General features: G+C 69.4%; 47 protein-coding genes and 2 pseudogenes. 32 read left to right on the top strand and 17 right to left on the bottom strand.

Annotation, left to right across the window (positions count from 1 at the left end; all coding sequences use genetic code 11):
* Positions 1 to 429 precede the first annotated feature (429 nt).
* The 8 genes from VP06_RS07730 (at position 430) to VP06_RS07695 (ending at position 9519) form a co-directional block, all read left to right on the top strand.
* Positions 430 to 2127, top strand: coding sequence for a methyl-accepting chemotaxis protein (locus VP06_RS07730; protein WP_048463247.1), 1698 nt, complete (start codon positions 430 to 432; stop codon positions 2125 to 2127).
* Positions 2128 to 2400: 273 nt separating this feature from the next.
* A complete protein-coding gene (locus VP06_RS07725) occupies positions 2401 to 3153 on the top strand; it encodes an ABC transporter ATP-binding protein (RefSeq protein ID WP_048463246.1) in 753 nt (250 codons plus the stop codon).
* Positions 3146 to 3850, top strand: a complete 705-nt coding sequence (locus VP06_RS07720) for an ABC transporter ATP-binding protein (RefSeq protein WP_048463245.1) — start codon at positions 3146 to 3148, stop codon at positions 3848 to 3850. Before VP06_RS07725 ends, VP06_RS07720 begins: the two co-directional genes overlap by 8 nt.
* Positions 3851 to 4142: 292 nt before the next feature.
* A complete protein-coding gene (locus VP06_RS07715; RefSeq protein ID WP_048463244.1) occupies positions 4143 to 5363 on the top strand; it encodes an ABC transporter substrate-binding protein in 1221 nt (406 codons plus the stop codon).
* Between the two features lie 78 nt (positions 5364 to 5441).
* Entirely contained in the window at positions 5442 to 6347 is a 906-nt protein-coding gene (locus VP06_RS07710; protein WP_048463243.1) for a branched-chain amino acid ABC transporter permease, read from the top strand.
* A 1-nt stretch (position 6348) separates the two neighbouring features.
* A complete protein-coding gene (locus tag VP06_RS07705; protein WP_048463242.1) occupies positions 6349 to 7335 on the top strand; it encodes a branched-chain amino acid ABC transporter permease in 987 nt (328 codons plus the stop codon).
* A gap of 34 nt (positions 7336 to 7369) precedes the next feature.
* On the top strand, positions 7370 to 8266 hold the full coding sequence (locus VP06_RS07700) for a dihydrodipicolinate synthase family protein (protein WP_048463241.1): 897 nt from the start codon (positions 7370 to 7372) through the stop codon (positions 8264 to 8266).
* Between the two features lie 11 nt (positions 8267 to 8277).
* A complete protein-coding gene (locus VP06_RS07695; protein ID WP_048463240.1) occupies positions 8278 to 9519 on the top strand; it encodes an NAD(P)/FAD-dependent oxidoreductase in 1242 nt (413 codons plus the stop codon).
* A gap of 127 nt (positions 9520 to 9646) precedes the next feature.
* On the opposite strand, the gene VP06_RS07690 is transcribed toward VP06_RS07695, so the two are convergent.
* Positions 9647 to 9973 carry a hypothetical protein gene (locus VP06_RS07690; RefSeq protein ID WP_048463239.1) on the bottom strand — a complete coding sequence of 109 codons (327 nt, stop codon included), beginning with the start codon at positions 9971 to 9973 and terminating at the stop codon, positions 9647 to 9649.
* The gene (locus VP06_RS38550; protein ID WP_280950175.1) at positions 9970 to 10092 is read right to left on the bottom strand and encodes a hypothetical protein; all 123 of its coding nucleotides are present in this window, start codon (positions 10090 to 10092) and stop codon (positions 9970 to 9972) included. The genes VP06_RS07690 and VP06_RS38550 overlap by 4 nt, the downstream gene beginning before the upstream one ends.
* A gap of 248 nt (positions 10093 to 10340) precedes the next feature.
* Here VP06_RS38550 and VP06_RS07685 point away from each other — a divergent pair, with 248 nt between their 5' ends.
* Both VP06_RS07685 and VP06_RS36050 read left to right on the top strand, forming a co-directional pair.
* The gene (locus tag VP06_RS07685) at positions 10341 to 10604 is read left to right on the top strand and encodes a DUF3297 family protein (protein ID WP_048463238.1); all 264 of its coding nucleotides are present in this window, start codon (positions 10341 to 10343) and stop codon (positions 10602 to 10604) included.
* 96 nt (positions 10605 to 10700) lie between these two features.
* Positions 10701 to 11162, top strand: coding sequence for a hypothetical protein (locus VP06_RS36050; protein WP_048463237.1), 462 nt, complete (start codon positions 10701 to 10703; stop codon positions 11160 to 11162).
* A 280-nt stretch (positions 11163 to 11442) separates the two neighbouring features.
* Here the strand turns inward: VP06_RS36050 and VP06_RS07675 are convergent, their stop codons facing one another.
* Positions 11443 to 11940, bottom strand: a complete 498-nt coding sequence (locus tag VP06_RS07675) for a VOC family protein (RefSeq protein ID WP_048463236.1) — start codon at positions 11938 to 11940, stop codon at positions 11443 to 11445.
* Between the two features lie 117 nt (positions 11941 to 12057).
* On the opposite strand from VP06_RS07675, the gene VP06_RS07670 reads away from it, so the two are divergent.
* From VP06_RS07670 to VP06_RS07595, 16 genes and pseudogenes are all read left to right on the top strand, one after another.
* Positions 12058 to 13059 carry a LysR family transcriptional regulator gene (locus VP06_RS07670; RefSeq protein WP_082167250.1) on the top strand — a complete coding sequence of 334 codons (1002 nt, stop codon included), beginning with the start codon at positions 12058 to 12060 and terminating at the stop codon, positions 13057 to 13059.
* Complete coding sequence (locus tag VP06_RS07665) at positions 13056 to 14123, top strand: PAS domain-containing protein (protein ID WP_245291089.1); 1068 nt, start codon at positions 13056 to 13058, stop codon at positions 14121 to 14123. Before VP06_RS07670 ends, VP06_RS07665 begins: the two co-directional genes overlap by 4 nt.
* A 73-nt stretch (positions 14124 to 14196) precedes the next feature.
* Positions 14197 to 16992 (top strand): excinuclease ABC subunit UvrB, encoded by a 2796-nt coding sequence (gene uvrB, locus VP06_RS07660; protein WP_048463235.1) that lies wholly within the window; start codon positions 14197 to 14199, stop codon positions 16990 to 16992.
* 407 nt (positions 16993 to 17399) lie between these two features.
* Positions 17400 to 17787: pseudogene (locus VP06_RS34570) on the top strand (elongation factor 4); the annotation flags it as partial.
* Positions 17788 to 17876: 89 nt separating this feature from the next.
* A complete protein-coding gene (locus VP06_RS07650) occupies positions 17877 to 19298 on the top strand; it encodes a pilus assembly protein TadG-related protein (RefSeq protein WP_048463233.1) in 1422 nt (473 codons plus the stop codon).
* Positions 19299 to 19388: 90 nt separating this feature from the next.
* Positions 19389 to 20678 carry a glutamate-5-semialdehyde dehydrogenase gene (locus VP06_RS07645; protein WP_048463251.1) on the top strand — a complete coding sequence of 430 codons (1290 nt, stop codon included), beginning with the start codon at positions 19389 to 19391 and terminating at the stop codon, positions 20676 to 20678.
* A gap of 70 nt (positions 20679 to 20748) precedes the next feature.
* Positions 20749 to 21342: a nicotinate-nucleotide adenylyltransferase gene (locus tag VP06_RS07640; RefSeq protein WP_425350892.1), complete on the top strand. Its 594-nt coding sequence runs from the start codon at positions 20749 to 20751 to the stop codon at positions 21340 to 21342.
* Positions 21343 to 21611: 269 nt separating this feature from the next.
* Positions 21612 to 21923 (top strand): ribosome silencing factor, encoded by a 312-nt coding sequence (gene rsfS / locus VP06_RS07635; RefSeq protein WP_048463250.1) that lies wholly within the window; start codon positions 21612 to 21614, stop codon positions 21921 to 21923.
* A 33-nt stretch (positions 21924 to 21956) separates the two neighbouring features.
* On the top strand, positions 21957 to 22445 hold the full coding sequence (gene rlmH, locus VP06_RS07630) for a 23S rRNA (pseudouridine(1915)-N(3))-methyltransferase RlmH (protein ID WP_048463231.1): 489 nt from the start codon (positions 21957 to 21959) through the stop codon (positions 22443 to 22445).
* Positions 22442 to 23764 (top strand): murein hydrolase activator EnvC family protein, encoded by a 1323-nt coding sequence (locus VP06_RS07625; RefSeq protein ID WP_048463230.1) that lies wholly within the window; start codon positions 22442 to 22444, stop codon positions 23762 to 23764. The genes rlmH and VP06_RS07625 overlap by 4 nt, the downstream gene beginning before the upstream one ends.
* Complete coding sequence (locus VP06_RS07620) at positions 23764 to 25092, top strand: S41 family peptidase (protein ID WP_048463229.1); 1329 nt, start codon at positions 23764 to 23766, stop codon at positions 25090 to 25092. The genes VP06_RS07625 and VP06_RS07620 overlap by 1 nt, the downstream gene beginning before the upstream one ends.
* Before the next feature lie 136 nt (positions 25093 to 25228).
* The gene (locus tag VP06_RS07615; RefSeq protein ID WP_048463228.1) at positions 25229 to 26422 is read left to right on the top strand and encodes a divergent polysaccharide deacetylase family protein; all 1194 of its coding nucleotides are present in this window, start codon (positions 25229 to 25231) and stop codon (positions 26420 to 26422) included.
* 114 nt (positions 26423 to 26536) lie between these two features.
* The gene (locus tag VP06_RS07610; RefSeq protein WP_048463227.1) at positions 26537 to 27070 is read left to right on the top strand and encodes an RNA pyrophosphohydrolase; all 534 of its coding nucleotides are present in this window, start codon (positions 26537 to 26539) and stop codon (positions 27068 to 27070) included.
* Positions 27071 to 27104: 34 nt separating this feature from the next.
* Entirely contained in the window at positions 27105 to 27758 is a 654-nt protein-coding gene (locus VP06_RS07605) for a DUF2939 domain-containing protein (RefSeq protein WP_048463226.1), read from the top strand.
* 196 nt (positions 27759 to 27954) lie between these two features.
* Positions 27955 to 28389 carry an Hsp20 family protein gene (locus VP06_RS07600; protein ID WP_048463249.1) on the top strand — a complete coding sequence of 145 codons (435 nt, stop codon included), beginning with the start codon at positions 27955 to 27957 and terminating at the stop codon, positions 28387 to 28389.
* Positions 28390 to 28479: 90 nt separating this feature from the next.
* Complete coding sequence (locus VP06_RS07595) at positions 28480 to 28731, top strand: BQ00720 family protein (protein WP_048463225.1); 252 nt, start codon at positions 28480 to 28482, stop codon at positions 28729 to 28731.
* A gap of 61 nt (positions 28732 to 28792) precedes the next feature.
* Here VP06_RS07595 and VP06_RS07590 read toward each other — a convergent pair whose 3' ends face one another.
* Positions 28793 to 29566, bottom strand: coding sequence for an alpha/beta hydrolase (locus VP06_RS07590; protein ID WP_048463224.1), 774 nt, complete (start codon positions 29564 to 29566; stop codon positions 28793 to 28795).
* Positions 29567 to 29832: 266 nt separating this feature from the next.
* Here VP06_RS07590 and VP06_RS07585 point away from each other — a divergent pair, with 266 nt between their 5' ends.
* Positions 29833 to 31065: a glycosyltransferase family 4 protein gene (locus VP06_RS07585; protein WP_082167248.1), complete on the top strand. Its 1233-nt coding sequence runs from the start codon at positions 29833 to 29835 to the stop codon at positions 31063 to 31065.
* 278 nt (positions 31066 to 31343) lie between these two features.
* A complete protein-coding gene (gene infC / locus VP06_RS07580; protein WP_063928361.1) occupies positions 31344 to 31865 on the top strand; it encodes a translation initiation factor IF-3 in 522 nt (173 codons plus the stop codon).
* Between the two features lie 152 nt (positions 31866 to 32017).
* On the opposite strand, the gene VP06_RS07575 is transcribed toward infC, so the two are convergent.
* Both VP06_RS07575 and VP06_RS07570 read right to left on the bottom strand, forming a co-directional pair.
* Complete coding sequence (locus tag VP06_RS07575) at positions 32018 to 34282, bottom strand: amylo-alpha-1,6-glucosidase (RefSeq protein ID WP_082167247.1); 2265 nt, start codon at positions 34280 to 34282, stop codon at positions 32018 to 32020.
* 493 nt (positions 34283 to 34775) lie between these two features.
* Positions 34776 to 35906 carry a glycosyltransferase family 4 protein gene (locus VP06_RS07570; protein ID WP_048463222.1) on the bottom strand — a complete coding sequence of 377 codons (1131 nt, stop codon included), beginning with the start codon at positions 35904 to 35906 and terminating at the stop codon, positions 34776 to 34778.
* A gap of 349 nt (positions 35907 to 36255) precedes the next feature.
* On the opposite strand from VP06_RS07570, the gene rpmI reads away from it, so the two are divergent.
* A complete protein-coding gene (gene rpmI / locus VP06_RS07565) occupies positions 36256 to 36459 on the top strand; it encodes a 50S ribosomal protein L35 (protein WP_007561407.1) in 204 nt (67 codons plus the stop codon).
* Between the two features lie 63 nt (positions 36460 to 36522).
* Positions 36523 to 36900: a 50S ribosomal protein L20 gene (rplT, locus tag VP06_RS07560; RefSeq protein WP_048463221.1), complete on the top strand. Its 378-nt coding sequence runs from the start codon at positions 36523 to 36525 to the stop codon at positions 36898 to 36900.
* A gap of 107 nt (positions 36901 to 37007) precedes the next feature.
* Here the strand turns inward: rplT and VP06_RS36045 are convergent.
* A pseudogene (locus VP06_RS36045) lies at positions 37008 to 37148 on the bottom strand (IS256 family transposase); the annotation flags it as partial.
* Between the two features lie 581 nt (positions 37149 to 37729).
* Between VP06_RS36045 and VP06_RS07550 the strand changes: the two are divergent.
* Positions 37730 to 39904, top strand: coding sequence for a malate synthase G (locus VP06_RS07550; RefSeq protein ID WP_048463219.1), 2175 nt, complete (start codon positions 37730 to 37732; stop codon positions 39902 to 39904).
* 54 nt (positions 39905 to 39958) lie between these two features.
* Here VP06_RS07550 and VP06_RS07545 read toward each other — a convergent pair whose 3' ends face one another.
* The 7 genes from VP06_RS07545 to VP06_RS07515 all read right to left on the bottom strand — a co-directional run bounded on the left by VP06_RS07545 (position 39959) and on the right by VP06_RS07515 (position 47199).
* Positions 39959 to 40483, bottom strand: a complete 525-nt coding sequence (locus VP06_RS07545) for a TadE/TadG family type IV pilus assembly protein (RefSeq protein ID WP_048463218.1) — start codon at positions 40481 to 40483, stop codon at positions 39959 to 39961.
* A 17-nt stretch (positions 40484 to 40500) separates the two neighbouring features.
* Complete coding sequence (locus VP06_RS07540; protein ID WP_048463217.1) at positions 40501 to 40932, bottom strand: TadE family protein; 432 nt, start codon at positions 40930 to 40932, stop codon at positions 40501 to 40503.
* 47 nt (positions 40933 to 40979) lie between these two features.
* Positions 40980 to 42230, bottom strand: a complete 1251-nt coding sequence (locus VP06_RS07535; protein WP_156295489.1) for a TadE/TadG family type IV pilus assembly protein — start codon at positions 42228 to 42230, stop codon at positions 40980 to 40982.
* A gap of 633 nt (positions 42231 to 42863) precedes the next feature.
* The gene (ssb, locus tag VP06_RS07530) at positions 42864 to 43421 is read right to left on the bottom strand and encodes a single-stranded DNA-binding protein (protein WP_048463215.1); all 558 of its coding nucleotides are present in this window, start codon (positions 43419 to 43421) and stop codon (positions 42864 to 42866) included.
* A 216-nt stretch (positions 43422 to 43637) separates the two neighbouring features.
* Positions 43638 to 44927, bottom strand: a complete 1290-nt coding sequence (locus VP06_RS07525; protein ID WP_048463214.1) for an O-acetylhomoserine aminocarboxypropyltransferase/cysteine synthase family protein — start codon at positions 44925 to 44927, stop codon at positions 43638 to 43640.
* Between the two features lie 101 nt (positions 44928 to 45028).
* Positions 45029 to 45463 carry a response regulator gene (locus VP06_RS07520; protein ID WP_082167251.1) on the bottom strand — a complete coding sequence of 145 codons (435 nt, stop codon included), beginning with the start codon at positions 45461 to 45463 and terminating at the stop codon, positions 45029 to 45031.
* 458 nt (positions 45464 to 45921) lie between these two features.
* Entirely contained in the window at positions 45922 to 47199 is a 1278-nt protein-coding gene (locus tag VP06_RS07515; RefSeq protein WP_048463212.1) for an O-acetylhomoserine aminocarboxypropyltransferase, read from the bottom strand.
* Positions 47200 to 47672: 473 nt separating this feature from the next.
* Here VP06_RS07515 and gshB point away from each other — a divergent pair, with 473 nt between their 5' ends.
* A complete protein-coding gene (gene gshB, locus VP06_RS07510) occupies positions 47673 to 48629 on the top strand; it encodes a glutathione synthase (protein WP_048463211.1) in 957 nt (318 codons plus the stop codon).
* A 131-nt stretch (positions 48630 to 48760) separates the two neighbouring features.
* On the opposite strand, the gene VP06_RS07505 is transcribed toward gshB, so the two are convergent.
* From VP06_RS07505 to VP06_RS07495, 3 genes are all read right to left on the bottom strand, one after another.
* The gene (locus tag VP06_RS07505; protein ID WP_048463210.1) at positions 48761 to 49900 is read right to left on the bottom strand and encodes an AI-2E family transporter; all 1140 of its coding nucleotides are present in this window, start codon (positions 49898 to 49900) and stop codon (positions 48761 to 48763) included.
* Between the two features lie 93 nt (positions 49901 to 49993).
* Positions 49994 to 50395, bottom strand: coding sequence for a hypothetical protein (locus VP06_RS07500; RefSeq protein ID WP_048463209.1), 402 nt, complete (start codon positions 50393 to 50395; stop codon positions 49994 to 49996).
* A gap of 76 nt (positions 50396 to 50471) precedes the next feature.
* The coding region (locus tag VP06_RS07495) for a molybdenum cofactor biosynthesis protein MoaE (RefSeq protein WP_048463208.1) at positions 50472 to 50740 on the bottom strand (269 nt) is incomplete at its 5' end.

Genomic DNA, 50740 nt, shown 5'->3' with positions numbered 1-50740 from the left:
GCGGCGGTGCAGGCGTACCGGGCCATGACGGTCGTGCAGGCCCGGGAGCTGGTCGCGGAGCAGTCCGGGGTGACGCGCGACACGGCCGGCACCGGTGCCGTCACCCGGCCGGAACTTGTCCTCACCTGACATGGTCGAAGCAAGCGTCGCGAAAGCCGGCAGTCTTGCGATAAAAATCTGCCGAAAATCAAGTATCGGAGCGGATAATGGTCTACCATGTCCGCACAATAATGCAGAGATGATCGCTTTTTCTGAATAGATGCCGGACCGACGTGTGTACTCCCGGGCCGTATCGCGCCCATGCGGTCAAGAGCTTGCGCGTTAAACCGTTATCTTGCCCTAATCTCAGGTTGATGGAGCCAGAACTTAATGTCTCGTTAACTTCTCTGGGAAACGAATAGTCCCGATTTCAACGCATGGTCGCGCGCAATGAAACTACTCGGCAACACCCGCATCCTCATCAAGGCGGCGTTGCCGCTCCTGATCATCGCCGCCGTTGCTGGTGGGCTCGTCCTGTACGCCCGCAGCAACCTCAACGACCTGGCCGCGCAGACGCGCCGGATCGCGGAGGTGCAGATGCTGCGTCTCCAGACCATCCTGACCGTGCGCATCAACGTGAACGAAGCCGCGGTCCTGAGCCGGAACATGGCGCTGCAGACCCGCGACGAGCAGATGACCGGCGACAAGAACAACTACGACGTCGCCGAGAAGGCCGCCCTCGCCGGCGCCGATACGCTGATCGCGATGTCCGACTCGCCCGAGCGGAGGACGGTGAACGAGACGCTCCGCGAGACCCTGGTCGAGTTCTTCGCCATCTCCGCCCGGGCCAACGTCCTGGCGCTGAAGAACGACAACGAGCGGGCCGGCAAGATCCTGATGGGCGAGGCCGCGCCGATCCGCTGGAAGGTCCGCGACCTGGTGCAGGCGCGCATGGATGTCCTGACGGCGGAGCTGAAACGGGCCAGCGATGCCGCCGACCGCGCCGCGTCCGAGGCCGGCACCGTGCTCGTCGGCGCAGGCTTCGTCGGCCTGCTCGCCGCTCTGGTGCTCGCGGTCACGGTCGCGGTCTTCGGCATCACCCGTCCGCTCGGCAGCCTCGTCGGCTCGCTCCAGCGCATGGCGAAGGGCGATGCGGAGGCCGTGATCGCCGAGGCGGCGCGCGGTGACGAGATCGGCGCCGTGGGCCGCGCGGTCGACGCGATCCGCGACATGGTCGCCCGGAAGGCGGCCGAACAGGCGGAGATCCAGCGCCTCGCCGATGCGGCCGCGGCGGCCGCGCGCAAGCGGGCGATGGCGGAGATGGCCGACGGGTTCGAGCGCGCCGTCGGGGGAATCGTCGGCCAGGTCTCCGCCTCGGCGAACGAGTTGCAGGCCACCGCCGGCACGATGACCGCCACCGCGACCCAGACCGCCGCGCAATCCTCCGCCGTCGCTGCCGCCGCCGAGGAGGCCGCCTCCAATGTCGGGACGGTGGCCGCTGCCGCCGAGGAGCTGGGAGCCTCGGTCCACGAGATCGGCCGCCAGGTGCAGGGCTCGGCCGGCCTCGCCCAGTCCGCCGTCGGGGAGGCCGACCAGACCGGCCATTTCGTCCAGGCGCTCAAGTCCACCTCGGCCCGGATCGGCGACATGGTCGGGCTGATCTCGACCATCGCCGCGCAGACCAACCTTCTCGCGCTCAACGCCACCATCGAGGCGGCCCGCGCGGGCGAGGCGGGGCGCGGCTTCGCCGTGGTGGCCGCCGAGGTCAAGCAGCTCGCCTCCCAGACGGCCAAGGCCACCGAGGAGATCGCCCGCCAGATCGGCGAGATCCAGGGCGTGACCGACCAGGCCGTGTCGGCGATCGACGGCATCACGGGCCGGATCCGCGAGATCAGCTCCGTCACGGTCTCGATCGCTTCGGCGGTGGAGCAGCAGGGCGCGGCGACGCAGGAGATCGTCCGCAACGTCTCCCAGGCCGCGACCGGCACCGGCGAGGTCACCCGCAACATTGCCGGCGTGGCCCAGGCTTCCGGGGAGACCGGCGCCGCGGCAAGCCAGGTGCTCGCCGCGGCCTCCGAGCTGTCGCGGCAGTCCGAGCACCTGTCGGCGCAGGTCATGCAGTTCCTCCATACGGTGCGGGCGGCCTGACGGGCACCTCCCGGCGGGGCCTTGGCGGGCGAGAGACCGAGCGCATAGGGGATTGGCCGGGCCGGATGCGGGCCCGGCTTTTTTCATTGCGGGGTTCGTGCGGCGACCGGCGAGAGAGGCACGCTCGCCGCTCCGGTGCCTCCCGGGCAGGCCGCCTTCGATCGAATGACGGAACGACCGAGGGAACCCGACCTGCACGGAGGCCCAGGCTGCGCTTGACCTGCTCGCATATTTTATACAATCTACGAGACAGGACCAGCGAGGGACGATGCCGTGCCCAAGACCGCACTCGAGACCAGGGGGCTGACCAAGGCGTTCGGCGGCTTCCGGGCGGTGCGAGGGCTCGACCTGAAGGTCCAGCGCCACACGATCCACGCGCTGATCGGGCCGAACGGCGCCGGCAAGACCACGGTGTTCAACCTGCTCACCAAGGTCCACGTGCCGACCGAGGGGCAGATCCTCTACGAGGGGGCGGACATCACCCGCGACTCCTCGGCGTCGATCGCCCGGCGCGGGCTGGTGCGCTCGTTCCAGATCTCGGCGATCTTCCCGAACCTCTCGGTGCGCGACAACGTCCGGGTGGCGTTGCAGCGCCGGCTCGGCACGCAGTTCCAGTTCTGGCGCTCCGGCCGCTCGCTCGCGGTGCTCGACGAGGAGGCGAGGCGGCTGCTGTCCGAGGTCGGGCTCTCCGAGGCTGCGGATGCCCGGGCCGCCGACCTGTCCTATGGCCGCAAGCGCACCCTCGAAATCGCCACGACGCTCGCCCTCGACCCGCCCTTCCTACTCCTCGACGAGCCGACGCAAGGCATGGCGATCGAGGATGTCGACCGAATCAAGCGGCTGATCCGGCGCATCGCCAAAGGCCGCACGATCCTGATGGTGGAGCACAACATGTCGGTCGTGGCCGACCTCTGCGACACGATCACGGTGCTGCAACGGGGCGAGATCCTGGCGGAGGGCGCTTACGCGGCGGTCTCGGCCGATCCGGCGGTGAAGGCGGCCTATCTCGGGGGCGGTCATGGCTGAGGTCGTCCTCGAAACACGCGGCCTCCAGGCCTGGTACGGCGAGAGCCACGTGCTCCACGGCATCGATCTCACGGTGCGCGAGGGCGAGTGCGTCACGCTGATCGGCCGCAACGGCGCCGGGCGCACCACGACGCTTCGCGCCATCCTCGGCCTGACCGACCGGCGCGCCGGCTCGGTGCGGGTGCGCGGGCAGGAGGCGATCCGGCTGCCGCCCCACCGCATCGCACGGCTGGGCCTCGGCTATTGCCCGGAGGAGCGCGGCGTCTACCGCACGCTCACCACCCGCGAGAACCTGACCCTGCTGCCGCGCCTCGGCGAGGGTGGCCTGCCGCTCGACGAGGTGCTGGCGCTCTTCCCGAATCTCGCCGAGCGGGCCGACAGCTATGGCGGCCGGCTCTCGGGCGGCGAGCAGCAGATGCTGGCCCTCGGGCGCATCCTCACCACCGGGGCCCGCATCCTGCTTCTCGACGAGATCACCGAGGGACTGGCGCCGGTCATCGTCGAGGCGCTGGGGCATGCCGTGTCGCTCCTGAAGCGCCGCGGCTTCACCATCGTGCTGGTCGAGCAGAACTTCCACTTCGCCCGCCACCTCGCCGACCGCCACTACGTCGTCGAGCACGGCCGCATCGCCGCGGAGATCGCGGCGCACGAGGTCGCGGCGCGGGAGGAGGAGGTCGGGCGGTTGCTGGGTGTGTGACGGAAACAATAGACGTCCCGCCGATCAACGCATTTCCACCACGCAGGGCCATCCCGGGGCCGCGCAGCGGAGCCCGGGATCCAGACGCTCAGGTCTTCGAGAGTTGAGCGGATCGGTTTTCGTCTCGTTCTGAACCATTGGCGGTTCCGCATTGCGGGCTCCACTGCATGGCCCCGGAATGACGCGGAGGGTGGAAGAGCCGGTGTTTGCACAAAGGTGTCGGGTGCGTTCGGAAGAGATGCTTCGCTGAAGAGCGGGCGTCGTTCAGGCCAATCACAGGAGGCTAAGAATCATGCGGTCGCGTGTCATCGGCTATGCCCTCGGTCTGTCGCTCGCCGCCCTGGCATCGGGCGCTCGTGCGGCCGACACGGTCAGCGACGGGGTGGTGAAGGTCGGCATCCTCAACGATCTGTCGGGCATCTATTCCGACTTCACCGGCCGCGGCTCGGCGGTGGCGGCGCAGATCGCCATCGACGAGATGGGCGGCAAGGTTTTGGGCGCGCCGGTCGAGCTGGTCGCCGCCGACCACCAGAACAAGCCCGACATCGCGGCCAACCTCGCCCGCGAGTGGTTCGATCAGGGCAAGGTCGACATGATCGCCGACTTCCCGACCTCCTCGACGGCGCTCGCCGTCATGGAGATCGCCAAGCAGAAGAACCGGGTGACCATGCTGTCGGCCGGCGTCGCCATGGCGGCGATCACCGACAAGTGCTCGGCCTTGAGCGCGCAATGGATGGTCAACACCTACGCGCTCGCCGCCGGCACCGCCAAGGCGCTGCTGAAGACCGGGCGCAAGAGCTGGTACTTCGTCACCGCCGATTACACCTTCGGCCATTCCCTGGAGAAGGACGCCGCCGCGGTGGTCGAGGCCGAGGGCGGCAAGGTGCTGGGCGTGTCGCGCCATCCGTTCCCGGGCGGCGATTTCTCCTCCTACATGCTGAAGGCGCAAGCCACCGGCGCCCAGGTGATCGCCCTGGCCAATGCCGGCAGCGACACCGTCAACGCCGTCAAGCAGGCCGCCGAATACGGCATCGGCCGCAGCGACAAGCAGGTGATCGCCCCGCTCCTCACCTACATCACCGACGTGAAGAGCCTCGGCCTCGCCAAGGCCCAGGACATGTACCTCACGGAAGCGTTCTACTGGGATTACGACGACCGCTCGCGCGCCTTCGCGGAACAATATTTTTCCAAGATGAAGCGGATGCCGAGCGCCTCGCAGGCCGCGATCTACTCGGCGGTGCTGAGCTACCTGAAGGCGATTCAAGCGGCGGGCACCGACGAGGCCGGGGCGGTGATGAAGCAGCTGCGCTCCATGACCATCGACGACGCGGTGATCCGCAACGGCAAGCTCCGCGCCGACGGGGCGCTGGTGCACGACCTGCTGCTGCTCCAGGTGAAGAAGCCGGCGGAATCGAAGCGGGATTGGGACTTCTACCACGTCAAGGCGGTGCTGAAGGGCGACGACGTCTACCCGAAGCCGAGCGATGCCTGCCCGCTGAACGCCAAGGGGTAACCGCCACGCCAAACCCTCGCCCCCTCGGCGGGGGAGGGTTTCTCCTCGGATCCCGATTCGCTCTTCCCCGGTGCGCCCATGTCGGACATCACCCTTCAGGCTTTCATGGCCCAGCTCACCATCGGGCTCATCGGCGGCTGCTTCTACGCCATGCTGAGCATGGGGCTGGCGATCATCTTCGGGCTGCTCAACATCATCAACTTCACCCATGGGGCGCAGTTCATGATGGCGGCCTTCCTGGCCTGGATCGGGCTGACTCAAGGAGGGCCCTGGCTCGGCCAGCCGGATCTCCAGGTCAATTTCTGGCTCGCTTTGGTCCTGGCCCCGGCCCTCGTCGCCCTGTTCGGCATGGCGATCGAGCGGACCCTTTTGCGCCGGCTCTACCACCTCGATCACCTCTACGGCCTGCTGCTCACCTTCGGGGTGGCGCTGGTGATGGAGGGCGGTTTTCGCTATGTCTTCGGCGTCTCCGGCCAGGGCTACGAGCCGCCGGAGATCCTCCAGGGCCCGGTCGATGTCGGCTTCATGCTGCTGCCGAAGTACCGGGTCTTCGTGGTCGCGGCGTCGCTGCTGATCTGCCTCGCCACCTGGTACCTGTTCGAGCGCACCAAGCTCGGCGCCTATCTGCGGGCCGGCACCGAGAATCCGCGCCTGCTCCAGGCGTTCGGCATCAACGTGCCGGTGATGATCACCCTGACCTACGGCTTCGGGGTGGCGCTTGCCGGCATCGCCGGGGTGCTGGCCGCGCCGATCATGCAGATCACCCCGCTGATGGGCGGCAGCCTGCTCAACATCGTCTTCGCCGTGGTGGTGATCGGTGGCCTCGGCTCGATCCTCGGCGCGATGCTGACCGGCCTCGGCCTCGGGCTGATCGAGGGGCTGACCAAGGTGGTCTATCCGGAAGCCTCGACCGTGGTGGTCTTCGTCATCATGGCTCTGGCGCTGCTCTTGCGCCCGGCCGGCCTGTTCGGGCGGGAGGCGTGAGATGAACGCGAAAACCCTGTTCGCCGCGCTCCTCGCCCTGCTCCTCGTGGTGCCGCTGGTGCCGGGGCTGATCTACCCGATCTTCGTCATGAAGGTGATGGCCTACGGGCTGTTCGCCTGCGCCTTCAACCTGCTGCTGGGCTTCACCGGCCTCGTCTCCTTCGCCCATGCCGCCTTCCTCGGCACCGCCGGCTACGTGACCGGCGCGCTGATGATCCGGTTCGGCGCCCACCCGCTCGGGGTGCCGGTCTCGTTCGCGGCGGGCGTCGCCGCGGCGGCTTTGGTCGGCTTCGCCATCGGCGGCCTGGCGATCCGGCGCCGCGGCATCTACTTCGCGATGATCACGCTGGCGCTGTCGCAGATCGTCTACTTCCTGGCGGTGCAGTTCCGCTGGACCGGCGGCGAGGACGGGCTCCAGGGCATCCCGCGCGGGACGCTTCTGGGCCTCGTCGACCTCTCCAACGACACCGCGATGTACTATCTGGCGCTCGCCCTGTTCGCCGCCGGCTTCCTGTTCATCCACCGGGTGGTGCACTCGCCCTTCGGCCAGATCCTCCAGGCGGTGCGCGACAACGAGGCGCGGGCGGTGTCGCTCGGCTACGATGCCTCCCGATTCCAGCTCCTCGCCTTCGTGCTCTCGGCGGCCGTCGCGGGCTATGCCGGCGCCCTCAAGGCCCTGGTCTTCGGCCTGGTCTCGCTCAACGACGTGTCGCTGCACACCTCGACCGAGGTGGTGCTGATGACCCTGCTCGGCGGCGTCGGCACCCTGTTCGGGCCGCTGGTCGGTGCCGCCCTGGTGGTCGGGTTGCAGAACTACCTCGCGACGATCGGCGACCTCGTCACGGTGGTGATCGGCCTGATCTTCATCCTCTGCGTCTCGTTCTTCCGCCGCGGCGTCGTCGGCGAGTGGCTGCACTGGCGCCACCGCCGCGCCGCCCGGGCCGCGCCGCCGCGCCCGCACCCGGCCCCGGCCGCCGAGGCGGCCTGACTCCTTCACCCCGACCCTTCGAGGAGACACGACCATGTGGACAGGCGTCCTTCCCGCCGTCACCACCAAGTTCACCGCCGACGGTGCGCTCGACCATGCCGAGATGGAGCGCTGCTTCGCCCTCCAGATGCAGGCCGGCTGCGACGGCCTGATCGTCTGCGGCTCGCTCGGCGAGGGCCCGATGCTGTCGCCCGACGAGCGGCTGGAGGTTCTGAAGACCGCCCAGTCGGTCGCCAAGGGCAAGCCCGTCCTGCTCACCGTCTCCGAGGCCGGCACCCGCGAGGCTTGCGCGCTGGCCGCGCGTGCCGCCAAGGCCGGCGCCTCCGGCCTGATGGTGGTGCCGAGTCCGATCTACCACACCGACGAGGACGAGACCGTCGCGACCTTGAGCGCCGTTGCCGCTGCCGGCGACCTGCCGGTGATGATCTATTCCAACCGCGTCGCCTACCGGGTCGACGTGACGCCCCGGATCATGGAGCGGCTGGCCGGCGACAAGCATTTCGTCGCCATCAAGGAATCCTCCGACGACATCCGCCGCACCACCGAGATCATCAATCATTTCGGCGACCGGTTCGCGGTGCTGACCGGCGTCGACAACCTCGCCTTCGAGGCGCTGAGCGTCGGCGCGGTCGGCTGGGTCGCCGGCCTCGTCGTCGCCTTCCCGGACGAGACCGTGGCGATCTATCGCCTGATGAAGGCCGGCCGCACGGCCGAAGCCCTCGCGATCTACCGCTGGTTCCGTCCGCTCCTCGATCTCGACGTCTCGACCTTCCTGGTCCAGAACATCAAGCTCGCCGAGGCGCTGGCGATCGGCTCGACCGAGCACGTCCGGATGCCGAGGACGCCGCTCTCGGGCGAGCGCCGGGCCGCCGTCGAGGCGATCATCCGCACCGCCCTGGAGCGCCGCCCGTCGCTCAAGCTGGCCGCGTAAAGGGAACCGTCTTGCCCCGCGAGGTCGTGATCGTCGGGGCCGGCATCGTCGGCCTCGCCTCTGCCCATCACCTGCTGGCCGAGGGCTGGCGGGTGCGGCTGATCGAGCGCGGCGGCGTCGCCGAGGGGGCGAGCTTCGGCAATGCCGGGGCCCTCGCCTTCACCGACGTGCTGCCGCTCGCCTCGCCGGGCATCCTGCGCAAGGCGCCTCGCTGGATGCTCGATCCCCTCGGGCCGCTGGCGCTGCCGCCGGCCTACCTGCCGCGGATCGCGCCCTGGCTCCTGCGCTTCTGGCGCGCCAGCCTGCCCGACCGGCACCGCCATGCCACGCAAGTCCAGTCCGGCCTGATGCGGCTCGCCGCCCAGGCCATGGCGGCGATGGTGGAGTCGGCGGGCCTCGCCGGCCGGCTGCGCCATGGCGGCAACCTCGAACTCTACGAGAGCGAGGCGGAGATGGCCGCCGCCGCGCCCGGCTGGGCCGCGCGGGAGCGGGAAGGCATCGCCTTCGAGCATGTCCGCGGCGCCCGCCTCGCCGAATTGCAGCCTGGACTGTCGCCGCGCTTCGTCGCCGGCACCTTCACGCCGAACTGGATGACGGTGGACGATCCCCATCGGTTCGCCCTGGCGCTCCATGCCGACATGATGGCGAAGGGCGCGACTCTCACCAAGGGCGAGGTGCGGGACATCGCCCCCGCGGGGGAGGGCGTGCGCCTCACCCTCGCGGATGGCACGGTGCTGAAGGCCGATGCCGGCGTGCTCGCCGCCGGTGCCTGGTCGCGGGATCTCGCCCGCCGCCTCGGCGACCGGGTCCCCCTCGACACCGAGCGCGGCTACAACACCACGCTGCCGCCCGGCGCCTTCGATCTTCGCCGCCAGATCACCTTCGGCGGCCACGGCTTCGTGGTGACGCCGCTCTCGACAGGCGTGCGGGTCGGCGGCGCCGTCGAGTTCGGCGGTCTGCACCGTCCGCCCAACTTCGCCCGCGCCGACGCGATGCTGCGCAAGGCCGCCGCGTTCCTGCCCGGCTTGCGGACCGAAGGCGGTCGGCCATGGATGGGGTTCCGGCCGTCGCTCCCCGACAGCCTGCCGGTGATCGGCCCGTCGCGGGCGACCCCGCGGGTGATCTACGCCTTCGGCCACGGGCATCTCGGCCTGACGCAGAGCGCCGCGACCGGGCGGATCGTGGCGGACCTGCTGGCCGGACGGGCGCCGGCCGTGGCTTTGAACGCATTGCGGGCCGGGCGGTTCGGGTGAGGACGTGCCGCCAAGTGGATTGTCGGCAGTCGCGCGACGAGAAAAAGCAGAGCGGTCGACGATTTTTCAATCCTGTCCGCGACCTCGGGATGAGGTCGCGAAGGGGGCCCGGTCGATCAAGGCCACCTCATGCCCGCCCGGCCACCGGCAGATCGGCGAGAACCGGCCGGGGCCGTTCGATCAGGGCGGCGGCGAGCATCGCTTCGAGGCGGATCAGGTCCTCGTCGGGCTCTGGCTGCCAGCCACAGCCACAGCGGGGCGCCGGACCATGCAGGGAGGCGATCTGGCGGTAGAGCGTGCCGACCGTGCGGGCCGCGGCTTCGAGCGCCGCCATCGGCGGCAGCGGACCCCGCTCCAAGGCGTCCCAGAAGGCGAGCGTGAGGGCCCGTTCCAGGGCGGCCTGCCCGCGGGCCTCGGCCTCGGCGAGCCGGCCTTCGTACCGATACAGGCTCATCGCGCGCGCTCCCCGTCGCTGAGCAGGCCGACCAGCCGGTCCCAGGGCAGGCCGACCGGAGGCCATCCCTCCCGGATCAGGCCCGCATAGCCGTGAATCAGGATCAGCGCTCGCGCCATCGCGGCCTCCATCGTCGATCGTGCCGGGGTTCGGCCCGCCCTGAATGCCGCGCATGATCCTTCTATGCAAGATCCCTTCGAAATATTGGAGGATTTCTACTTTGCGACGCAGAATTTATATTATCAGATGAATTATGAAGATTCCAAAGAACGCCTCGTGCGGGCGGCGGATTGGCAGCGGCGCCGGGAGCGGCTATCGGGGCGCCGGCACATCCCGCGGCACACCGTTCCGAAAAAGGCTCCGACCGATGACCGATACCCTGCCCGACCGCCTCAGCACCGACCCGCGCAGCCCCTTCCACGACGCCGCCCTGCTCGAGCGCGGCGTCGGCGTGCGCTTCAAGGGCGTCGAGAAGACCAATGTCGAGGAATATTGCGTGAGCGAGGGCTGGGTGCGGCTCGCCGCCGGCAATGCCAAGGACCGCTTCGGCAACCCGATGACGGTGAAGCTGAAGGGCCTGGTCGAGCCCTATCTCCGCACTCCCGAGGCCGGCGCGGCTGACGCCGGGTAGAGGTCGGGGCGGCTCTGCGCCGCCACCCGGTCCGGCTGTCGTCCGGCCGCATCTCCCGCCGGCGCCGCCGTGACGGCCTGCGGCCCCCCCCGGAAGGTGACGAGGCGGGCCGATCGGCACCTCGACGCACTGGACGAGGATCTCCGCCACGAGGCCGAGCACCAGCAGGGCGAGCCCGCTATGGCGGCAGAGCGCGTCGATCGCCGCCTCGTCCTCAGGGTTCTCGGTCGGCAGGCCGCCGAGGAGCTGGCTGACGTCGTGGCGCTCCTCCAGCACGACGCCCCATCCGATCAGGCTCACGGCCATCCCCTCGACGAGGTGCCCGGCTTCCTTGATCGTGCCGTGATCCGCCCGCCCGGCGCCCCACAGCAAGGCACCGATCTCGAACAGCGCCAGCGTCAACGGCATCGCGATCCGCATGTTGACAGTACGATCGACCAGCGGTTGAGCAAAATCTCCGCGAGCATGGTGCGGGCAGGGCGTGTCATGATGGTGGTCGTTCGGCCGGTCTCGATCCCTGAAACATCGATCGGAAGGCGTTATACCAACGGTCGTTGAAAACGACCTTTGGTTCCGTTCTCCAACTTTCGCTAAGCTCTTGGCTTAGTATGGAAAATTTGAGATGGTTCATCGGCCCGATGCGTCAGCATCTTGGGACGATGGTATTATGCCCTCGGGTTATGATTGTCGAATGTCAAGATCGGTTCTGTCAAGATCGGCATCGCGTGGGTCGGTTTCGACGCAAACACGATAGAAATACAAAACGGGCCACATCAACGGGCGGCGCGCGCTCGGGCGGCTGGCGATCCCGCCCGGGCGCGTGACCGCCTGCGGAGCGTCAGCGGGCCTGGGCCGGGCGTTCCGCCCTCAGGCTCGCGAGGTCGAGGCGGCGGGTCACCATCTGGAGCCCGCCCGCGTCGTCCCGCGGCCACTCGCTCTCGGGCCGGTCCCGGTACAGTTCCACCCCGTTGCGGTCCGGGTCGTCGAGGTACAAGGCCTCGCTGACCCCGTGGTCGCTCGCGCCGGTGAGCGGAATGCCGGCGGCGTCGAGCCGGGCGAGGGCATCGGCCAGGGCCGCCCGGGTCGGATAGAGGATCGCCACGTGATAGAGCCCGGTGCTGCCGGGCGGCGGCGGGGCGCCGCCGGCGCTGTCCCAGGTGTTGAGCCCGATATGATGGTGGTAGCCGCCGGCCGACACGAAGGCGGCCTGGGTGCCGTAGCGTTGCATCAGCGTGAAACCCAGCACTCCGCAATAGAAGCGGAGCGCCCGGTCGAGGTCGGCCACCCGCAGGTGGACGTGCCCGATCCGGGTATGCGGGTCGATCGGTCCGGTCATGATCCACTCCTGCTGCGGTCTGTTTCCCCGCGGCCTGCGCAGACTGCCTCCTTTCAGCGTGTCCGGAAATCCGGCATCTGGTAGGATCACCTCACGCTCCAGGAGTGAGATCGAGTCGTGCTCGACCGGCTGACCGGAATGCAGATCTTCGTGCGCGTCGCCGCCGCCGGCAGCTTCTCGGCCGCCGCGCGGGCGCTCGGCCTGTCGCAGAGCGGGGTCACCAAGCACGTCGCCGCTCTCGAGGACCGGCTCGGCGCCCGGCTGCTGCACCGCACCACCCGCCGCCTGACCCTGACCGAGGCCGGCCGGCATTATCTCGAGGCTTGCGAGCGAATCCTCGCCGAGGTCGACGAGGCCGAGGCGGCGGCCGGCGCCGAGGCGGCGGAGCCCCGCGGCACCCTGCGGCTCAACGTGCCGGTCTCGTTCGGGGTGCTGCACGTCGCCCCCGCCCTCGCGGAGTTCGGGCGGGCCCATCCGGCGCTGGCCGTCGAGCTGGGCCTCAACGACCGGCCCGTCGACCTGATCGAGGAGGGCTGGGACCTGGCTCTGCGGATCGGACACCTGCGGGAGTCGAGCCTGGTCGCCCGGTCGCTCGCCCCGTGCCGGATGCGGGTCTGCGCCGCGCCGGCCTACTGGGCGGCAAGGGGCCGCCCGCACCGCCCGGAGGATCTCGCCGCGCATAACTGCCTCGGCTACACCCTCGCGAGCAGCGACGGCTGGCGCTTCGAGGGCGGGACAGTCCCGGTCGCAGGCTCGCTGCGCGCCTCGAACGGCGCCGCCCTGGTGGCCGCCGCCGCCGCCGGGCTCGGGGTGATCTACCAGCCGACCTTCCTGGTCGGCGAGGCTTTGCGCCGGGGCAGCCTGGTGGCGCTCGATCTCGGGGCGATTCCGTCCCTGCCGATCCACGCGGTGATGCCCTCGCGCCGCCGCCCGCCCGCCAAGGTCCGGGCGCTGGTCGAGTTCGTGGCAGCGCGCTTCGCCGACCCGCCCTGGGACCGGAACCTGCCCGCCCCGCTCGGGCCCGGCGATCCGCTGACCAGGGCACGTGATCCGCTGCGCGGCGCCTGCGACCCCGTGGGCCCGGAGGAGGCCGGCGCAACCCTGGCGAGGCCGTCGTGAGCCGGCGCCTGCCACCGCACGGCCGGCCGGCCGTCCCCGTCCCGGATTGTCCGCTGACCTTCCCGGACCAGGATTTCCTCCGCCTGGTCGAGGCGCACGGCCTGACCGGCAGTTGGACCTGGACCTTCGCCACCGACGAGCAGTGCTGGTCCCCCGGGCTGTTCCGGCTGCTCGGCTTCGAGCCGGGCACGGTCCGGCCGGATTACGGCCTGTTCCTGACACTCGTCCATCCGGAGGACCGGCCGGCCATCGAGGTCAGCGCCCAGGTGATGCGGGAGGGGATCTTCAACGACCAGACCTTCCGGGTGATCCGGCCGGACGGGTCGCTGCGGGTGCTGACCATCCGCGGCACGGCGTATTTCTTCCCGGACGGCCGGCCGCGCGCTGTCGCCGGGGTCGTGCTGGACGTGACCGATACCGAGCGCATGGCCGGCCTGCGCCGCGAGGAGCAGCGTCGCCGCCGGGCCCTGTTCGAGCTGGCGCAGACCTGGATGCACGCCTCGCCCTACACGGATACGTTCCGCATCGCCTCGCGCGAGCTGTTGATCCTCACCGGGCTGACCCAGCAGGATTTTCACGACGATTGGACGCAGATCCTCGTCCCGCGGGAGCGCCCCTACGCCCGCGACCCGATCCTGGAGCGCGTCGCGGCCGGTCGGCCCTTCGTGGCCGAGCACGATCTGGCCCTGGCCAGTGGCGAGACCGGCCGGTTCCGGGGCGTGTTCGTCCCGGTGCGTCTCGCCGATGGGCGGATCGAGACCTGGGCCAGCCTGAATTCCCGGGTCGACGGGATCCGCCCGGTGCCGACCGGCCTGGCACGGCGCGGCCTGGAGCAGGCGGTGCAGGGCGCGCATCTGCGCGCCGCCCGCGGCCTGCTCGACTGGTCGATGACGGATCTCGCCGAGGCCAGCGGCCTGTCGCTCTCGACCATCCGGCGCCTGGAGGAGGGGGGCGAGGGACAGGCGGCCCGCAGCCGCCACCTCGCCATCGAGGCACTGCGCCGGGCTGGAATCGGCTTCGTGCTCGTCGAGGGCGACACGATCGCGGTCGCCAAGGTGCGATGACCTCGCGGAGGTTGAGCGCCCTGCGGTGATGCAGGCCCTTTCCGGCCCAGGCCGGGCTTGCCATATCGGGAGCATGCCCGCCCCGAAGAAGCCCCGCCTGTCGACCGGCAAGGCCTCGAAGCCCGAGCTGAAGCCGCTCGATCCGTTCCTCGCCGAGCTGCTGAACCCGGCGCTGAACCGCGACCGCCTGCCTGCCATCGAGCCGCCGCCGGAACCGCCGAAGCGGGGCCGCCCGCGCAAGGAGGCGGCCGAGGCCAAAGCCGCGTCCAAGCCGCCGTCCAAGGCGTCGTCGAAGCCCGGCCGCAAGGCGGGGCGCCGGGAGACCGGCCATCAGGAGGTCTCGGCCTCCGATGGCTTCGGCGAGGCGCCGCAGGCCGCCTTTGCCCATGGGACCGCGGCCGATGTCGAGCCGGCGCTGGCCCAGGCGCTTGGCCTGCGCGAGCCGGACGGCGAGGCGGTGGAGGAGCGCGGGTCGCTGGCGAGCGAGGGCGTCTCGGCCACGGTCGACGCGCTGACCAAGCTCCTCACCGAGGGTAACCCGCTGTTCAAGAACGGCGAGCTGTGGCGGCCGCATCGCCCCGAGCGGCCGCAGAAATCCGAGGGCGGCGTCCCGTTCCGGCTGAAATCCGACTTCACCCCGGCCGGCGACCAGCCCCGCGCCATCGCCGAGCTGGTGGCCGGCGTGAAGGGCCAGGAGCGCGACCAGGTCCTGCTCGGGGTCACCGGCTCGGGCAAGACCTTCACGATGGCCAAGGTCATCGAGGAGACCCAGCGCCCGGCCCTGATCCTCGCCCCCAACAAGACCCTGGCGGCGCAGCTTTACGGCGAGTTCAAGAGCTTCTTTCCCGACAACGCGGTGGAATATTTCGTTTCGTACTACGATTACTATCAGCCCGAAGCCTACGTGCCGCGGTCCGACACCTTCATCGAGAAGGAATCGTCGATCAACGAGCAGATCGACCGGATGCGCCACTCGGCCACCCGGGCGCTCTTGGAGCGCGACGACGTCATCATCGTCGCCTCGGTCTCGTGCATCTACGGTATCGGCTCGGTCGAGACCTACACGGCGATGTCGTTCACCGTCAGCCTCGGCGAGAAGATCGAGCAGCGCCAGCTCGTCGCCGACCTGGTGGCCCTGCAATACAAGCGCATCCAGTCCGACTTCGCCCGCGGCACCTTCCGGGTGCGCGGCGACGTGATCGAGCTGTGGCCGGCTCACCTGGAGGACCGCGGCTGGCGCATCGGCCTGTTCGGCGACGAGATCGAGTCGATCTCCGAGTTCGATCCGCTCACCGGCAAGACGATCAACACCCTCAAGTTCGTCAAGGTCTACGCCAACAGCCACTACGTGACGCCGCGCCCGACGCTGCAACAGGCGGTGAAGGGCATCAAGGACGAGCTGAAGTGGCGGGTCGAGGAGCTGACCCGGATGGGCCGGCTGATCGAGGCGCAGCGCCTGGAGCAGCGCTGCACCTTCGACCTCGAGATGATCGAGGCGACGGGGGCCTGCAACGGCATCGAGAACTATTCGCGCTACCTCACCGGCCGCAAGCCCGGCGAGCCGCCGCCGACCCTGTTCGAGTACCTGCCCGACAACGCGCTCGTCTTCACCGACGAGAGCCACGTCACGGTCTCGCAGATCGGCGGCATGTACCGGGGCGACTTCCGCCGCAAGGCGACGCTCGCCGAGTACGGCTTCCGGCTGCCCTCCTGCCTCGACAACCGCCCGCTGCGGTTCGAGGAATGGGACGCGATGCGCCCGCAATCGATCCACGTCTCGGCGACGCCGGCGAAGTGGGAGCTGGAGCAGACCGGCGGCGTCTTCGCCGAGCAGGTCATCCGCCCGACCGGCCTCGTCGATCCGGTGATCGAGGTGCGCCCGGCCCGGTCCCAGGTCGACGACCTGTTGGGCGAGGTGAAGGAGGTTGCCGCCGCCGGCTACCGGACGCTGGTGACCACGCTGACCAAGCGCATGGCCGAGGACCTGACCGAGTACCTGCACGAGAACGGCGTGCGGGTGCGCTACATGCATTCCGACATCGACACCCTGGAGCGGATCGAGATCATCCGCGATCTGCGGCTCGGCGCCTTCGATGTGCTCATCGGCATCAACCTCCTGCGCGAGGGCCTCGACATCCCGGAATGCGCGCTGGTGGCGATCCTCGACGCCGACAAGGAAGGTTTTCTGCGCTCCGAGACCTCGCTGATCCAGACCATCGGGCGGGCCGCCCGCAACGCCGACGCCCGCTGCATCCTCTACGCCGACCACATCACCGGCTCGATGGAGCGGGCGATGGCCGAGACCGAGCGCCGGCGCAAGAAGCAGCTCGCCTATAACGAGGAGCACGGCATCACGCCCCAGAGCGTGAAGCGCACCATCTCCGACATCCTGGAGAGCGTCTACGAGCGCGACCACGTCCAGGTCGATACGGGGCTCGCCACGTCCGCCGTCACGGTGGGCCACAACCTCAAGGCGGTGATGGCCGACCTCGAGAAAAGGATGCGGACGGCGGCGGCCGATCTCGACTTCGAGGAGGCGGCGCGCCTGCGCGACGAGCTCAAGCGCCTCCAGGCGACCGAGCTTGCCATCGCCGACGACCCGATGGCCGAGCAGGCCGATGTCGAGCGCGAGGCCGGCCGCTTCGGCGCCAAGCGCAAGCGGCGGGGTCCCGAACCGCTCGGCTACGGCCCGGGCGGCAGGGGCACCTCCGACGAGGGCACCCGCATCCGCCAGCCCGACCTCGACGACATGGGCCCGGGCACCGACCGCGAGATTCCCTTTTCCTACGCCGAGCGCCCGACCGGCCGCTCGACGCAAGGCTTCCCGGGACAGAAGCCGAAATATAAAGGGCGCAAGGGACGGGGCTGAAGCGCCCCGCCTCATCGTCCGGCCGGCGAGAGAGGAAAGTGACATCGGATTTCCGCGAGGGGCCGGTCTTGGCTGGGGTCTCGCAGGTCCGGTCGCGGCGATCGGCGGGCTTTCTGTTCCGCTGGGTCTTACGTTGCTGTGGCAGACGGTGCTTGAACTCGTCAATCAGCCCGTCGGCGACGGCTCTGATCCCACTTATACCAACGGCCCAAGATGCTGACGCATCGGGCCATTGACCCATCTCGAATTTTCGATGTCAAGCCAGAGGCTTGGCGAAAATTCGAGAACAGAACCAAAGGTCGTTTTCAACGACCGTTGGTATTACAAAGCCACAAGCTTCCTCATCGCGAAGTCTGGATCACGTCACGCTCCGAACCGTCAACGACCTCCTTCAAAGTGAAAGATAACAAGGCACGCAGATCGACATCAACTACGTCGGCATGCGCGCCATGGTCGTCTACGACCTGCCGCTCAACGAGGTTGTGTTCGATGTCTACGACTGCCTGACGTCAATCTCGAAGGGCTACACCTCGTTCGACGACCACATCTCGGATTACCGCGAGGATGCTCTGGTGAATGTCGATCCTGGTCAATGCCGAGCCGGTCGATGCGCTGTCCATGCTGGTCCACCGCGCCCGCGCCGAGAGCCGTGGCCGGACGTTGTGCGAGAAGCTGAAGGACCTGATCCCGCGCCACCTGTTCCAGATCCCGGTCCAGGCGGCGATCGGCGGCAAGATCATCGCCCGCGAGACCATCAGGGCCCTGTCGAAGGACGGCACCGCCAACGCGCCTGGCGCATGAATCGTTCTGCGTCCGGTGGATCAATATGTCATTAACCCACCTTACCTATGGTTTTTGAGAACAGGTACTAAGGGTGGGGAGTGATGACCGGGCACGAGACGGGTGAATGGAAATGCTTCTCGGCCGATCGCTCCGGCAGTGTCCTCGTCATCTTCGCGCTCATCGCACCGATCGTGCTTGGGGTCGTCGGCCTCGCGGTCGATTACGCGACCTGGACGATGCAGAAGTCGACGTTGCAGCTGGCGGCCGATTCGGCCGCCCTCGCGGTGGTCTCCGATCTGCAGGTGTCCGGAGCGAACACGCAGCGGATGCAATCCCTGGCGGAATCTTACGTCAAGACCAACGTGAAGCTGCAACGCGGCGACGGAGCGGTCCAGGTGACCGTCACACCGGTGGTGCGGGAGCGTCCGGGCGGTGCCTTCGTGCCCGCGCACCTGGCGAGCGGGCAGACGCCGAGCGCGGTCACCGTTTCCTTGAGCCAGCGCAAATTTGCGATCATGAGCCGACTGGTGACCCCGCAACTCACCGATCTCAGCGTATCGGCGACGGCAGAGGCGGTCGGCAGCACCAAGCTGTGCATCCTCGCTCTGTCGCCGACCGGCCGGAGCGCGTTCCGCCTCGAAGAAAAGGCCAGGATCGACGCCGGCGATTGCGCGGTCTACTCGATGTCATCGGATGCCAGAGGGCTCGAAGGCGATGGCCACAGCCTCATCCAGGCGATGACGACCTGTACCGTGGGCGGGTTCAACGGCAAGCCGGCCAACTTCAAGCCGCTTCCCGTCACGGGATGCCCAGCCATCAAGGACCCGATGGCGCAGCGGCCCGCGCCGCCCGTCGAGAGCTGTCGCTACAACAACCTGCGACTCCGCGGTGGAAGCCATACCCTCGATCCTGGAACGTATTGTGGCGGCCTGATGATCGAGGACGGTGCCGAGGTCAGGCTCAAGCCGGGCATTCACGTGATTAAGGACGGACCCTTGATCGTCGGGCCGCCCGAACAGATGGTCATGAACACGCAGACTTGCGATTCGTCGTCCGGGGCGCCGCAATGCCGGATGGCACAGACGATCACGAGCGTCGGGTCGCTGAAGGGCGACGGCGTCGGCATCTATTTCACCGGAAACTACAAGATGAGCCGATTCCAGAGTACCGGTCCGCTGACTTTCTTGAAAAATTCCGTTGTCGAACTCACGGCGCCGCGCACAGGTCCGATGGCAGGAATCATCCTGTTCGAGGATCGCACGAATCCCGAGGGTCAGCGCTACTACATCATGAGCGACTCCGCTCGGCGCCTGGTCGGGACGATCTACCTGTCGCGCGGGGACTTCTGGGTCCGGTCGCGGCAGGTCGTCGCCGACCAATCGGAATACACGGCCATCGTCGCCAACAAGATCTTCCTCGACAAGGAACCCCGCTTGGTCATCAACACCCGCTACGGCGCCACCGACGTACCGGTGCCCAAGGGCCTCGGCCCAACGAGCGGCGTGATCGGGCTGGCGAACTGACGGAACCGGTTGCCGCCCGCCGGGCCGCCGTGGCATGACGGGGTCCCTCCGACACCGTGGGCCGTTTGCCGCGTCCGGGATGAGATGACCGTGTCCGTACTGAGCCTGAAGCCCCGCCCCGAGGATGTCGACGCGCTGATGCGCGTGATCGGCCGGCGCGCCCGCGCCGCCGCGCGCCGGATGGCTCTGGTCCCGGGCCCGGTGAAGGATGCAGCCCTGCGGGAGGCTGCGTCCTTCCTGCGGGGGGCGAGCACGACGATCCTCGCGGCAAACGCCGCCGATCTCGACGAGGGCCGGGCCAAGGGCCTGTCCGCCGCATCGCTCGATCGTCTGGCGCTGAATCCGGCCCGGATCGAGGCGATCGCCGAGGCCCTCGAGAGCATCGCCGGCCTGCCCGATCCGGTCGGACGGAGCCTCGCCACCTACGAGCGCCCGAACGGCCTGACGATCGAGCGGGTGGCGACGCCGCTCGGGGTGATCGGGGTGATCTTCGAGAGCCGTCCCAACGTCACGGCGGATGCCGGGGCTTTGTGCGTCAAGGCCGGCAACGCCGCGATCCTGCGCGCCGGCTCGGAGAGCCACCGCAGCGCCACCGCCATCGCGCAAGCGATGATCGAGGGGCTGACCCGCCATGGCCTGCCGGCCGACGCGATCCAGCTCGTGCCGACGAGGGACCGGGCGGCGGTGGGCGCCATGCTCACCGGCCTCGACGGCGCCATCGACGTGATCGTGCCCCGCGGCGGCAAGAGCCTGGTCGCCCGGGTGCAGGACGAGGCGCGGGTCCCGGTCTTCGCCCATCTGGAGGGGATCTGCCACGTCTTCGTCCATGAAGCCGCCGACCTCGCCATGGCGCGCAGCATCGTGCGCAACAGCAAGATGCGCCGCACCGGCATCTGCGGCGCTGCCGAGACCCTGCTGGTCGACCAAGCCTGCGCGGCGACCCATCTCGGACCCCTGGTGACCGATTTGCTGGAGGCCGGCTGTGCCGTGCGCGGCGACGAACGTGTGCAGGCGGTCGATCCGCGGGTGACGCCGGCGACCGAGGCGGATTGGCGCACCGAGTATCTCGACGCGATCATCTCGGTGCGGGTGGTCGACGGCTTGGAAGCCGCCATCGACCACATCGAGACGTATGGTTCGCACCACACCGAGTCGATCCTGACGCAGGATCAGGCGGCGGCCGAGCGCTTCCTGGCCGAGGTCGATTCGGCGATCGTCGTCCACAACGCCTCGACGCAATTCGCCGATGGCGGCGAGTTCGGATTCGGCGCCGAGATCGGCATCGCCACCGGGCGGATGCATGCCCGCGGCCCGGTCGGCGTCGAGCAGCTCACCACCTTCAACTACCGGGTCCGCGGCACCGGGCAGATCCGCCCGTGACGGCCTGACGACGGGAGTCTCGGGAAACGATGCTCCCGTGATCGTGCGCCTGCCGCCCCTCGCCCCGGGCCTGCGGGTCGGCCTCTACGGCGGCTCGTTCAACCCGGCCCATGCCGGCCACCGGCATGTCAGCCGGCTGGCCTTGCGGCGCCTCGCCCTCGACCGAGTCTGGTGGCTGGTGAGCCCCGGCAACCCGCTCAAGGACCGCAGCCACCTGCCCGAGACGGCGGCCCGCGCCGTGGGCGCCCGGGCGGTGGCCGCCGATCCGAGGATCGCCGTCACCGACTTCGAGGCGGCCCTGGGCGTCCGCTACACCGTCGAGACCCTGTCCTGGCTGACCGACCGGCACCCGGAGGTGCGCTTCGTCTGGATCATGGGGGCCGACAGCCTCGCGACCTTCCACCGCTGGGGCGGCTGGCGCACCATCGCCGCCCGGATGCCGTTCGCGGTGATCGACCGGCCGGGCTACACCCTGCGCGCCATGGCCTCCCCCGCCGCCCGGGCGCTCGCGACCTCGCGCCTCGACGAGATCGCGGCCCCGACCCTCGCCGGCCGGGCGCCGCCGGCCTGGGTGTTCCTGCACGGACCGCGGTCGAGCCTGTCCTCGACGGCTCTGCGGGCCGGCGCCGTGCCGGGCCGACCGGGCGCGACGAATCGCGATTAATGCCGGGCGAGCTTGAAAAATCGCCTTCTGTTCGCCACTGTCCTCGTTCATTGGCATCGGCACCGCGCGTGCCGCGGGCATGATCGTCTCGTGGCACCACCGGGTGCCTTCATCCACAGGGGCCGGCACTGAACGACGCAATCTCTCACGAAGCTCACGACGGCGAGCTTCCCGTGCAGCCCGAGGCGCAGGGATCCCGGCAGGAATCCGGGACCGTCGCGCCCGAGGCCGCGGACATGAGGTCGGTTGCCCTCGCTTGCCTCGAGGACATGAAGGCCGAGGAGACCGTCGAGATCGACCTCGTCGGCAAGACCTCCATCGCCGACGCCATGATCATCGCCTCCGGCCGCTCCCAGCGCCATGTCGGCTCGATCGCCGACAAGGTGATCCAGGAGTTCAAGAGCCGCGGCTTCGGCAATCCCCGGGTCGAGGGCCTGCCGGCCTGCGACTGGGTGCTGATCGATGCGGGCGACATCCTGGTCCACATCTTCCGGCCCGAGGTGCGCCACTTCTACAACCTCGAGAAGATCTGGGGCGCCGACCGTCCGGCCGATCAGACGGCCCACCGCCTCGCCGGCTAGACACGCGAACCCCCGGGGAACGGACACGCCGCCATGCGGCTCGCCCTCGTCGCGGTGGGCCGCCTCAAGCGCGGCCCCGAGCGCGACCTTGCCGAGGAGTATCGTGGCCGGGCCGACGCGCTCGGCCGCAGCCTCGGATTCTCCCCCGTGCACCTGACCGAGATCCCCGAGAGCCGGGCTCGCCGCGCGCCGGACCGCTGCGCCGAGGAGGCGGGCGCGATCCTGGCGGCGATCCCCGCCGGCGCCGCCGCGCTCGTCCTCGACGAGGGGGGAAAGGCGGTGACCAGCCCGGACTTCGCCGCGCAGGTGGGGGCTTGGCGCGATGCCGGCCGGCCCGGTCTCGCCATCGTGATTGGCGGCGCCGATGGCCTTGATCCTAGTGTCAGGGCGAGGGCCGACCTCGTCTTCGCCTTCGGGGCCGCCACCTTGCCGCACGGCCTCGTCCGGGTCCTGGCCTTCGAGCAGCTCTACCGGGCCATGACGATCCTCGCCGGCCATCCCTATCACCGCGGCGCCCCGTGACCCGAGTGCTCCGTTCCGCCCTCCTCGTCGCGGCGCTCGCCTGCGCCGTCCCGGCCGCCGCCCAGCCGGCGCCGGATCCGGCGGCCGACGCCGTGGCGAAGGCCCAGGCCGAGAAGGACCGCCGGGCCGAGAGCCTGCGGGCCATCGAAGCCGCGCTCCAGGCCAGCACCGAGACCCGGGCCAAGCTCGAGCGCGAGGTGGCCGAGATCAAGGGCGACGGCGCCCGCCTCAACCAGGCCCTGATCGACGCCGCCCGCAAGGCGCAGGAGGCCGAGACCCGGATCTCCGAGATGGAGGCCCGGCTCCAGACCATGGCGGGCAGCGAGACGGCCCTGCGCCGCTCCCTGGAGGCCCGCCGCGGCGTCATCGCGGAAGTCCTGGCGGCGCTCCAGCGCATGGGCCGGCGCCCGCCCCCGGCGGTGCTGGTGCGGCCCGAGGACGTGCTGGCGGCGATCCGCACCTCGATGCTGCTCGGCGCCGTGGTGCCCGAGTTGCAGGGCGAGGCCGAGACCCTGGCGGGCGATCTCGCCGAGCTGGTCCGCCTGCGCACCCTCATCGCGACCGATCAGGAGACCCTGCGCGGCGACATCAAGGGCTGGGCCGCGGAGCGTCAGCGCCTCACCGCCCTGATCGCCGCCCGCCAGGCCCGGCTCGGCGAGGCCGAGACCGGGCTCAATGCCGAGCGCGAGCGCGCCACCGGCCTCGCCGGCCAGGCCCGCACCCTCAAGGATCTGGTCGATCGCCTCGACGGCGATCTCGCCAATGCCCGCCGGGCCGCCGGCGCCGCCAAGGAGGCCGCCGAGGCGCAGAGCCGCGAGACCCGCGAGCGCTTCGCCGCCGCGGCGCTCCGCGATCCGGCCCGGCTGGCGCCCAAGGTGCCCTTCGCCCAGGTGCGCGGCCTCGTGCCGCGCCCGGTGAGCGGCGAGGTGGTGCGGACCTTCGGCAGCCCCGACGGGGCCGGAGGCACGAGCCGCGGCATATCGCTCATGACGCGCCCGCGCGGCGTCGTCTCCTCTCCGGCCGATGGCTGGGTGGCCTATGCGGGGGCGTTCCGCTCCTACGGACGTCTCTTGATCATCAACGCGGGCGACGGCTACTATCTGCTCCTGGCGGGCATGGACCAGATCAACGTCGAGGTGGGTCAGTTCGTGCTTGCGGGGGAGCCGGTCGCCGTGATGGGAGACACGGGCTCCGCACCTTCGGCAGGAGCCGGCGGGCGGAACGATCCCGTCCTGTACGTCGAGTTCAAAAAAGACGGTGGCTCCATCGACCCGGATCCTTGGTGGGCCAAAGGGTCAAGCGAGAAGGTTCGCGGATAATGCGCAAAGTTTCCCTCGTCCTGTTCGGAGCGGTGTTGGGCGCCGGGACGGCCACGGTGGCGACCCAGACCCACCTGCTCTCGAGCACGAGCGCCGTCGCCGCCTCGGCCGAGACGTATCGCCAGCTCAGCCTGTTCGGCGACGTGTTCGAGAAGATCCGCACCGACTACGTCGAGAAGCCCGACGAGGGGAAGCTGATCGAGGCGGCCGTCAACGGCATGCTGACCTCGCTCGACCCGCATTCGAGCTACATGGACGCCAAGAGCTTCCGTGACATGCAGGTCCAGACCAAGGGCGAGTTCGGAGGCCTCGGCATCGAGGTGACGATGGAGGACGGCCTGATCAAGGTCGTCACCCCGATCGACGACACGCCCGCGGCCCGCGCCGGCCTGCTCGCCAACGACATCATCACCCAGATCGACAACGACCAGGTCCAGGGCCTGACCCTCAACCAGGCCGTCGACAAGATGCGCGGCCCGGTCAACTCGCCGGTCAAGCTCAAGATCACCCGCAAGGAATCGAAGGATCCGATCGAGGTCACGCTCAACCGCGACCTGATCCGGATCAAGCCGGTGCGCTCGCGCACCGAGGGTGGCGACATCGGCTATATCCGCCTGACCCAGTTCAACGAGCAGACCTATGACGGCCTGAAGGCCGCCATCGACAAGCTCTCGTCCGAGATGCCCGGCGACAAGCTCAAGGGCTTCATCATCGACCTGCGCAACAACCCGGGCGGCCTGCTCGACCAGGCGGTGATGGTCTCCGACGCCTTCCTCGACCGTGGCGAGATCGTCTCGACCCGGGGCCGCAACCCGGATGAGACCCAGCGCTTCTCGGCCAAGTCCGGCGACCTGACCAAGGGCAAGCCGGTCGTGGTGCTGGTCAATGGCGGCTCGGCCTCGGCCTCCGAGATCGTCGCCGGAGCGCTCCAGGACCACAAGCGGGCGACCGTGCTCGGCACCCGCTCCTTCGGCAAGGGCTCGGTGCAGTCGATCATCCCGCTCGGCGGCAACGGCGCCCTGCGGCTGACCACCGCGCGCTACTACACCCCGTCCGGTCGCTCGATCCAGGCCAAGGGCATCGAGCCGGACCAGGAGGTGTTGCAGGACGTGCCCGACGAGCTGAAGGGCAAGGACGAGACCAAGGGCGAGGCCGGCCTGAAGGGCCACCTGAAGCAGAAGGACACCGAGGAGCGCGGCGGCTCGTCGGCCTATGTCCCGCCGGACCCGGCCAAGGACAAGCAGCTCATCGCCGCGGTCGACTTCCTGCATGGCGTGCAGAAGGGCGCCGCCAACACCGTGAAGACCACTGTCCCGAATCCGAACTGACCGGGCGTATGGCGGCGGGGGGATCCTGCACCCGCGTTAACGCCGCGTTTACCATGAAGGCCCGCAATACCGGTGATGACCGGCGCTGCGGGCCTTCCGCTTTCTGGCAGCGACCTGGTCGCGGGACCTCACGCCTGTGCCGCTCGCGTCCGACACCATCCTGACCCGTCCCCTCGGGCTGAGGGGCGAAGCGACCGCCCGTGTTCGGCACTGGCGCGCCGCCCTGCGACCCCGCGCGGTCGCCGCCGCCCTCCTCGGCGTGAGCGTCCTGGCGCTCGCCGCCTTCCTGGCCTTCGGCGACGATCCGCTGGCGGGCGAGCCCTACGCGATCGCCACGATCGAGATGCGGGCGGCGAGCGCCCCGGTGCCGGAACCGTCGGTGCCGAGTAGGCCCGATCCCGCAAGCCGCACCGCCGGTGAGATCGAGCGGGCCTCGGGCGTTGCGGTGAGCCGGCCGGACGGCACCAGCGTGCCGGATTCGGTGGTGATCCGGGTCCCGGGCAACGGCCCAGTCCAGCTCAGCCCCGCCCCCGATCCGCGCCTCGCCGAGCGCGGCCGCTACGGCACCCTGCCGAAGATCGGCCCGGACGGCGCGCGGGCCCTCGACGTCTATGCCCGCCCGGAGGCGTCCGGCCTGGAGCGGGGCGGGCCCGTGGCGGGCCGCATCGCCCTCGTGGTCTCGGGCCTCGGCATCGGCCAGGCGGCGACCCAGGACGCGGTGCAGCGCTTGGCCCCGGCCATCTCCCTGGCCTTCGCGCCCTACGGCACCGACGTCGCCCGCAGCGCCGCCCGCGCCCGCGAGGCCGGGCACGAGGTGCTGGTTCAGGCGCCGATGGAGCCGTTCGACTATCCCGACAACGATCCCGGTCCCCAGACCCTGCTGGCGGGCTCCAAGCCCGCCGAGAATCTCGACCGCTTGGCCTTCGTGCTCGCCCGGGTGCCGGGCGCCGTCGCGGTGATGAATTTCATGGGCGCCCGCCTCACCAGCGAGGCCGCCGCTCTGGAACCGGTCCTGCGCGAGATCGGCGCCCGCGGCCTCGGCTTCCTCGACGACGGGACCTCGCCGCGCTCGCTGGCCCGCGATGTCGGCCGCAAGGTCAAGGCGCCGGTGGCCCGGGCCGAGATCGTCGTCGACGCGGTGCCGCGCCCGGACACGATCGACCGCGAACTCGCCCGGCTGGAGGAGGCGGCGCGCAAGTCGGGCTTCGCCCTCGGCTCGGCCACCGCCCTGCCGCTCTCCATCGACCGGATCGCCCGCTGGTCGCGCGATCTCGAATCCCGCGGCATCCTGCTGGTCCCGGCGAGCCGGGCCCTGCGGTCCGGCGCCTGACCTCGTCCGCCTCGCGTCCCTGGTTGCTCCCTGGCCTCTCTCTTGCCGTCCTGATGCGGCATTTTCCGCGAGGTGTCCGGTCCCCTTCACGGAAATTTGCTTTAAGGTTGCCCCATGGCATCGCTTCACCGTCCCGAGGCCGCGCTGGCCGGCCTTCCCTACCGGCCTTGCGTCGGCATCGCCCTGTTCAACCGCGCCGGACTGGTTTTTGCCGGCCACCGGCGGCACGAGTCGGCCGATCTCGGCGCCCATGCCTGGCAGATGCCGCAGGGCGGCATCGACGAGGGCGAGGCGCCGCGGGACGCCGCCCTGCGCGAGCTTTACGAGGAGACCAACGTCGCCCCCGCCTCGGTCCGCTTCCTCGCCGAGGCGCCGGGCTGGTACTCCTACGATCTGCCGACCTTCGCCGAGGGCAAGCCCTGGAAGGGACGTTTCCGCGGCCAGACCCAGAAGTGGTTCGCCTTCGCGTTCGAGGGCGATGAGCGCGAGATCGACATCCTGCGGCCGGGCGGCGGCGCCCACAAGGCGGAGTTCGACGGCTGGCGCTGGGAGCCACTGGCCAACCTCGCCGCTCTGGTCATCCCGTTCAAGCGTCCGGTCTACGAGCAGGTGATCGCCGCCTTCGCCCACCTCGCACGCCCGGCGTGACCGGCCTCGTGCATCCTCGCGCCCGCACATCCCGATGACGCGCTGGTGGCTCGCGGGCCTGGCGATCCTGCTCCTGTGGTTCGGCTACGGCGCCTCGCCCTATGTCGCGCTCTACCGCATCTCGCAGGCGGTGCGGGCGCACGACACGGCGACCCTGGAGCGGCGGGTGAACTTCCGCACCCTGCGGCTGTCACTGACCCGGCAGGCCCACGCCGCGGCGGTCGACGCCATCGCGGCCCGCCGCGACCTGTCGCTTCGCGAGCGCACCATCCTGACCGAGGCGAGCGGAGCGCTGGCCGGGCCGCTCGTCGAGTCCCTCGTCACGCCCGAGACCTTGATCGACCTCCTCGACGACGGCTGGCCGGTGCGTGCCGGCCTCGCCCGGGAGAGCGGCCCCCGCGAGGACGCGCCCGGCGACACGACGGCCACCTCCCGGGATGCCTCGAAGAAGGACGGCCTCGGCCTGAACGCCTCGACATTCGGCCAGCTCTTCGCCCTGTTCCGCTCGGCCGAGCCGCGGGGCTTCCGCGGCATGGTGGTGAGCTACCCGCCCGACCGGCCGATCGAGAACCGCTTCCGCCTGCGGCTGCGGCTGCGGGGCTGGACCTGGCGCCTCGTCGACCTGGAGCTGCCGAGTGCGCTCCGGGCGCGCATCAGCCAGCGTCTCACCGGAGCGTTGCAGCGCTGAAGGCCCCCCGGCCCAGCCGCGCCATCCCTATCCCCGGACAGCCCCCCGCGAGGCGGGGCCCTGCCCTTGATGCGGGACGTCGCGCCCCTCATATCCCGGGACGGGCCGGCGGAGTTGCGGTCGGCCCCGTCGGGCGCTGCGGATGCGGGCCCGGACAGCCTACGAAGTGCCTCCGCAACAGGGCTTCGCCGACACCATGACGCGTCCTTCGCCGTTCGGGCATCCGTTCCTGCTGGGCTTCGACGAGATCGAGCAGGCGCTCGACCGCGTCGCCAAGGCCGCCAATGACGGCTATCCGCCCTACAACATCGAGCGCCTGCCCCGCACCGAGCGCGAGCCGGAGCGGCTGCGCATCACCCTGGCGGTGGCCGGCTTCACCCGCGATCAGCTCGACGTGACCTTGGAGGAGAGCCAGCTCATCGTCCGCGGCCGGCAGGCCGACGACAAGAGCCGGACCTTCCTGCACCGGGGCATCGCCGCCCGGCAGTTTCAGCGCGCCTTCCTGCTCGCCGACGGCATGGAGGTTCTGGGCGCCGACTTGTCGAACGGCCTGCTGTCGATCGACCTCGCCCGGCCCGAACCGGAGCGCATCGTGCGACGGATCGACATCGGGGCGCGCGATGCCGGGTGATCGTTCCCATATCCCTTTTGCACTGATCGGTCGGCCGCTTCGGGGCCCGATCCGATCCTCGTCCTGCTGCCTGTGAGAGGAGGGCGCATCATGTCCGACACCACCCTGAACCTGGATCCGTCCGCGCTCGCGGCCCTCGGCGAGGGCCACGTCGCCTATGTCCGCGCCATGCGCTCGGAGGAGGTGAAGCGCCTCTTCCCGCAGGCGCCGGACCTCACCCCCGGCCTCGATCTGTTCGCCCTGCTCTCGGCGAGCGGCGCCCCGATCCTGCTCACCGACAGCCGCGACGCCGCCTTCGCCAATGCCTGGGCGCAAGACCTCCAGGCGGTCAGCGTGCACTGAGCCCGCCCGACGGGGCTCGGCCGACGGTGCCGAGCCCCTCCGGGGGAAGCTTGAGGGAGGCTCAGCCCTCCCGGGGCGCGATGCCCTCGACGGCCGCGACCAGGCGGTCGAGATCGGCGGGGCCGGAAAGACGGTGATCCCCCTCCTTGACGAGGGTGAGGACCACGCCCGTCGCGGGCAGCCGCTCGACGAGCGCCATGGCGTGAGGCCACGGCACGTCCGGATCCGCCATGCCTTGCAGGATATGCACCGGGCAACCCGGATCGATCGGCCCGCCGAGCATGAGATGGCGGCGCCCGTCCTCAATCAGGGCGCGGGTCACCGGCGTCGGCTCGGGCGAGTATTGCGACTCGCGCTGCCACACCCCGTCCTGCATCACCTGCCGGCGGATCTCCTCGGGGAACTGCTCCCACATCAGCACTTCCGTGAAATCCGTCGCCGGTGCGATCAGCACCAGGCCGGCGGGCCGGACCCGTGCGGCAGCCCGCAAGGCGATCCAGCCGCCCATCGAGGAGCCGACCAGGATCGGGCGCCGCGGCGCCAGGGCGGCAATGACCGCCTGCGCATCGGCGAGCCAGTCGGAGATCGTGCCATCGGCGAAGGTGCCGTCGGATTCGCCGTGGCCCGTATAGTCGAAGCGCACGAAGGCGCGGCCCGCCCGCGCCGCCCAGGCATCCAGGGCCTCGGCCTTGGTGGCGCGCATGTCCGACCGGAAGCCGCCGAGCCAGACCACCGGCGGCCCGGCGCCGGGCCGCACCAGGGTGGCGAGGCGGCGGCTCCCCACGGGCAGCATCGTGGCGGGTGGGCGCGGCGTCTCGGTTCCGTGCTCGTGCATGACGTTATCCCCGTTATTCCCTATGCAACTCTGGATGCGGGCGGCCGGTGCCAAGGTTTACCGATCCGCAATACGGTCGGGCGACCTTGAAGCATCGTCCAGGCGCATCGTCCTTCCGTGGACGTGACGGCCGGCTTCTACACCGGGGCGGCCGGCGGCCCCATGCGAGATCAGGCCGGCACCCCGCCAACCTTTCATCGATCCCTGCGCGGAGTAGGCACCATCATGCCGCGAGTGCTGCGATCAGAACCCTGACCCGGAGTCCCATGCCATCGAGCCAGGCCACGCCGTTCCCGGCCGCGAGCCACCCGCTGGCGGACCGCACCGTGCTTCAGATCATCCCGGAGCTGGATGCCGGCGGTGCCGAGCGCACCGCCGTCGACGTGGCGGCGGCGCTCGCCGCCGCCGGTGCCCGGGCGCTCGTCGCCACCGAGGGTGGGCGCCTCGTCGGCGAGTTGCAGGCCAAGGGCGGCGCCTGGGTGCCGTTCCCGGCGCGGTCCAAGAACCCCTTCGCCATGGCGCTCCATGTCGGGCGCCTGATGCGGATCTGCCGGGCGGAGCGGGTCGACTTGATCCATGCCCGCTCGCGGGCCCCGGCCTGGGTCGCCCTGGGAGCGGCGCGGCGGCTGCGCATCCCCTTCGTCACCACCTATCACGGCAGCTATGCCGGCCGCTCGCCGGCCAAGCTCCTCTACAACTCGGTGATGGCCCGCGGCGACGTGGTGATCGCCAACTCGCATTTCACGGCTGCGGCGATCCGGCGTCTCTTCCCGCAGGTCGCAGGCGACAGGGTCCGGGTGATCCATCGCGGCACCGATCTCGCCGCCTTCGCGCCCGCCCAGGTCGCGCCGCAGCGGGTCGAGGCCCTGCGCCGGGCTTGGGGCGTCGCCCCGCACGAGCGGGTGGTGCTGCTTGCCGCCCGCCTCACCCCCTGGAAGGGCCACCGCGTGCTGATCGAGGCGGCGGCGGCCCTGCGCGCGCAGGGTCTCGCCGAGTTCACGGTGGTGCTGGCGGGCGATCCGCAGGGACGGACCGCGTATGTGCGCGAACTCGATGCGTTGATCGCCGCCCACGGTCTTGCGGCCCATGTGAAGCGCGTCGGGCATTGCAGCGACATGCCGGCGGCCTACCGGGCGGCCTCGGTGGTGGCGGTGCCCTCGACCGAGCCCGAGGCGTTCGGCCGGTCCGCCGTCGAGGCCCAGGCTCTCGGCACGCCGGTCGTGGTCTCGGATCTCGGTGCCGTGCCGGAGACGGTGCTGGCCCCGCCCGAGGTGGCGGCGCACGAACGCACCGGCTGGCGCGTCACGCCCGGGGACCCGCAGGCGCTGGCCGGCGCGATCGCCGAGGCGTTGCAGCTCGGCGCCAGCGCCCGCGACGCCCTGGTGCGCCGCGCCCGGCGCCACGTCGAGGCGCATTTCTCCCTCGATCTGATGCTGGCCGACACCCTGACGGTCTATGCCGAGCTGCTGGGGGCGGAGCCCCCGGGGGAGGGGAGCTGAGCGCAAGGCGCGGCGAGAGCGCCCGCACCCGGAGGCCGGGACGGCACGCCGCGAGGAAATCGGCATGCGGACCATCAGGTTGCCCCTTCTTTCAGCAATCCGCAACCAAGTCTCGCATCCGTGAGTTGACAAATCGGGCGATCTCGCCAAGGTGCTAGCGTACACCCGAGTATGCCCGCGCGGTGGTTCGGGACCGGTCCGGAGGGGACGCGGTCGGCGGGCCGCCGCCGGACGACGTGATTGAGGAGAATGAAGCCATTCGCAGACCTATGAGAGCCATGCCGGCCCCGCAGAAAGACGGGCCGCGCGCGAACCGGGACATCCGCGGCGTCCGCGAGGTGCAGCTCATCGACGATACCGGCCAGAACCGCGGTGTCATGGGCTTCTTCGAAGCGTTGCAGGTCGCCGAAGAGGCGGGCCTCGACCTGGTCGAGATCGCGCCGAACTCCGTGCCTCCGGTCTGCAAGCTTCTCGACTACGGCCGCTTCCGCTTCAACGAGCAGAAGAAGCAGGCCGAGGCGCGCAAGCGGCAGAAGACCGTCGAGGTCAAGGAGATCAAGCTCCGCCCCGGCATCGACAAGCACGATTACGAAGTCAAGATGAAGGCCGTGCAGCGGTTCTTCGAGGAAGGCGACAAGGTCAAGGTGACCCTGCGCTTCCGCGGCCGCGAGATGGCGCACCAGGATCTGGGTCTGCGTCTGCTCGAGCGCGTCAAGGCCGAGACGCAGGAAGTCGCCAAGGTGGAGAGCGAGCCGCAGCTCGAAGGCCGCCAGATGATCATGATCCTGGCGCCGCGCTAAAGGCACGGTGCCGCCGTCGCGCTGTTTTGGGAGCGCGGGCACGGGATCATGGAGCGCTCCGGGCGCGGGCGTCTCACACCAACCCGCGCGGGGAGCATCGAAGGGCCGGGACATGTCCCGGCCCATCGCATGTCTACTTCAGAAGAGTAAGTCTACTTCAGAAGAACAACTTGCGCGTCGCCGGTCCGGCGCACCACGTTGACGGTCACGTCGCTGCCGTGGCGGTGGATCAGCAGATCGACATGGCTGTCGCCGAGCTTCAGGTTGCGGATCAGCACGTCGTCGAGGAAGGCCGGCAGGATCGGGTCGCGGAAGCGGATCCGGTTGCGGTCGTGGCGCAGTTCGAGCCCGAGGCAGGCGGCCAGGAATGCGAAGGGCGCCGCCGCCGCCCAAGCTTGCGGGCTGCACGCCACCGGATAGTTGGTCGGGCCGCGCTGCTTGCGCTGGATGAAGCCGCAGAACAGCTCCGGCAGCCGCCGCCCCTCCTGGTAGAGCGAGGCGCCGTGCTGGCCCTCGAACACCCGCGCCGCGTCCGCCTTCAGGCCGTAGCGGGCGAGGCCCAGCGCGATCAGCGCGTTGTCGTGCGGCCAGATCGAGCCGTTGTGGTACGACATCGGGTTGAAGCGCGCCTCGCCGACCGCAATCGTGCGAACGCCCCAGCCGTTGAATCCGTCCTTCGACATCAGCACCGCGGCGACGCTCTCGGCCCGCTCCGGATAGGCGATCCCGGTGAACAGCGCGTGGCCGGCATTCGAGGAGCGCACGGCGCAGGGGCGCTTCTCGCCGTCGAGCGCGATGGCGTAGGTGCCGATCTCCGGGAGAAAGAACGCCTCGTCGAACGCCTTGCGCAGCCGCTCGGCCTCGCCCTTCAGCCGCTCGGACAATGCCTGATCGCCCATCAGCCCGGCGAGCTTCGCGGCGCCCTTCTTGGCGGCGTAGACGTAGCCCTGGACTTCGCACAGGGCGATCGGCCCCTGCGCCATCCGGCCGTCGGCATGGAAGATCGAATCGTGGCTGTCCTTCCAGCCCTGGTTGGCCAGGCCCTTCTCGGTCTCACGGGCGTATTCGACGAAGCCGTCCTTGTCCCGGTCGCCGTACTCGTCGATCCAGGTGAGCGCCGCCAGGAGATTGGGCCAGATCGCCCGGATGGTCGCGAGATCCCCGGTCTGCTCGTAATATTGTCCGGCCAGCATCACGAAGAGCGGCGTCGCGTCGATCGTGCCGTAATAGAGTTTGAACGGCACCTCGCCGAGGATCGCCATCTCGCCGTTGCGGGTCTCGTGCAGGACCTTGCCGGGCTGGGCGTCGGCGGCCGGGTCGACCGTCGTCGCCTGCGTCGCCGCGAGGTGGCGGAGAACGCCCTTGGCGATCTCGGGGTCGATCCACAGCGTCATCATGGCGGTGATGATGCCGTCGCGGCCGAAGACCGTGCTGTACCAGGGGATGCCCGCATAGGGGTAGATGCCGTTCGGCGTGCGGCTGAGCAGCATGTAGAGGTCGGCCGTCGAGCGGCAGGCGGCCTCGTTGAACTGGTCGTTCGAGCTTTCGATCGTGGTGATGTTGGCGGTGGCCTTGCGCAGGTCGCGCCGCGCATCGCGATAGGCGAGCGCGAAGGTCATGCCCTCGCCCTTCGGATGGCCGTCTTCGCGGCGCGGGCTCGGATAGGCCGCGTGGATGAAGGGCAGGGCGCTGCCGACCGCGGCCACGCCCTCGCGGCCGAGATCGACCGTGTCGCAGATCGCCCGCACGAAGAGCGAGGCGCGCCCGCCGGGCGAGAGCCTGACCGCGAACTCGGCCTTGTTCGCCTCGAGCCGCGCCGGCTTGGGGCCGAAGCGCAGGCGGGTGGTGCGGCGCCGCGCGTCGAGGCCGTCATAGGTGAACGTCACCTCGTTGGGCCCCGTCACCTCGACCCGGCGCTTGCCGCGATGCGCCCGGTCGCTGCCGCGCACCTCGAACAGATCGCGAAAGTCGGCGTCGAAGGTCAGGGAGACGCGCAGGTGGCGGGGCTTGGTGTCGTAGTTGCGCAGGCCGATCCGGTCGTAGCAGGTGCCGCGGAAGAGAAACTTGGTCCGCTCCAGCGCGATGATCTCGCGCGGGATGCTGGTCTCGTCGCCGGCATCGAGCCGGATGTCCGGCGTCGTCATGTCGACCGAGAGGGCGCCGTTGTCGTCCTGCACCACCGAGCCGAGCAGCATCGGCCGCTGGCCCTCGACCGTCAGCTCCAGGCGGGACAGGAAGCGTGTGTCCTGGAAGTACAGCCCCTCGGGCCCCGGGACGACGCCGATATCGCCGTAGCTATCGAGCACCGCGAAGGCATCGCCATGCTTGAGCGAGCGCAGCTGGCGCTCGACCAGCGAGGTCTGGGCCTCGATGTGATATTGCGGCAGCGTCTCGTCGTCGGGGGCGGTCGCGACCATCGGCACGGTGGACTCCTTGGGGCTTCGCTCCGCGAGGCGTCGCGGGGCGAGGTTTCGCGGGGATCGGGGCGAGATTGCGGGGCTCCGGGCGGATGCCCGGGTGGCGCGACCCCCGGCGATTCGCGGGTCGAGGGCCCACGCTAGAGCGAAAGTGGGCCATCGTGCGGCGGACGCCAGGGGGAACTCCCGGGCGTGCAAGCTCGGATTTTGGGCAGGCGCCGCGCAAAGGAAAGGCCCGGCCCCCTCGCGGGGACCGAGCCTCGTCGGCGCTAAGCAGATTTCGCAAAAGCGGTTGCCGGTTTTGCGACGAAAATCTGCGACAAAACAAGAATTTAAGCAGCCTTGCGTTGGCCTGCCAACGCAAGGCTGCTTAGAGCATTGTCCGACGACGTGGATACCGGTTCGTCGTCGACAATGCGGCAAAATCAAACAGCGAGAGAAGCTTCGCGATGGCAACGCGATCGTGAAGCGCTCTCTCGTGCGCCGGGACGGATCAGACCGCCCGCAGCACGGGATGCGCCGCGCCGTTGGTCGCACCGTTGAGGGCCGCGGCGGCGCCGAGGGTCAGGCCCGGGATCTTGATCGCGTCCGCGTCGCCGGCGAGCAGCGACTCGTAGGCGGCGACGTAGGAGCGGGCCATGACGCTCGCAGTGAAGCGGGTCTCGAAGTAGCGGCGCACACCCTCGCGGCTCATCGCCTTGCAGGTCTTGACCGCCGCGATCGCCTCCTCCATCGACTCGACCACGACGCCCGACACGCCGTCCTTGATGACCTCCGGCACGGAGCCGTTGCGCCACGCGATCACCGGGGTCCCGGCCGACATCGCCTCGATCATCACCAGGCCGAAGGGCTCCGGCCAGTCGATCGGGAAGGCGAGCGCCAGGGCGTTGCCGAGGAAGTCGTGCTTCTGGTCCTCGTTGATCTCGCCGATATACTCGACCAGCGGGTGATGGGTCATCGGCTCGATGACCTCGTCCCAGTAATCCTGGTCGGCCTTGTCGACCTTGGCGGCAATCTTCAGCTTGACGCCGGCGGCCTTGGCAATCTCGATCGCGCGGTCGGGGCGCTTCTCGGGCGAGATGCGGCCCAGGAAGGCGAGGTAGCCGCCATCCTTGGGCTTCGCCGAGAAGCGGCAATTCTCCGCCGGCAGGCCGTGATGAATGGTCTGGAGCCAGTTGGCGTTCTCGGGCATCGGCCCGCGCTGGTGGTCGGAGATCGACACCAGCGGCATGCCCGTGAAGGTGCGGTAGACCGGCATGAAGTCCGGCACGTCGAGCCGCCCGTGCAGGGTGGTGACGCATTTGTGATTCAGGTCCTCGAACAGCGGGTACTGCAAGAGGTCGATGTGGAAGTGGATGACGTCGAACTCGTCCGCGCGCCGACGCAGGTGATAGAGCATGGCAAGGTGGCTGGCGACGTGGTCGCGGATGCCGGCGAGCCGCAGGCCCTCGGGGCAGCAGGCGACCAGCTTGGCGCTCGTCTCCGAGTCGCCGCTCGCGAACAGCGTGACGTCGTGGCCCTGCCGGACCAGCTCCTCGGTGAGCCAGGAGACGACACGCTCGGTGCCGCCGTAGAACTTCGGCGGAACGGCTTCCGCGAGAGGGGCTACCTGGGCAATGCGCACGAGCAAATCTCCTGAGACGCCAAACGAGGGCGGGTCACGTTGGAGGGACTTAAGCAGGATGGGGCCTGAGCGGGACATGAACGAAACCGCGCACCCGAGCTTATGGTTCCGGTGCGGCGCACAACGCCAGCGCGAAGGGCCGGTCGTTCCCGCCTCCCACAGGGGCGAGGTGCCCGACGATGCGACGATTGCGTGAAGCATTCGTCCCTGCTATAGCGCGCCCCTCGCCGAACCGCCCGGCCGTGAGGGCTGCCGTGGCGGTTCGTGTCGCTCCACACCGTCGATCGAGTGCGATCGTCGGGGTCCGCCCGTGGCGGATCCCCGGTGGAGTTCGCGTCAGGAGAGCAAAATGCCCAAGCTGAAGACCAAGTCGGGCGCCAAGAAGCGCTTCAAGATCACCGGGACCGGCAAGGTCATGTACGCCCAGGCCGGCAAGCGCCACGGCATGATCAAGCGGACCACGAAGCAGATCCGCAACCTGCGCGGCACGACCACCCTGTTCGAGGGCGACGCCGCCAACGTGAAGAAGTACTTCCTGCCGAACGCCCGCTAAGAACCGGCTTCGCAGAAGACGCTTCGTTCCGAATCTGTTTCGTAGACTTCCCAGGAGATCACCATGGCCCGCGTCAAGCGCGGCGTGACCAGCCACGCCAAGCACAAGAAAGTTTTCAAGGCCGCCAAGGGCTATTACGGCCGGCGCAAGAACACGATCCGGATCGCCAAGCAGGCGGTCGAGAAGGGCATGCAATATGCCTACCGCGATCGGAAGAACAAGAAGCGCAACTTCCGCGCCCTGTGGATCCAGCGCATCAACGCCGCGGTCCGTCCGCACGGCCTGACCTATTCGCGCTTCATCGACGGCCTGGCCAAGGCCGGCGTGCAGGTCGACCGCAAGGCGCTCTCGGAGCTTGCCATCCACGAGCCGGCGGCTTTCGTCGCCGTGGTCGAGAAGGCCAAGTCGGTCCTGCCGGCCGAGCTCATCAAGGCGGCGTAAGCCTTCTAGACGGGTCCGTGACTCTATACGGGTCCGTCGATCATGTCCCCGGGCGTGGTGTCGCTGGAGTTGGTCCACCACGCTGACCACCGGCAGGGCCGGACTGATCAGACTGCGAATGAGGGCAGGCTGACGAGGGGATCATCGCCGATCGGGGCGATGCTTTCCAGGATCATGGAACGGCAGCGCGGCACGGCCCGCTCGTCGTTCTGTTCGAGCAGGATCGCGCCCACGAGCCGGCACACCGATGGTCGTCGGAGACGATGCCGACGACCTAAGCAGATTTCGCCGAAGCGGTCACCGGTTCGGCGGCAAAATCTGCGATAAAACAAGAACCTGAGCCGACGAAGAGTTGGCCTGCCAACGCAAGTCTGCTTAGGTGTGCCGCCGCTCCGGGGTCTTCTCGCCGTGGGCCGCGCCGGTCAGGCCGGCCACCTCCAGTTCCAGCAGACGCTGCGCGGCAAAGCCGAATCATCTCGGGCAGCATGTCCGCATCGGCGCTCTTCTCAGCCAGCGCCCGCAGGCTCAAACGGCATCGGTCGTCGGGGGGCTCCCGGGTTCGGGGTTGGTGGCTCGCAACCCGATCCTCACCCGTCACCGCCGATGGCCACCCCCGCGAGAGCTTCCGCCTGCACCAGCGCTATCGAGGGCGCGCAGGCGGGCTCTTCCGCTTTCCGTCAGCGATACCACTCCCAGGGACACGACCGACGCGAGGACGGGACGGGATTGCCGCACCACCCCTGCGCAACCCCGACTTTCTGGCGCCTGCATCCCCTGTTAAGGGGGGGCCGCGACGCGGCCCGTGCGGGGGCCGGCGGGAGGAAAGACCATGGATCGCAAGACGGTGGGTGGCATGTCGGTGGCGGCCGTGCTGCACGACTTCGTGGTCGAGGAAGCCCTGCCCGGGACCGGGATCGGCGCGGAGGCGTTCTGGAACGGCCTGGCCGCCATCCTGCGCGATCTGGCGCCGCGCAACCGCGCCCTTCTGGCGACCCGCGACGCCCTCCAGGCCAGGATCGACGCCTGGCACCGCGAGCGGATCGGCAAGCCGGTGGACGAGGCGGCCTACAAGGCGTTCCTCACCGAGATCGGTTACCTCCTGCCCGATCCCGGCCCGGTCCAGGTGTGCACCGACAACGTCGACGACGAGATCGCCACCATCGCCGGCCCGCAGCTCGTGGTGCCGACCTCGAATGCCCGCTACGCGCTGAACGCCGCCAATGCCCGCTGGGGCTCGCTCTACGACGCGCTCTACGGCACCGACGCGGTGTCGGAGGAGGGCGGCGCGATCCGGGGCGGCGGCTACAACCGCACCCGCGGCGCCCGGGTGGTGGCCCGCGCCCGCGCCTTCCTCGACCGTAACCTGCCCCTCGCCGGTGGCCGCCACGCCGACGTGGTGACCTATGCGGTCGAGGGCGGCCAGCTCGTCGGCAACATGAATACCGGCGACACCATCCCGCTCGCCCGGCCGGAAGCCTTTGCGGGCTATCGCGGCAAGGCGAGCTTCCCGACCGCGCTGCTGCTGCGCCATCACGGCCTGCACGTCGAGATCGTGCTCGACCGCACCCACCGGATCGGCCGCTTCGACGCCTCCGGCGTCGCCGACGTGCTGGTCGAGTCGGCGGTCTCGACCATCATGGACCTGGAAGACTCGGTCGCGGCCGTCGATGCCGACGACAAGGTCGTGGTCTATCGCAACTGGCTCGGCCTGATGAACGGCACCCTCTCGGCTCCGGTCGAGAAGGACGGGCGCCGCTTCGCGCGCACGCTCAACCCCGACCGGACCTACACCGCGCCCTCCGGCGACGGCGAGGTCACGGTGCCGGGCCGCTCCCTGATGCTGGTGCGCAATGTCGGGCACCACATGCTCACCGACGCGGTGCTCGACGAGAGCGGCGCCGAGGTGCCGGAGGGCATCCTGGACGCCGCCATCACGGCCATGATCGCGATCCACGACCTCAAGGGCACCTCGGGCCTGCGCAACAGCCGCCGCGGCTCGGTCTACATCGTCAAGCCGAAGATGCACGGGCCTGAGGAGGTCGCCTTCGCGGTCGAGCTGTTTACCCGCGTCGAGGCGATGCTGGGCTTGACGCCCAACACCCTCAAGATGGGCATCATGGACGAGGAGCGCCGCACCACGGTCAACCTCGCCGCCTGCATCAAGGCGGCGCAGGAGCGGGTGGTGTTCATCAATACAGGCTTCCTCGACCGGACCGGCGACGAGATCCATACCGCGATGGAGGCCGGCCCGGTCATCCGCAAGAACGACATGAAGGGCACGCCCTGGATCAAGGGCTACGAGGAGAACAACGTCGATGTCGGCCTCGCCTGCGGCCTGCTCGGCCGGGCGCAGATCGGCAAGGGCATGTGGGCGGCCCCCGACGCCATGGCCGACATGCTGATGCAGAAGGGCGCCCATCCGAAGGCCGGCGCCTCGACCGCCTGGGTGCCCTCGCCGACCGCCGCGACCCTGCACGCGCTGCACTACCACGAGACCGACGTGAAGGCCCGCCAGCAGGAGCTGGCGCGCCGGCCGCGCTCGGCCATCGACGAGATCCTCCAGATCCCGCTCGCCCGCTCGAACTTCGCCCCCGACGACGTCCAGCAGGAGATCGACAACAACGTCCAGAGCATCTTGGGCTACGTCGTGCGCTGGATCGACCAGGGCGTCGGCTGTTCCAAGGTGCCCGACATCCACGACGTGGCGCTGATGGAGGATCGTGCGACCCTGCGGATCTCGTCCCAGCACATCGCCAACTGGCTGCACCACGGCGTGGTCTCCGAGGCCGAGGTGATGGAGACGATGAAGCGCATGGCGAAAGTGGTCGACCGCCAGAATGCCGGCGACCCGCTCTACCGCCCGATGGCGCCCGGCTTCGACGGACCGGCCTTCCAGGCGGCCTGCGACTTGGTGTTCAAGGGCCGCGTCCAGCCCAACGGCTACACCGAATACGTGCTGCACGCCCGGCGCCGTGAGGCAAAGGCGGCGGGCGCGCCGGCCTGAGGCGGCGAGGGGAGGGCGCCGGTCGCCGCGGGCCCACGGTCGTCGAACCGTGGGTCAGCAGATTGCGCTGGCATTCGTCATGACGTCGATCGCGTAGCCGCGGTAGGTGACCCCCGACCGGTTGATGTAGGTCTTGACGAAGTTCGGCAGCACGGAACTGTACGTGCTGGTGATGATGACGGCGGCGCCGATGTCGCCGTCACGCATGATGGTCCCGGCGGATGAGAGCACGTCGGTATCCGTCATCGCGGTCTTCGTGCCGGAACAGACCCTGATCGATCCGCCGCTCTTCTGGAGCATGTACATGTCGATCGTCGCGCGCTGATAGCGCACGAGCGTATTGGCCCGGCGCGTGATATAGCTGTCGATGAAGTCCGACATGCAACTGGAATTCTGGCAAGTGGACATCGCCCGCGCGATCACCACGGAGGCCCGGTCGACGTCGCGTTTCATGTTGACCATGAACACGATGTCCTGCGTGCCGATGAACATCAGCAGGAGCACGCTGCTGATCATGGCGAACTCGACCGACGCCGTGCCTCGGTTGGCGCGCAGGAGCCTGTCGAATCGGGCCGGCATCGCTCTCCCTCGCTCCCCTATCGGCGGAAGACGACCGATTCCTGCGCGGCCAGGGCCGGGATCAGGGGCACGATCCGCGGGGCCGTCATCGTCGCCCGCAGCAGGATCGCATCCTGGCTTGCACCGGTGTCGAACGTCGTCCCGGTGATCGCGAGCGCCGCCGTCGGGACGTTCACGAGTTTCATCGCCTCGATCTTGATGCCGGTCGTCGGATTAAGGCAGCTTTGGCTCAAGGCGATCTTGGCGCAGATCTTGGCGGTGTATCCCGGCTTGTCCTGCACGAGAAGTTCCGGTTCGGGGTTCGAGGCCGTCTCATACAGCGCATTGCTCAGGGATTGTTGCAGGTAGTAGTAAATGGCAAATTGCAGCATCCCGAGCACGAGCATCAGCAAGGGGAAGGCGATCAGGGCGAATTCGACGGCTGCCGCTCCCGACCGGCACGTCACCATCCTCGCCGCGGCCGTCTCGCGCGCTCGGAGCAAGAGCCAGGGTGACCTCACGGACACGCATTCTGGCAGAAGCGCAGATAGTCGATCAGCCCGCCGAAGCTGTCGTCGAGGCCGGCCGCTCGCCACGATATCCGATATTCTTGCTGCTTGGTGACGTCGAATTTGTAGCTCCGCTCGATCCAGGTCTTCGACCAGACGCAGACGTCCGCCAGATATTGCTTCACGTACTGGGGCGATGTCGCTGCGGTCACGGATTGATCGTCCGACTTGTATCCGCTCGTTTTCGGTTCGACCCAGAGTTCGATCCGTCTGGTCTGACCATCGAGACTGACCGTGCTGACGCCCGCAGCATTCTTCGCGACATCGTTGTCGCGGGTCAGTCCGTCGGTATCCTTCGGGTTCGAGCAGATCACGGTGTCGTTCGGATACTGGTAGGCTCCGACGTTCTTTCGCGCCGTATAGACGTAGCGGACCTCATAGGTACCGACTTGTAGATTGAACTTCATGTTGATCGACGAATTGGTCGTCTTATTGCTCTGGCGGCAGGCGGTGGACTGGGCGGATGTCTGCGTGCCGACCTGGTTGCTGCAGTCGCTATCCAATTCGGCGAAGGATTGTCCGTACTGGACGCCGTCGCCCGTCGTGATCGCCGAGAGCTGGTCGACCTCGACGCCGGCATTCGTCGTGCCCCAGGATTTGCCCTGGCACATCGAGCTGGGGCAGTTCGCCTGCGACATCGTGCCGAACACGGCCCAGCCGCCGACCAATTGCGAGGCATAGCCCTCGAACGATTCGGACATCAGCATCGTCGGCGGGCCGGACGAGGACGACGCCTGCACCGTGCAGTCGCGCACCACGCTGAAGTTGACGCTGTCCTTGTTGAGGAATTTCTTGAAGAACAGACCGACCGAGCCATTCGCCACGACATGGACGTTGCCGGGACGAACCGTCAGCGGCGGCACGGTGAGAACGGTCGAAGAGACGGTCGGCGTTGCCGTGATCTGCGCAGTTGCGGACAGGTGCCGTTCCGAACTGTTTTTGTCGGCATAGGACTGGACTGTCGCCACGTAGCCGCTCGGCATGCTGAGGCCGCTCTGGCTCTCGACGTAGATTTCGGCCTGCCGGCATGTCAGATCCGCCGCGGAGATCAGCCGCTGCCTGTAATCGATGGCCCGCGTGATCTCGATGCTGCCGCCGATGCCCACCATGAGGACCGGCAGCAGGATCCCGAACAGCACCGTCGTCAGGCCGGTCCGATCCTCGAGAAAGCTCGGACGATTCTCGGGATCCAATCGCATCCTTGTCTCCGCGAGCGGCTCGGCTCAGGCACGCCGATATCCTCTCCGCAGAGTCTTTGGAAAACATGAATGCAACATTAGAACTTCCGGCTGGGTTGCGACAGGCTTGCTCTCACGTTGCCTCGGTCGCCTGGCGCTGCGCGTGTGTCATACCAACGGGCGTTGAAAACGACTTTTTGATTCTTCCCACGGTCCACGACAGGACGGCCCGTCTGGAGTTCAGCTCCTTCCCACCCTCACCCTCGGGAGCAGGTTGCGGATCGGAGAGCCTCGTTCCGGCAGGATGTCACGCCACTGCCGTGCACCGTGGATGCCTCTCTCGCATTCTCGCCAAGCCTTTGGCGCAGTATCGAAAATTCGACAACGCACATCGGCCCGGTCGATCTCGGGCCTGTCCGAGATCGAATCGATGCGTCAGCATCGTGGGCCGACGGCTTCCGTGGAACCGGTCGCGCTGGGCCGGCGCCGTGTCACCGTTCGCTGCACATCCCGCCCGCAGACAACGATACGCCCGGTCACGTCGTGACCGGGCGCTGCTCGCCGGTAACCGGCGTTCCACAAATTCTTCGACCAAAACCAGCCACAAAACAACAATTTAAGCGGACTTGCGTCGGCCCGCCGACGCCGATCCGCCTAGAACGGGATATCGTCGTCGAGGTCGTCGTAGCGCTTCTGGTTGCCGCCGCTCGACGACGGCGCCGGGCGCCGCTCGCCACCGCCGGCCGCGCGTCCGCCGCTGCTGCGCCCGCCGCCGCCGCCGTAATCCCCGCCGCGGCTGATCTGGCCGCCGCCCATGTCGTCGCCGCCCATCTCGCTCATGCCGCCCTCGGCCCCGCCGCCACGGCCGTCGAGGATCGTCAGTTCGCCGCGGAAGCGCTGGAGCACGATCTCGGTCGTGTATTTCTCGACGCCGGACTGGTCCTGCCACTTGCGGGTCTGGAGCTGGCCCTCGACATAGACCTTCGAGCCCTTGCGCAGGTATTGCTCGGCGACGCGGGCGAGGTTCTCGTTGTAGATCACGACCGAGTGCCACTCGGTCTTTTCCTTGCGCTCGCCGGTCGCCTTGTCCTTCCAGGACTCCGACGTGGCCAGGCGCAGGTTCACCACCGGATCGCCGGAGGCCAGCCGGCGGGTCTCGGGGTCGCGCCCGAGATTGCCCACCAGGATCACCTTGTTCACGCTGCCCGCCATCCCGCTCTCCTCTCGTTCCATCTCACTCGGGCGCATGCCCGGCCGACGCCGCGGACCACCGCTTCGGGTCCGCGAGTTGGGCCAAACAGGCCGGGGCCGGCAAGGGCAGGGACGCCGTTTTGCCCGCTGCACACAGGCCGGAGGCCGGAGATTGTTCTACATTTGTTCGGAGCATGAGGCAAGCGGCGTCCGGCGATGATCCGGGCGCCGCGGGGGTCAGTCGAGGGCGTCGAGGGACTGCGCCACGTCGGCGATCAGGTCCTCGACCGATTCGAGGCCGATCGAGAGGCGCACGGTGTCGGGGCCGACCCGGGCCGCGTCCTTGTCGGCGGCGGGAAGCTGGCGGTGGGTGGTCGTCGCCGGATGGATCGCCAGGGACTTGATCTCGCCGATATTGACGAGGTGCGAGATCAGGCCGAGCCCGGTGATGAAGGCTTGCGCCGCCTTCTCGCCGCCCTTGAAGCCGACGGTGAAGATCGCGCCGGCGCCCATCGGCGCGTAGCGGTTCGCCATCGCCTCGCCGGGCTGGCCGGGCAGGGACGGATAGCTCACCCACGCCACCTTCGGGTGATCCTTGAGGAAGGCCGCGACGGCACGCGCGTTGGCGCAATGGCGCTCCATGCGCAGCGGCAGGGTCTCGGTGCCGGTGAGCGTCAGGAAGGCGTTCATCGGCGACAGGCCGGGGCCGAGGTCGCGCAGGCCGAACAGCCGGCAGGCGACCGCGAAGGCGGTCTCGGGGAAGCGCTCCGAGACGACGAGCCCGTCATAGTCGGGCCAGGGCTCGGTGATCAGGTTGTAGCGGCCCGATGCGGGCCAGTCGAAGCGGCCGCCGTCGCAGACGAGGCCGCCGATCACCGTGCCGGAGCCCGACAGGAACTTCGAGGTCGAGTGGACCACGATGTCGGCGCCGTGCTCGATCGGCCGGATCAGAGCCGGGGAGGCGAGCGTGTTGTCGACGATGAGCGGCAGGCCGTGCCTGTGCGCCACCGCGGCGACGCCTTCGAGGTCGATCACCGTGCCGCAGGGATTGACGATCGATTCGCAGACGATCGCCCGGGTCTTGTCCGTGATCGCCGCCTCGAAATCCTCCGGCGTCAGGCCGCGGCTGAATTGCGGCACGAGGTCGTAGCGGCCCTCCAGCCGGCGCATCAGGCCGAGCGAGCCGCCGAACAGCCGCGAGGAGGCGACATAGGCGTCGCCCGAGCGCATCAGGGTCATCAGCACCAGCAGCATCGCCGACTGGCCGGACGCCACCGCCACGGCGGCCTTGGCGCCCTCCAGCGCGGCGACGCGGCGCTCGAGCGCCGCCACGGTCGGGTTCGAGCCGCGGGAATACGAGAAGCCCGTCGCCCGCATGGCGAAGATGTCGGCCGCCTGCTCGTTCGACTCGAACACGAAGCCGTTGGTGAAGTAGATCGGCTGCGCCCGGGCGCCGGTGGCCGGATCGGGGGCGGTGCCGGCATGGACCGCCCGGGTGGCGAAGTGGAGCTTGGTCGGATCGGTCATCGGGGAAGTCCGGGGAGTCTGAAGTCCGGGGAGTCTCATGCGACATCCGCGCGAGGGCTGTGCCACGCGGGTGTCGGGTTTCGCGAAGGCACCCCGCGGGATCAGGCGGCGCGGCGCACGGTGGCGTGCAACGTCCGCACCAGGGCGGACGGCGCGTAGGGCTTCGGGATGAAGCGGGCGCCCGGCGGCAGATCGTGCGGTCCGGGGCTTCCCATGCCGGAGACCACCAGGACCGGGATGCGCGGCCAGCGCCGCGACACCAGACGGGCGAGGGCAAAGCCGTTCATCGAGCCGAGCGGCATGTCGACGTCGGTCATCAGCACCTCGACGTCGGGGCGGCTCTCCAGCACCTTGAGCGCCTGATCGGCATGGGGGGCTTCGAGCACGGTGAAGCCGGCTTCCGACAGGGTGTCGGCGGCCTCCATCAGCAGAAGCCCGTCATCTTCGACGAGGAGCACCACGGGGCCCCCGTCGCAGGCGGGGGCTGGCCCCTCCGGCTGCGGGTCGTGGGGCGTTCGGTCCGGATCAGATGTCATCGCGGCCAATGCGGGGGAGGGCGAAAGGTTGCTGCCTATGGGTCCGCATCCCGGGGGTCAAGCGTGGCCGGACGCGCCGCGGCAGCCCTGCGGCAGGGCGCCCCGCTGCGGGACCCCGTCGCGCCGATCCCTTTCGAAGACCGGTCCATCCCGCCCATTCCACCCCGCCTCGCCGACGACGGGCCGAGCCTCTCCCGAGCGCGCGACGCTGTCCTGCCGGAGACGGCGTGTCCGGCGGAAGGCGCCGTGGCATCCTGGGCGACCCCGCACCGGCCCCGAGACCTGCCCGCGAGACCTGCGTCCCGGCCGGGTCGGCCTGCCCGGTGCCGAAACCCCCGGTGCCACCTGTCCACCGGGGCGGCAGACACGGCGGCTCGGGTTGCGAACGAGTCCGTCCGTCCAATCCTCCAGGGTGCCCGGCCGCGCGCGATCGTCGCGGCCGGGCGACCGCCTGCGGCTCAGGCTAGCGCCTGATCGAGATCGGCGATCAGGTCGCGCGCATCCTCGATGCCGATGGAGAGGCGCACCACCTCCGGGCCGGCGCCGGCCCGGGTCTTCTGCTCGTCGGTGAGCTGGCGATGGGTGGTCGAGGCCGGATGGATCACCAGCGAGCGGGTGTCGCCGATATTGGCCAGGTGCGAGAAGAGCTTCAGGTTCGAGACCAGGGCCACGCCGGCCTCGTAGCCGCCCTTGAGGCCGAAGGTGAACACCGCGCCGGCGCCGTGCGGGCAGTAGCGCTTGTGCAGCTGGTGGTAACGGTCGGTCTCGAGGCCCGGATAGCTCACCCAGGCCACCGCCGGATGGCGGCTCAGGTGCTCGGCCACGGTCTTGGCGTTGTCGGAATGGCGCTGCATGCGCAGCGGCAGGGTCTCGATGCCGTTGATGATCAGGAAGGCGTTGAACGGCGAGAGCGCCGGCCCGAGATCGCGCAGGCCCAGCACCCGCACGGCGATGGCGAAGCCGAAATTGCCGAAGGTCTCGGAGAGGACCATGCCGGCATATTCCGGCCGCGGCTGCGACAGCATCGGGTAGCGGGCGTCGCCCGCCCAGGTGAACGAGCCGCCGTCGACGATCAGGCCGGCGATCGAGTTGCCGTGCCCGCCGAGGAACTTGGTGGCCGAGTGGACCACGATGTCGGCGCCGTGCTCGAAGGGCCGGATCAGGTACGGCGTCGCCATGGTGTTGTCGACGACGAGCGGGATGTTGTGGCGCTTGGCGACGGCCGCGATCGCCGCGATGTCGGTGATGACGCCGCCCGGATTGGCGATCGACTCGATGAAGATCGCTTTGGTGCGCGGCGTGATCGCCGCCTCGAACGAGGCCGGATCGTCGGTATCGGCCCAGACGACGGTCCAGCCGAAGTTCTTGTAGGAATGGTTGAACTGGTTGATCGAGCCGCCGTACAGCTTGTTGGCGGCGATGAACTCGTCGCCCGGCTGCATCAGGGCGTGCATCACCAGGAACTCGGCGGCGTGGCCGGAGGCCACCGCGACCGCGGCGGTGCCGCCTTCGAGCGCGGCGATGCGCTCCTCCAGCACCGCGTTGGTCGGGTTGGTGATGCGGCTGTAGATGTTGCCGAATGCCTGGAGCCCGAACAGCGAGGCGGCATGGTCCACGTCGTCGAACACGAACGAGGTGGTCTGGTAGATCGGCGTCGCCCGGGCGCCGGTGGCGGCGTCCGGCGCCGCGCCGGCATGGATCGCGAGGGTGTTGAAGCCGGGCTGGCGGTCGGTCATGGCGTCCTCGGGCGTCGGTTTGGCCGATGTGCTTAGGACCCGCGGGGCCTGAGGGTCAAGCGCTCCGGCAAGCCGGCCGGCTCAATAAAGCCGGACTATTCGCTTCCCTGCGGTCGCTCTGTGCCTGCATGGAGAAGCAACGTCTACAAATCCGGCGGATCCGACAAGATCGATCTCCTCCCTCCGGAGGACAGGCGGACGGCGACAACTGGCCTGCGCCGCCGCGCTGTCGCCGGATGGGCGGGTGCGGGCGATCGGCATGGCGATCGGCCCGGCGTCGAATGACCCTGCGAGGAGCCGTCTTGGTCCTGGTTCTGGCACGAGACCTGCATTGCCTGTTTCGACGCTCATGGGCGTTTCCTCCCCGACTTGGGGCCCCGCCGCGATCGCCGCGCGGGGCCTCCCTTCGGCGACGGCCGTTGCCATCGGGCCCGGGCCGCCCGATAACCCGGGCGACCGGAGATATCCCCGACATGGCCCTCACCGTCGCGGTCCAGATGGACCCGATCCAGGCGATCCGCATCGCCGGCGACACCACCTTCGCCCTGCTGCTGGAGGCGCAGAGCCGCGGCCACACGCTGCTGCACTACACCCCCGATCGCCTCTCGATGCGCGACGGGCGCGTCACCGCCCGGGTCGAGCCCCTGCGGGTGCAGGATGTCGAGGGCGATCATGCGGCCCTCGGCGCCCCGGAGCGGATCGATCTGGCGACGGTCGACGTGGTGCTGATGCGCCAGGACCCGCCCTTCGACCTCGCCTACATCACGGCGACGCACCTCCTGGAGCGCATCCACCCGCACACGCTGGTGGTGAACAACCCCTTCGAGGTGCGCAACGCTCCCGAGAAGCTGTTCGTCACCGCCTATCCGGAGCTGATGCCCCCGACCCTGATCACCCGTGACAAGCAGGAGATCGAGGCGTTCCGGGCCGAGCACGGCGCCGTGGTGATGAAGCCGCTGCACGGCCATGGCGGCGCCGCGGTGCTGCGGGTCCTGCCCGACGACCCGAATTTCGGCTCGATGTTCGACCTGTTCTCGGTCACCTTCCGGGAGCCCTGGGTGGTGCAGCGCTTCCTGCCGCGCATCACCGAGGGCGACAAGCGCATCATCCTGGTCGACGGCGAGCCGCTGGGCGCCGTCAACCGGGTCCCGGCGGCCAACGACATCCGCTCCAACATGGTGCGGGGCGGCACCGGCGGCGCCACCGCGCTGACGCCGCGCGAGCGGGAGATCTGCGCCGCGATCGGCCCGGAGCTGCGCCGCCGGGGCCTGATCCTGGTGGGCATCGACGTGATCGACGGCAACCTGACCGAGATCAACGTCACCTCGCCGACCGGCATCCGGGCGATCAAGCGCCTCGGCGGCCCCGACCTCGCGGTCGCGGTCTGGGACGCGATCGAGGCCAAGGTGACGAAGCCGCAGAGCGCGTAGAACCGTCGCGGACAGGGCTTTTCGACAGAGAGAAGAGGCGTTGGTTTCTGCTCTCCCCGCCCGCGGGGAGAGGCGAGGCTCGCGCTTCGTCTTTTCGCCCTGACGGCGCGGCATCGCGTTGGGAGAGCGCGTCAGCCCACACCCTCCCCCAGCGTGTCCTGGAGGTAGAGCCGGTCGAGCAGCACCTTGGCGACCGCCATCAGGGGCAGGGCCAGGGCGACGCCCCACAGGCCGAACAGCACGCCGAGCAGGATCTGGCCGGCGAACAGCGTGGCGGGCGGGATGTCGAGGGCCCGCTTCTGCACGAAGGGCGTCAGCACGTAGCTCTCCAGCGTCTGCACCAGCAGGTAGACGCACAGGCCGGCAATCACCCCCTTCAGCCCCGAGGCGAGGGAGGCCAGCACGATGATGATGCCGGCGACCAGGGCCCCGATGGTCGGGATGAAGCAGAGCAGGCCGGCCTGGAGCCCCAGCACCAGGGAGCCGTCGATGCCGACGAGGCTTAAGCCCAGCCAGACGCAGACGAAGATCGCCGCCATGACGACGAGCTGGCCGAACAGCCAGTGGCGCAAGGTGATGCCGATGTCGTCGGCGACCGAGGCCGCATGGGTGCGGTGGCGCGAGGGCACGAAGCGCAGGAGCCCGTCGCGGTAGGTCCGCGGATCGGCCGCCACGAACAGGCCGAGCACCACCACGATGAACACGTTGCCGATGGCGCCGAACACCGCCAAAGCCACCGTCGAGGCTTGGCCGAGCACGCTGCCGGCGCCCGACAGGAGCGTGCCGGGGCTCGGCAGGCCGCCCGCCATGGGCGTGCTCCGCCGCCCCCCCTCCGCGTCGCCGGAGGGGGGCGATGCGGCGTCCTTGAGCTTGCCGAGATCGAGGAAGCGGGTGTCGATCCCGCGGGCGTCGAGCCAGGATTTCACCGTGCCGGATTGCTGCTGGAGCGTCTGGCCCAGGCGCTGGGCCTGTCCCGCCACGGTGGCGCCGCCGAGCCCGACCATGCCGAGCACCAGGAGCGCCAGCAGCACGCTCACGATCGCGAGCCGGGCCCCGTGCCCGAGGGGAACGACGCGGCCGAGGTAATGCGTGAGCCCGTCGAGGAAGACCGCGCAGAGGATGCCGGCGAAGATGAGCAGCAGCGTGTCGGCCGAGTGCCAGGCCAGCAACAGGACGGCCGTGAAGGACACCACCCCGATCCCGGCGAGGACGAGGGAGCGAGGGCTCGCCCCGTCGAGTCGGGCGGTGTCCTTGGAGGGGATGACAGGCATGTCCGGTGATGTCTCCGCCGGCGGCGCCTCACGCCGCCGTGCAGGACAGATAGCCGAGACCGGCGGTTCGGCGACCCGGTATCCTGATTTCCCTCACCCCTGCTCGCGCCGGCGCCGCACGCCGGCGAGCACGGCGGGATGGGCGGAGGTCTGCCAGCCCGCGCTTCCCTCCGGCGGAGGCGTCAGGATCGGCTTGGGGAGGGCCAGGATCGGGGCCGGGCGCCGGGGCGCCCAATCCGACACCTCGACCACCTCGACGACGGGCTCGGGCCGCGGCCGAGTCTTCGGGCGTGCCGGCCGCGCCGGCCGGCCGCCGAAGAGGCGCAGCAGAACCCAGCCGATGAGGCCGGCCCAGGCGAGGATCACCCCCCCGGGCGTCGGCCGCTCGGAGAGGAGGAGGGTGACGAGCCCGATGAGCGCGCAGGCCATCGAGAGACTACGCGCGCTCAGCGGGTCGAACGGCAAGGGGTCGGGGGAGCTGTGATCGCGGGGCATGGCGCGATCCTGCCGCAGGCTCGTCAGCGTTTCCTCAGCCCGATCGCTCGAATTCTCGGTATCCCCGCTTCACACCTCACCACCGCGCCGCCGCCGCCGCATCGTGCTCCATCGCCTCGACCCAGCCGCCGAGGGTCCCGTCGGTGTGGTGCTCGCGCTTCCAGAACGGCGCGCGGGTCTTGAGGTAGTCCATCAGGAAGCTTGCCGCCTCGAAGGCGGCGCTGCGGTGGGCGGAGGCGGCGAGCACCAGGACGATGCCCTCGCCCGGGCGGATCAGGCCGTGGCGGTGGATCGCGACGGCCCCCTGGAGCGGCCAGCGCCCTGCGGCCTCGGCCAGCACGCGGC

The organism is Methylobacterium aquaticum, assembly GCF_001043915.1.
GTDB lineage: Bacteria > Pseudomonadota > Alphaproteobacteria > Rhizobiales > Beijerinckiaceae > Methylobacterium > Methylobacterium aquaticum.
Note: the sequence above shows the minus strand (reverse complement) of the source record. Positions and strands in the feature narration are given on the sequence as shown.

Bases quoted from the DNA above. Each gene is read 5' to 3' on its own strand.
- VP06_RS07730 (WP_048463247.1), top strand. From the start codon at position 430: ATGAAACTACTCGGCAACACCCGCATCCTCATCAAGGCGGCGTTGCCG.
- VP06_RS07720 (WP_048463245.1), top strand. From the start codon at position 3,146: ATGGCTGAGGTCGTCCTCGAAACACGCGGCCTCCAGGCCTGGTACGGC.
- VP06_RS07715 (WP_048463244.1), top strand. From the start codon at position 4,143: ATGCGGTCGCGTGTCATCGGCTATGCCCTCGGTCTGTCGCTCGCCGCC.
- VP06_RS07710 (WP_048463243.1), top strand. From the start codon at position 5,442: ATGTCGGACATCACCCTTCAGGCTTTCATGGCCCAGCTCACCATCGGG.
- VP06_RS07705 (WP_048463242.1), top strand. From the start codon at position 6,349: ATGAACGCGAAAACCCTGTTCGCCGCGCTCCTCGCCCTGCTCCTCGTG.
- VP06_RS07700 (WP_048463241.1), top strand. From the start codon at position 7,370: ATGTGGACAGGCGTCCTTCCCGCCGTCACCACCAAGTTCACCGCCGAC.
- VP06_RS07690 (WP_048463239.1), bottom strand. From the start codon at position 9,973: ATGAGCCTGTATCGGTACGAAGGCCGGCTCGCCGAGGCCGAGGCCCGC.
- VP06_RS38550 (WP_280950175.1), bottom strand. From the start codon at position 10,092: ATGGCGCGAGCGCTGATCCTGATTCACGGCTATGCGGGCCTGATCCGG.
- VP06_RS07685 (WP_048463238.1), top strand. From the start codon at position 10,341: ATGACCGATACCCTGCCCGACCGCCTCAGCACCGACCCGCGCAGCCCC.
- VP06_RS07675 (WP_048463236.1), bottom strand. From the start codon at position 11,940: ATGACCGGACCGATCGACCCGCATACCCGGATCGGGCACGTCCACCTG.
- uvrB (WP_048463235.1), top strand. From the start codon at position 14,197: ATGCCCGCCCCGAAGAAGCCCCGCCTGTCGACCGGCAAGGCCTCGAAG.
- VP06_RS07650 (WP_048463233.1), top strand. From the start codon at position 17,877: ATGACCGGGCACGAGACGGGTGAATGGAAATGCTTCTCGGCCGATCGC.
- rsfS (WP_048463250.1), top strand. From the start codon at position 21,612: ATGAAGGCCGAGGAGACCGTCGAGATCGACCTCGTCGGCAAGACCTCC.
- rlmH (WP_048463231.1), top strand. From the start codon at position 21,957: ATGCGGCTCGCCCTCGTCGCGGTGGGCCGCCTCAAGCGCGGCCCCGAG.
- VP06_RS07620 (WP_048463229.1), top strand. From the start codon at position 23,764: ATGCGCAAAGTTTCCCTCGTCCTGTTCGGAGCGGTGTTGGGCGCCGGG.
- VP06_RS07610 (WP_048463227.1), top strand. From the start codon at position 26,537: ATGGCATCGCTTCACCGTCCCGAGGCCGCGCTGGCCGGCCTTCCCTAC.
- VP06_RS07605 (WP_048463226.1), top strand. From the start codon at position 27,105: ATGACGCGCTGGTGGCTCGCGGGCCTGGCGATCCTGCTCCTGTGGTTC.
- VP06_RS07600 (WP_048463249.1), top strand. From the start codon at position 27,955: ATGACGCGTCCTTCGCCGTTCGGGCATCCGTTCCTGCTGGGCTTCGAC.
- VP06_RS07595 (WP_048463225.1), top strand. From the start codon at position 28,480: ATGTCCGACACCACCCTGAACCTGGATCCGTCCGCGCTCGCGGCCCTC.
- VP06_RS07590 (WP_048463224.1), bottom strand. From the start codon at position 29,566: ATGCACGAGCACGGAACCGAGACGCCGCGCCCACCCGCCACGATGCTG.
- VP06_RS07585 (WP_082167248.1), top strand. From the start codon at position 29,833: ATGCCATCGAGCCAGGCCACGCCGTTCCCGGCCGCGAGCCACCCGCTG.
- infC (WP_063928361.1), top strand. From the start codon at position 31,344: ATGCCGGCCCCGCAGAAAGACGGGCCGCGCGCGAACCGGGACATCCGC.
- VP06_RS07575 (WP_082167247.1), bottom strand. From the start codon at position 34,282: ATGGTCGCGACCGCCCCCGACGACGAGACGCTGCCGCAATATCACATC.
- rpmI (WP_007561407.1), top strand. From the start codon at position 36,256: ATGCCCAAGCTGAAGACCAAGTCGGGCGCCAAGAAGCGCTTCAAGATC.
- rplT (WP_048463221.1), top strand. From the start codon at position 36,523: ATGGCCCGCGTCAAGCGCGGCGTGACCAGCCACGCCAAGCACAAGAAA.
- VP06_RS07550 (WP_048463219.1), top strand. From the start codon at position 37,730: ATGGATCGCAAGACGGTGGGTGGCATGTCGGTGGCGGCCGTGCTGCAC.
- VP06_RS07545 (WP_048463218.1), bottom strand. From the start codon at position 40,483: ATGCCGGCCCGATTCGACAGGCTCCTGCGCGCCAACCGAGGCACGGCG.
- VP06_RS07540 (WP_048463217.1), bottom strand. From the start codon at position 40,932: ATGGTGACGTGCCGGTCGGGAGCGGCAGCCGTCGAATTCGCCCTGATC.
- VP06_RS07535 (WP_156295489.1), bottom strand. From the start codon at position 42,230: ATGCGATTGGATCCCGAGAATCGTCCGAGCTTTCTCGAGGATCGGACC.
- ssb (WP_048463215.1), bottom strand. From the start codon at position 43,421: ATGGCGGGCAGCGTGAACAAGGTGATCCTGGTGGGCAATCTCGGGCGC.
- VP06_RS07525 (WP_048463214.1), bottom strand. From the start codon at position 44,927: ATGACCGATCCGACCAAGCTCCACTTCGCCACCCGGGCGGTCCATGCC.
- VP06_RS07520 (WP_082167251.1), bottom strand. From the start codon at position 45,463: ATGACATCTGATCCGGACCGAACGCCCCACGACCCGCAGCCGGAGGGG.
- VP06_RS07515 (WP_048463212.1), bottom strand. From the start codon at position 47,199: ATGACCGACCGCCAGCCCGGCTTCAACACCCTCGCGATCCATGCCGGC.
- gshB (WP_048463211.1), top strand. From the start codon at position 47,673: ATGGCCCTCACCGTCGCGGTCCAGATGGACCCGATCCAGGCGATCCGC.
- VP06_RS07505 (WP_048463210.1), bottom strand. From the start codon at position 49,900: ATGCCTGTCATCCCCTCCAAGGACACCGCCCGACTCGACGGGGCGAGC.
- VP06_RS07500 (WP_048463209.1), bottom strand. From the start codon at position 50,395: ATGCCCCGCGATCACAGCTCCCCCGACCCCTTGCCGTTCGACCCGCTG.